Source organism: Nonomuraea sp. NPDC049709 (genome assembly GCF_040674815.1).
Taxonomy (GTDB): Bacteria; Actinomycetota; Actinomycetes; order Streptosporangiales; family Streptosporangiaceae; genus Nonomuraea.
This window is the reverse complement of sequence record NZ_JBFANM010000087.1, coordinates 1-45741: the sequence shown is the minus strand read 5'-3', so window position 1 is coordinate 45741 and position 45741 is coordinate 1. Positions and strand designations below refer to the sequence as shown.

Here is a 45741-nt window from a genome sequence, read left to right as displayed (position 1 = left end):
TCTCAACACGTTCACGCCCACCAGCTAGGCATAACGCTACAGATTCACTCGATCACACTACGACATCAGGGGCAGGGGCCCACAGACCGCCCTCTGACCGTGCGGGAGCCTGATCGTGGTTGGCTCGTGCATGTTCATGATGCTAGCCGTCGTCTCCCGCAGGCTTGGCGCCCATGCCCCTTGAGACCAGCCCGCGATCGTCACCGCGATGTACCCGGATCGTGGAACCCGGTGGCCTCCTCCGGCCACCGGGTTCCAGACTCCGACCGGGGCCGGAGATCCAGCTCTCCGGCCCCCCTCTCGTGGTGTCTCAGCTCGCCCTGGTCGTCCCCGTGCGAGCGGAGCTGGCGGTGGCCACCGGGTTGGTCTCGGTTTGGGTGTACCGACTGGTAGGTGATCGTTGATCTCCTACGGTCACGCCCCGTGATCTAGTCGCTGAGGAGGGCTTGGGCGGTGGCGGCGGCGCGGGCGGCGATCGCCGGGATGCTGGACGTCACGAACGTCCCGCCCGCCGCGAGATCGCCCACGACGTGCAGGGGAGCGCCGGAGGGCACGTCCAGGCCACCCGCCGGGTTCGCCGTCGCCAGGCCACGGCTCCGCCGAGGCCCCGAAACCCCGCGAACATGGCTCCCGTGCGGGATTCACCGTGACGGCGGCGTCTTCAGTTCCCCTCGTGGTCGAGGGCGGCGACCTCGCGTACGGCCTCGGCGATGGCGCGATAGTCCTTACGCAGGATCGAACCGTGGTTGCTGGCGACTTTCGCGCTGATTTGGATGTTCGGATTGCGGGCAGTCACCGCAGGGAGGCTGGCGCGTACCTGTTCGTGCCCGCCCTGGCTTCCGAACGACTCCCCAGAAGCGATCACGTAGCGCGCCGGGACGGTGATGCTGTCCAGCACGGGGCCCAGGTCACGCTCGCGGGCGATCTTGCCGACCTCGATGTTGCTGTCTGCCAGCTGGTCGCCGGTCATCCGTGGAGCCATCCCGAACGGGCGCAGCAGCTGCATGGGCCACCAGATCCGCTTCCATATCTTGCGCATCCCCGCTTCCATGGACTCCTCGAACCAGTCGTAGGGCTGCGCGCCCTCAACCAAGACCGCACCCACGGTACGGGCCGGATTCCGGCTGGCCCAGTGCGCCGCGACAAACGCTCCGTAGGACCAGCCCACCACCACCGCCCGGGCCACACCCCGGGCTGCGAGGACAGCATCGACATCTCGGATGTTCGTCTCGAACGAGTAATCCGCCGAACGCTTCGACTTACCACGCCCGCGCATGTCGTAGGTGATGTGCCGCCACTGCGTCCCCAACTCGGCAAGGACCCTCCGCCATTGCCGCTGAACGCCGGCGTGGCCGTTGAGGTAGATCACAGGGACACCGCCGCCACCGGTGTCGGTGTCGGTGACGGCTAAGGCCGTATCGTCTACTGGCACCATGCCGGTCCAGGGGGATCGCTCGATGGTCATGGTCTGCCTTTCGCAGAAGTGAATCGGGAACGGTGGCTGGTGCCGGTGGCCAGATCCCGGACGGCGCCCTCGAATGAATAGTCCGCCGAGAGCTTCGACTTGTCGCGGGCGCGCTCGTCGTAGGTGATGTGCCGGTAGTCGCTGCCGAGGTCAGCGATGACGCACCGCCAGTGCGACTGGTCGGCATAGGCGCCGTTGAGGGAGACCACCGGATGGCCGGGCCCTCCGGTGTCGCGCACGTACAGCGCGGTGTCATCGACCGGCACCGTGCCGGTCCAGGTGGATTGCCGGCTGGTCATGGTTTCCCCTTACTCGCAGAAGACACGCAGGTGGCCATCGGGCGCCTCCAATTCCACGGTCGTCTCGTCGAGGTGCTCCACGAGCGCCTCGAGCTGTGCGGGCTTGAGCTGGGTCAGGTCGATCGGAACGCCTGCCTTGACCAGCTCGGCGTTGGCCCGATCCAGCGCCCGCGGCGGGATCAGGGCGACGAGCTGTACACCGGCTCGCAGCAGTTGCAGCGGCACCCGCACGTTGAGCCGCCCTGACTCTCCGTCCTCGAGGAACTCCATCTCCAGCCGGAGGTACTTCGCCCTGCCTTTCGGCCGGGGCTCGAGGCGCGAAGCCGCCGGCGACTGGTCTCGTTCGAGCGCGACGAGGAGCCGCTCCGCCTCCTCTGCAGTGATCTTGCCCTCGACCAGCATGTCGAGGACGTCCTTGCGCGGTTCGTTCATCGAAACCTCTCCTACTGGATGGATACGAGCACCGCCGTACGGCTGTATTCGACGTCGACCCGGGTGCCGGGCAACGCCGAGACGATGCGCCAGCCGGTGCCGAGCGCGTGCACCAAGCTGATGCCGAACACGAGGCAGGCCACGGCCGCGCCCAGAACGGCTAGGACCATGACCGGTGAAAGGACGAGCACCACGGGTAGGACCGGCACCCAGATCCGGATGGCACGATGGTCTGGGCGTTTGACCTGTACGGTCACCAACTGCGGCATCATGTGGGCCCTTCCAACTCCGACAGTGCCTGCTGTGCGGTGATCTCGCCGCGGCGCAACCGCTCGATGATGTCGGCCCGCGACGGCGCCGGATCGGTCTCGACGAAGTCAAGCATCTGTGTGATCCGGTTCAGTCGTCCTTTGATCGTCGGATAGCTCACCCCGAAGATGCGTTCCATCTCCTTGATGGAGCCGTGGCACCGGACGAACGCCGTGATGAAGACCTGATCCTCGACGTTGAGCTGAGCCAGTTGCGGTAGCTCGAAGTCGCCCTCGATCGCGACGCTGCTGCCTGCCAGGCGCACCCGCTCGACGACGAAGGGCTGGCCCTGGGTCAGGTTGGTAAGTTCCTGCCAATCCATTCCAAAGATATACCCGATGAACCTTCACTATTTCAAGGTTGATCTTAATTTTCTTAAGTCAGACTCGTTTGATCTGGACCAAATCGCGCGAGGGTTGACAACTACGGACGGAGGGGTCGGTGGGCGGCTGCGCGGACGGCGACTTCTACGTCTCGCTGGTCGCCACATGCTCGGCGTCGGCCTGGATGCCGAACAGCTCACCCAGGTCCTCACCGCCGCCGGATATGAGGTGGCCGCCGATTCCGGCCACAACATCGACTGCAGCGTCATCGCCCGCCTCGCCCCCGCGGGCTGACCGGACAGTCCGGCCTGTCGGGATTAGGTGATTTCCCGACACCCCGCCGACTGGGCCCCCGCAGCCCCGGAAATCAGACTTTGCGGCATAAAACGCCACTCCGGATGGGTGCTTTCGAGTCCGGATTGACGACAGGATTTCCCGACAGATAGAAGGGGGCTCCCGTCCCTCAGCCGAGGAGCCGCCGGTGCGGATCGTCTACTCCCGCTCGTCCACCGCCACTCAGTCCCTGCTGCGGCAGCGGCACATCCTCACCGAGGCTGGTCTGCTGGTGCGGACCGAAGGCGTCGCCGAAGGGTTTCGCCCGGCCGAGGGGGTGCTGCTGTTCGAGGACCCGGCGACAACGTCGAAGATCCCGGCGCTGGAGCGGCCCGCGTTCGCGAAGGTCGCCGCCGCCGCGCACCCCGGCGACGTCCTATCGGTCTCGGAGCTGTTCCGGCTGTGCCGCGACCTGATCGACATCCATGCCGTCCGCGATTGGTGCCAGTCCCGCGGCGTCGCCCTGCGCGTCCTGCCGGGCCCGCTGTCGAACTTCCACGACCTCGCCGCCAACGACGCCACGACAGCGCTGCTCATCAACGTGATCATCTCGGTCGGGCAATTCCAGCCGAGCTGACCGCCGAAGGGATCGCTGCCGCCGAAGCCGAAGGCCGCTACCGCGGCCGCCCGCCCTGGCCGGCTCCCGGCTTGAGGAGGTTCGATCGGCGTTCGTCGACCACGGCACCTCGATCGCGGCTCTCGCCCGCGCGCATGGAGTGAGCCGGGCCGCCATCCGAACTGCGCTGACCGGGCTGCTGCCCGGCCAGCCGGAGCCCCCGCTCATCCCGGCCGAGGGCCCTGCCGAAGCGTCCGGCTAAGTTACACGCGGGTATCGCCAACGGCTGTCCGCAGGTTCCTCAACCCCGGATCAGGCGGCGACGGGGAAGCTGCCGAGCCCTGCGGTCACACGCCCTGCGGAGCCGACAACGGGGAAGGAGATGATCGGCACGCCGATGGTGACGCGAGAGCGCTGATGGCGTGGTCCGATCGTCCAGGCGAACTTGTGGTTCCCGCCGTGTCTGATCGTGATGGCGCCGACCTCGTGGAGGGACTGGCCCACCCAGCCGCGCCGATGCTGCCCGCGGCAGCGGGGAGTCGCGCTGACATCCAGGAGTCTGCGCACGGTGTGCTCGGCGGAGGGCTCGCCGGCGCGGACCTTCTGCAGGCTGCGCTCGGGGATGGTGGTGCCGTCCGGCATCAGCCACATCGGGCGGGCGGTGGTGCGGCCGAGGTAGACGGCGTTGCAGGAGCGGTAGCTGACGCCGTCGTGTCCGGGCATGATGACGGTGCCGTCGGCGGCGATGCGGGCCACCGGGTCGGAGTAGGCCAGAATGCCGAGCTGGGCCGCCGCCGTCCGGCGCGCACGCTTCGTTTGCCGGTTATCTGGCAATTTCGCGGATGGTGGAGGTCTGCACGGTGGATCCGGTCATCGCTGAGCAGCTCGGCAGCTCCCACCCGCTCGCCCGGCACCTCGACGACTTCCTCACTGACCTGGCCAACGCCGGGAAGTCGGCGCACACCCGGCGCGCCTACCGCGGCGACCTGATCGCCTTCGCCGCCCACCACGGCGAAGAACTCGCCGAGCTGACCGCGACGCCGGTCCGCGCGTTTCTGGCCGAGCTCGCCGAGCTGTCGCCAGCCAGCCGCAAGCGCAAGCGCGCCGCCGTCGCCTCCTTCACCAAGTGGGCGGTCCGGCACGACCTTCTCGACGCCAACCCGATGGACCGCATCGACACCGTCAAGGTCCCGAAGGCCCTGCCCCGTCCCGCCAGCGCGGCCGACGTGGCCAAGGTGCTGGCGGTGATCTGCTCACGGCGGCCGCGCAAGGAGACGCCACTGGACCGGCTACGGGACCGGGTGCTGTTCGAGACCGCCTACGTGGGAGGCGCCCGCGCCTCGGAGGTGTGCGGCCTGTACGTCGAAGACCTCGATCTGCGCCTGGACGATGAGCACGTGCGCATCCACGGCAAGGGCGGCACCGTGCGCACCGTGCTCCTGGACGACCACGGCTACGTCACGCTGCTCAAGCTGTACCTGGCCCGCGCCGGCTACACCGCCGGGCCGCTGTTTCGCGCCTCCATCAACGGCGCCGCTGGGCTGCTGTCCTACGACGCCGCCCACCACCGCTGGCAGCGCAACTGCGCCCAGGCCCGCGTCGAGATCGATATCCACCAGCTGCGCCACGCCCACGCCACCGAGCTCATCAACGCCGGGGTGTCCATCGAGGCCGTCCGCCGCCGGCTCGGGCACGCCTCCACGGAAACGACGCAGCTGTACGCGCTGCTGGACGACAAGGTCGCCGACACCGAGATCCGCGCCGCCCGACGCCGCCGCGACCGAGCCGCGCATTGATCGCACAGTTGGCCTCTTCCGATTCAGGCTGCTTTGAGCAGGGATAACGCAATCGCGTGTACCTGGTGACAGCTTCGTCAACGACAGGCCGAGAAGGACCATCACGCGGCCGTGCTGCCCGAGCTGCGCGGGACCGGCGGGCACCGGGGCGCGTACGTGCTCCGGCGGGACACGGACGAACACGTCGAGCTGCAGGTCATCACGCTCTGGGAGTCCTTCGACTCGATCAGGGCCTTCGCCGGGGACGACCTCGGCACGGCGGTCGTCGAACCCGCCGCCCGGGCCGTCCTGCCGTCCTACGACACCGCCGCGCGGGACGCCCCCGGACGCCTCACTCCGCGATGATCATCCCCTGGTCGTAGGAGCTGTCCTTCAGCGCCAGCCAGGCCAGCTCCCACGCGTCCATCGGGCGCACGTCCCGCAGCACCGCGAGCAGGTCGTCCTTCGTCGCCAGCTCGCCCGTCACCTCCGCGAGCGCGTTCCCCCGCACGGTGACCAGCGTCGAGCCCAGGTCCACATGATCGCCCCAGATTCCCGGGGCTACTTCCTCGCACGCGCCTCGCACCTCGGAGCCGCAAGCCTGCTCGGCCGTCAGCCCATAAGGTGCCTGGACGGTGACGGCCACCTCCAGACCATCGCGCCGGCGCTCGTAGTGGAGGAAGAGGATCCCTTCCTCCTCGTCGACGGAGTCGAGACGGTATTCCGGCTGGTCGGTGGCGATGACGGGCACTTGTTCACGCGCCATCGTCTGTGCGGCGACCAGCGCCGAGAGGGGTCTCTCTCCCAGGACGGCGGCGATGCCGAGGACGAGGACCGTCCCGATGGTGGCCAGGCGCGTCACCATGCGCAGCGGCAGCGCCGTGGCCCCGGCGAGCAGGTAGCCGACCGCTCCTATCCCCATGAAGGCCAGAAGGCTGCCCCATCCGCCCATCTCCGCGATCTCGGCGGGCGGGACCGGAGCCGCGATGAAGCCCATGACGACGAAGACCGGTCCCAGGATCGAGATCAGCCACCACAAGGGCAGCCTGCCCCAGAGGGTCAGCAGCGTGCCCGCGGGCAAGGGCATGGCCAGCATCGCCAGGAACACGAGGATGTTGTCATCCACTACTTGCGCCAGGGCGGCTTCCCCGATCCCGATCACGGCCCCCACCAGGGCCGCCCGGATTAAGGCGTTCATGCCCCGATCATGGACCATGATCGGGCATGGACGTCAAGCCTTGGGCTTCAGCGTCCACGTCGAACACCGGACGGCATCGGCGACCACCACCCGCACAACCCGCCCTACTGGGGGGCCAGACCAAGTACGAGAAAAGGGGTAGGGTCCTGCCCTGCCTGAGATATCGCTGATCAGTGGGTACGGCGGCGGGACGCCAGCACCTCGGTGACCTTGGCGATGGCTTCGGCGCCGGGTTTGACATAGCGCATGGCGGTGCGCGGGTTCTTGTGCTGCGTCTTGCCCATGATGAGCTGCCAAGAGCAGCCTCACCTCACCGCAATCAAGATCCTTTTCACCGCCAACGGCTGTCCGCCCGTTCCTCAACCCCGAACACCGTCTCCTCGATCGCCCGCCTACTCGGCGTCAGCCGTTCCACGATCTACAAGTACGTTCCCGATCTCGCGACAGGCCGCCCTGCCGTCGAACCGCCAACGGCGCGCGCCGAATTGGAAGCAGGTAGCTGATATCCCAGCTCAGAGCCTATTTGGTGGCTGGTGCCACGCTGGTTAACGGCACCCAAAACCTAGCGTCTGACTAGCGTCCCACTAGCGCGCTCCGAGTGGTCCGATTGGGACATACCTCCGCCATACCGCGTCTCCGTATGGTCTCACCTCGACGGGAAATCAACGGAGGGAACCATATGAAGATCATGCGTACCGCGGTCGTCGTCGGGGGCATGGGGGCCGTGGCCATGATGGGCGCGCCCGCGCCCGCGTCGGCGTCGGTGACCGCGTCCGCCTCGGCGTCCGCGCCGGCGGCGTCGGTGACCACGTCGGCAGCCAAGGCCCTCGTCGCGACCTGTTCGAAGGGGTCCTACAGGCTGAAGGTGACCGTCACCTACATCGACACGACGTTTGGGCACCGCTTCAGCCGTGTCCACTGGACGGCCTCCGGAGGCCCCACCACGGTCAAGGTCAGCCTCGTCCAGGATCGGGGCGGCCTTCCGGACGCCGAGTTCCTGGCGACCGTGATCACGGGCAACTCCGGCAGCAGGGCGATCTCGGCGACCCGGCCGATGGCGCATCGGGTCTTCGTGAAGCTGGCCGGTAGGAACGGTGTCACGAGCTGCGTCGGGCAGAGCGGCGTCATCTGATCCGGACCGCTCGGCGCCCGCCGTCGCGAGAGACGGCGGGCGCCGGAGGTCAGGGCGAGGGGGTGGGGAGTTCGAGGTCGGCCACGATGGGGAAGTGGTCGTTTTGATGTCGCGAGAGGTCATGACGTAGTCGATGCGCTGGTACGGCCTGCTCACGCTGTAGGTGAAGCCGTCGCCCGCACCGGCTACGTCCTCAAGCAGCCCCCCGCCAGCCCAGAGGTCTGACAGCGTCCTCGGCCGCCGCCCTGCAAATGCCCCTCGCTCGTGGCCTGTCCGGCAAGGGTGTACCCCAACGCCACACCCGCCACCGCAGATGAACAGCGTCAAGATGGAGTCCGCATCCGAGTTTCTTGACGCCTGTCTGCTGGGCTCTTGGAGCTCATCCCGACAATTCGGGCTGATCAACATGATCGTCCCCGGCCAAATAGCGCTGGAGATCCCCGGCCAGATAGCGGGCTCTGGTGCATTTGCTGGGGAGCGGTCACGGAGTGCGACTTCCAGGCGCGAGTGAGGCCGGGGCCGCATGGAGGGTGGTAGCGATCGCGTAACGCGTTGCGCGTGAGAACGGCCGTTCTGTCGCGATCTGGATCGCCAAGATCTGATCATGAAGAACGGCCGTAGGGGTGCCATTGTGCTGCACGAGCTCATCGGCAGGGAAGTCGGTCTGCTGTACATGCTGTTCCCGCACCTGAAGGGCCTGATCCTTGACCAGGTGGAGGATCTGGGTGACCGCCTGAGGATTACGGCCCGTACGGGCTCGGAGGGGGTGACCTGCCGTGGCTGTGGGACATCGTCGGCTCGGGTGCACGACCGGTATCGGCGTCGTCTGCAGGACTTGGCCTGCGGCGGGAGACCGGTTCAGGTCGAGTTGGAGGTTCGCCGGTTCATCTGCGGCAACCCGGCGTGCTTGGTGGCGACGTTCGCCGAGCAGGTCCCCGGGCTGACCGCCACACAGCAGCGCCGCACGGCTGGGTTGCGGGGTCTGCTGGAGCGGGTCGCACTGGCCCTGGCAGGCCGCGCGGGGTCTCGGCTAGCTGGTGCGCTGGGCGCGATCGTCTCCCGGTTCACGCTGATCCGGCTGGTCAGGGCGTTGCCCGATCCCGAGATCGGGCCGGTCGCCGTGCTCGGGGTCGATGATTGGGCCAAACGGCGCGGGCATTCGTATGCGAGTGTCCTGGTGGACATGGCCGGCCACCGCATCATCGACGTGCTGCCCGACCGGGAGGGCCGCCACCCTGGCCGAGTGGCTGCGCGCGCATCCCGGCGTGGAGGTGATCTGCCGGGACCGGGCCGGCGCCTGCGCCCTGGGCGGCCGGGAGGGCGCGCCCGATGCCCAGCAGGTGGCGGATCGCTGGCACATGTGGGATGACCTGCGCGAATACGCGGACAAGACCGTCGCTGCCCACCACCGGTGCGTCAAAGAGCACTACGTTGCCCTTGCCCAGGTCGCTGAGGAGCAGGCCCCCAACCCCGGCCAGGTCGCCGAACAGACGACCATCGATCATGCCGAGAACAGAGCGCGCGTGGTGAAGGCAAGGGAGCGCTACCGGCAAGTCCAGGCGCTGAAGGCCGAAGGCAAGAGCCACGCCGCGATCCAGCGGGAGCTGCGCCTGGCGCCCATGACCGTCCGCAAGTACTCCCGCGCAGAAAGCGTCGATGAGGTGGTGGCGGGCACGCTGACCGGGTGGCCGAGCATGCTGGACGATTACAAGCCCCACCTGCATGAACGCTGGAATTCCGGGTGCGCCAACATCCAGCAGCTGCACCGGGAGATCACTGCGCTCGGCTTCCGCGGCAGCTACGGCACCGTCTACGCCTACCTCGCGCCCTTCAAGGGCTCAGCCGCGCCGCCCGCTGTCCCCGCGCCGCCCAAGGCCCGCCACATCACCAGCTGGATCCGCCGCCGTCCCGACAACCTCGGCCCGGATGAGCAGCGGAAACTCAAGGAGGTCCTGGCAGCCTGCCCGCACCTCGGCGCCTTACACGGCCACATCAAGACCTTCGCGGAGATGATGACCGATCGCCAAGGCCACCGCCTCGACGCTTTGGATCGACGCTGTCCGGGCTGACGACCTGCCCCATCTTCATTCCTTCGCCAACGGCCTCGACCGCGACCACGCCGCCGTCCTGAACGGACTCACGCTCCCTTACAGCTCAGGCGTTGTCGAGGGCAAAGTGCGCAAGATCAAATTCTTGAAACGGCTCATGTTCGGCCGCGCCAACTACGACCTCCTCAGAAAGATGGCACTGCTGAACTGAGCCGAGATCACCGACCGTGACCACTCCCCAGCATATGCACCAGACCCAGATAAGGGCCCGGCGCTCGGGTCGCCGTCACCAGGGGCAAAGTAGCGCCGAGTAACCATCATTACTCTGCGTGGTTGCGAGGTTAGTCATCTAAGTGTCGAATAACGATCGTCTATCGACACTCGCCGAGTCGATCACGAAACCGCAGGTGGGTGCTGTCGATAACTCGTGTCGAAAATCAATGTCGGTGAACGGTTCGTGAAGTAGATTTCGACAGTGCTCTTCGGCTACGCGCGGGTCAGTACCGCCGACCAGAACCCCGACCACCAGATCGACGCGCTGCTGCGCGCGGGCGTTGACCGCGATGCCATCCATCTGGACAAGGTCAGTGGCGCCAAAGCCTCCCGGCCTAGCCTCGACCTGGTTCTCAAGCTGCTGCGCGAGGGCGACACGCTGAAGGTCACCCGGCTGGACCGGTTGTCGCGCTCAGTCCTGCACTTGGTCACCCTCGGGGCGGACCTGCGCGAACGTGGGGTGGGACTGCATGTGATCGAGCAGGGTATCGACACCGACACGATGGAAGGCCGGGCGATGTTCGGCATGCTGTCAGTCTTGGCAGAGCTGCAGCGCGAGCTGATCGTTGCCAATACGATGGACGGCCTGGCCTCCGCCCGTGCGCGCGGCCGGGTCGGCGGACGCCGGCCCAAGCTCACCGCCGACCAGGCTGCCCTCGCCCAGGAGCTGTACGACGCGCGGGACAAGACCGTCCAGCAGATCGCGGACTTGTTCGGGGTGCCGCGCTCGACGGTGTACGGACACCTGGTGGACGGCACTGTGCCCCGCCAGCCGAAGACCCCGGGCAGGGCGTAGTCAGGACGCGGGTTCTTTTTGTTTGTCGTGGTCGGACTGCCAGCCCCCGGGCTGTGGATGCCTCGTAGGCCTTATGGATCGGATCGCAAGGACTGCATCACGAGCCTTGCACCGCGCTGATCTTGGCTGGTTGCACGTGCGTGCTATCTGAGCCTCGCAAACGGTCGGTCCGGGCCAGCCGTGGGCGGCTGAGAGTCATCCCCGCAGGTCACCGAATTTCGGAAATCCGAAAACCTATGAACGTGTTGGATATATCGCTTAGCGGTGTCGATCTTTATCAAGAACTTTTGTGTCTGACAAGATCTTACATTGGCTGTAGAAGTTGCGCTAACCTCACGTCTTGAAATTGGAACGCGAGCTTGACCAGTCCAGCTCGCCGTCCTAGCGAAAGAGGTTGCATGCGGAAGTTACGTGGCGTCGTAATTATATCCCTGCTCTGCGGGGCACTACTCGCGAATACTGCACCAGCAAGCGCCGAACGGCCAACCGACGTCGCCGATCGATTCAGCATCGAGGCTCTGGTCGAGAATAAGTACAGTGAGCTTCCAGCGCAGTCATCCCTCAACCAGTCCCTCGACCAAGGGGTCAAGGTTATGCTGTTAGGGGACGACAAGGCGGCTGTGGTCGATTCGTCGTTGGCCCCGGTTGGGCTCGCGGCCGCTACAAGGACAGGGACTGTGGAGCTATCTTGGGTAGCGCAGAGCAATGCCCAAGGATACACAGTCGTCCGCGACAACGTGAAACTCGCGGACCTCGCTTCCGGAACAGACTACTATCAGGACTCAGATGTTATTCCCGGAGCAACGCATCAATACATCGTCACGCCGACGTCGCTCGCCACGGGATCTCATCCTGTCTGGGGCATGAAAGTCACTGTCCCCCAGGCTCGGACAGGGGAGAGTGACGAAGACGCTCTTGAGCGCTATGCGGGCATCCGAATCACGGCCGCAGCTGCCGAAAGCCAGACGACGGTCACGTGGGATACATTCATTCCGCAAGCAAAGATCGACGCGCCTCCCGTAGGGTGCGAGTATGGTAGCGGCTACAAGTTTGGGGGAGACAACCGGTCGTATGACTGGACATCCTCGAGCTTCCGGACAGCTGTGAATGCCGTAATCGACTGGGACACCAAGGATATCGGCGGCTGGGGGGCCATCGGAGCCACCACGGTGTATAACGCCTCAGGCGCACTCGTGGCAACGAGGACAGCCTCTGATAGCGGCTTGGAGGCCTACGGGCTAGGATCCGGCTCAAATTATGTTGATATCCGACTGGTGAATCACGCCTCCAACCCGTTCTGCTCTGTCGGAGCGATCGACGGTGCTATCACGATGAAGGTTACCCAGAGCGGAAACTGGTCAATCATCTCTGGCAATCACCGTCAGATGCCCAATCATCACATCTATTTCTACAATGGTGGCGTCGTAACTGACGCATACAAACGGGACTATGCTGACGCACTTTGTCTCATCGGCTCTGCGACTTGCCCGTTGATGAACCTCACCGGTTACTCCGGCACATACCAATAGTACCGCTATTGGAGGCGGCTAGGCCAGCCCAGTGTCGCCTCCTTCGCTAACGCCTCCAGCAAAAACGCTTGCATGAGAGCTCTGTCCTTGTCGCGCAATCAGCTCATCGGCGTTTTCGGGCGCGGATAAGTATGAAGGCCCCAAGTCCAAAAGCCAGGAGGATAAACACAAGAGTGGTGAGCACTTGCCAACCAAGCGCATAGCTAGCAACGGTGACGACACTCCAGATCGTCACGCCACCAACGCAGAGTGCGAGTATGGCGATCACTACAACCACGGGCGAGGGCAACGGTTTTCTACGCGTCATGCTGTCCAGCATTCCTCAATAGTCGTACTTGTGTCCAATTGGGGGTGCAGGTCAGCCGTGGATGGGGTACGGGTAGAAGCCCCATTGGGGGATACACAGGTTGAACTGTTGGAGTCCTTGCTCCGACCTGCGATAAGGCCGTAGATCGGAGTGTCTCTACCCATTCAACCTGTGTAATGCCGGTGCCACGGGTGATCCACAGGTAGTACGGCACAGCCTGCATTCGTTCGTTGAGCTGGGTGCATGTGGTGGCCAAGCGGGCGCGTTCATGGAACCAGTGGGCTCGGGCCTGGTGGCGGCGGCGCAGGCTGACCCGTGGGCGATGTGTGGAAGGGAAGGCGTCACCGTGGCCTCGGCGTTGAACAGGCGTTTGATCTCGGCAATCGTCAGCGGGATCATGCCGGGATGCGCGTGGCCCCTGATCGGGCCGACGTGGAAGGCGGCGCCTGGGTGTCGGTACGCCGGCGGGCGGATGCGGCGCTGACCTCGCAGATCGCCGCCAGGGCGAGCATGGCGAGCACGAAGTGCCGCAGAAAACGCTCCAGCCAAGCGCCATGCGCAGAGCGCTGTTGTGGCTCTTGGGGCTCGCCTTGGCTAAACACCAAGGTCCTTCGCCGCTCAGAGCGGATCTTCTGACTGTTGAACCTCGATGCTCGGCCCAGGCCCGAGGTCGAGTTGTTTGCTCATGTCGAGCTCGAACTTGCCGTACAGGTTCAGATGGGACCAGAAGAGTGCCGACAGGGCGCGCCGGTCGGCGTCGGTGAGCTTCTTTCGCCACTTTGGCTCGGCGAGGACGATCTGTACCATCCTGGTGTTCAGGTAGACGATCGCGGCCTGGACCAGGTGCAACGCGAGGGCGGAGACCTCGACGTGTTCGCGGTCGTCGCCGGTCAGGTCACCGGCCTTGCCGTAGAAGATGTCCTTGTTGGCTGAATTCCAGTTCTCCACCACGTTCAGGCCCTCGTGGATTTCGCGCCGCAGTTCCTCCTCGGCCAGGTAGTCGCAGATGAAGACGGTGCGGATCACCCGGCCGAGTTCCTCGATGGCCCGGTAGGTGGGGTGCTTGGGGCCGCCGCGGGTGAAGCGGCGGAGCATCTGATGGGCCTCGGCGGTGCCCAGTCGCAGCGCCGTCGCGTACTTGATCATCTGGTCGTACTGGTTGGCGATCAATTCCCAGTCGATGGTCTTGCCCGACATGACGCCCTCCAACTGCGGCCAGGCCTCGCCCTCGGCCAGGCCCGGCCGGTACAGGCGGGCCGAGCCGATGTTCTTCAGCCGGGGCAGCAGCTTGAAGTCCAGCAAGTGCGAGAACGCAAAGCCAACGATCGAAGCTCCGTGCGTATCGGTGTACTGGCGATCGATCTCCGCGCTGGTCAGATGGCGCAGCAGGCCCTCGATCATCGAGGCCACCTCGGAGTCCGTGGTTGATCTGACCTGGCTGTAGATGCAGACATTCTTGCGCTCGACGTGCCAGTACACCATGATCCCGGCGCCGCCGTAGCGCTGGTGCCACTCGGTCATGAAGTTCGCCGCCCAGGAACCGAACTTGCGCGAGTCCGATGCGCACGCAGTGCCCGGCCCCCACAGCGAGACGTCGCGCACCTCCAGCGTCTTGTTGACCACCGTGCGGATCGCGGCGCGCAGGTTGTCGCGGTTGACGAACAGTCGGCGGGTGCGGCGCAGCGCGGCCTCGGTGTCGGCCTCCATCCCCTCGATCGCCGCGGTGCCGTCGGCGACCCGTTTGATCCCCATGTTGGTGCCGAGTCCGAAGGTGCACAGCAGCAGCCGCCGGCGCAGCACCTTCGCGTCGGTCACCGTGCGCGAGGCCACCGAGGTGAACTCGGCGGTGAACTTCGTGGCGTGGTCGACGTTCTTGATCAGGTCCAGCAGGTCGATCACGCCCCAGCGGCGGGTGATCTCCTCCTTCAGCGACTCCAGGCTCTCCGGCTCGATCTGCTTGCCCAGGGGCGGCACGCTGATCCACGGCTCGCCCTTCCTCCTGGTGATGCTCACCCCGCCCGTCGTGGCCGTCTTCAGGCCCTTGTTCAGCCGGTCCAGCGCCGCCATGTGCCGCTTTTGCAGATCGGCGATGAAGTCGGCCGGGTCGCGGGGCTTGGCCAGGGCCTCGTAGTGCACGTCCCGGTTGTCCTCGAAGTCGGCGGGCAGATCCTCGTCGGGGTTGCGCCAGGTGTTGGCGCCCTCCGCCCAGATCTCGCGGCGCCGGATCGCCTGGCGCAGCGCGACCAGCACGCACAGCTCGTACGGGATGCGCTCCACCAGGCCGCTGTCGGGGTCGAGGACCGCGTCGCGCCAGTCCTCGGGCACCACGTGCTCCATCGGCACCGCCTCGGCGGCGGCGTAGAAGTCGGCGTCGGAGCCGTCGTAGCGCTGCAGCAGATCCAGGGCGTCCATCACCGGCTTGAAGGTGTCGTTGCTGGAGCGGAACCTCACCGCTTTGAGTAGCTTGGGCAGGCCGCGCCGGTAGTGGTGGGAGTAGGAGCCGCGCAGCTTGGTCCGTACCCGGGTGCGCAGCTCCTTCTCGTTCGCCTTGGCCTCGGCGATGATGTCTTCCAGCGTCCGCTCACCGACCACCGGATACAGAGCCTTGCGGACGATCTCCTCCGGCAGCTCCAGCGCCGCCTCGGCGAGCTTCACCAAGATGCTGTTTTTGCCCTGCACCCGCCGGAACTCGGCGTTGAGCTCTCCCTCGACCTTCTTCTCCGCCCGAACACTGATCTTGTGCACGAGCTGGATCAGCAACTCCACCAGCCCGTCGATCAGCTCCGCCTGCCGCACCTGGCACAACGCGGCCAGCAGGGTGAGGCGCACCGGTGGCGCCGCCGCCTCGAAATCGGAGGGGTACATCTTCATCGCCCGGGCCCGCCAGCCCGCCACGACCTTCTCCGAGACCCCCTCGAACAACGCGGCCGGCAGACCGATCGCCTTGACCCGCTCCAGCTTCACGACCTCGGCCAGCAGGGTCTCCAACTGCAGCGGCCCCGGGTCCTCCTTCAACTCCTGCAAGAACGCGCGCTGGCCGCCACTGGCACCGCTGCCACTGGCGACCTGAGTCTGCCCGTCCCCTTCCGGAACGTCCCCGCCGGCGACAGCCGGGGCGGCGTCGGCGACGATCAACTCTTCCAGCTTGCCGACCGACTCGAACGACAAGCGCTGCACGGTCGTGGCGGTAAAGTTCCGCTCGAACATCGCCTCGGCCGCACCCAGCACGCGTTCGATCCGGGTCGTCTTCGGCGGCTCGATCCGGTCTTCGCGGCAGCGCGCCAGCAGCGCTCCGCGCAGCCGATCCCGCGGCATCTCCACCGGACAGATCTTGGTCGCCAGCCAGTCGGCGAGCTTGTCCTCATCACCCACCGTCGGCTCACGAAAGCCGTGAAACTCCCGGATTTGCGCCCGATGGTTTTTGATGGTCCGGCCGGACCAGTCGTAAGCGGCGAACAGCTGCGCGTCGACCTTCACCTGCCCCGCCATGAACTCCACCGCCGGGCGGGGCACGTCCTCCCTGCGGGGAAACCTGGCTTCCAGCTCGAAGAACTTCAGCATCAGGCCGAAGCCGAGCCGCGTTGCCCCAGATTTGTTCGCCAGCAGCGCGAACTCCTCCTCATCCAGAGTCCAGCACTCGATCAGGTCCTCTAACTCCCATTCGCGTCGCATGCCGCACCCTTTCTCCCGATCTCCAGCGGAGCGTCAGGAGAAACATGGTTTGTAATCATGCGACTACCGACCGGTATTTCCGAGCTGTGATCGTTACGTAGTGGGACCTGAAATATAACGCTCAGTTACATTACTCCCCGCCTCAAGATGCCTCTTCATCATGCGGGCTACTCGAACCCACGATCACTCAGAGCTACTTTGCCCCGGGTGACGGCGACCCGAGCGCCGGGCCATAAGTGGCCGATATCCTTCAGCGCTTTGGGGAAGCCGACACGACACCATCAGCTACTGGAGCGAGGGTCGAATGGGTGGTCGCGATGCCACGTCCCGTCAGCGAGGGTCCGCGCCACACCACCGACCGCCCAGCCGCTGACGAGCCATACTTGGTTCAGGCTGCCAGGCAGGCACGCGGGTCTACTGGGGACCTGTCCGCCGAAGGACAACCCGTCGTAGACGGGGAAACTGAAGGCTGATGGACGCACGTGGAGGTAGCGGCTCAATGCCCTCGCTCTCGCGGCCGGTGGGCGCGTCCAGTGCGTCGGCGGCGTCAGCGACGGGGCCGTCGAGGTGTATCCAGCCACTGCGGAGGCGCGGGCTCGTGGCGGAGCGACGCCACGAGCCCGGCCCAGGGTTCGTCACCGCCGGGCGCGGAGCACCTCGCTGGTCAGCGGGCTGAGCGCGATGGGCTCGTCCTCCGTCACGATCACGGTGCCGCCGACGTGGGCAAGGTGACGACCGAAGGCGTACTGCGGCTCTAGGATGAAACACATCCCGGGCTCCAGCACCAGGTCGGCCATGAAGGTGGGGTGAGCGTGCACAGGCGGGTACGCCTCGGCACCTGGGAGCAGGCTGATGTCTGCGCGGTTCTTGCCGGCCGCGAGGAGAGCGTTGATCGAGTGAGCGGCGATGAGGTACATCTGCCCGTCGTGCGCGTCGAGCGGTGCGTGCATCGCTTCCACGACGTCGCCGAAGGTCCGCCCTGGCCGGAGCGTCGCCAGGCCGGCGTGGTAGGACTGCTGCGCGACGTCGCCCGCGCGCCAGAAGTCTTGGTGCACGTCGCCGATCGCGATCGTGACCTGGTGTTGCGTGTGGCGCCCGCCGAATTGGGAGAACACCTCGGCATAGATGACGTCCCCGTCGGCCAGCGCACGCGGTGCCTGCGCGCGGTAGCACCATGCGGGTATCCCCGAGGCGACGGGGTCGCGGCCTGACCATAGGTGCATGGCCGCGGGGAGCGTCCCGCGCCGAAAGCCTTCGGCCATGCCCGCGGCGTAGACCTCCGCCTCGGACACCCCTGGGCCGGCGGTATCGACCATGGCTTGCACCATGGCGTCTCCGATCTCCGCGGAGCGCCGCACGAGGGGAATCTCTTCGTCGCTGAGCCGCATCGTCATCAGGGCGACGGCGACGTCCATCTCCCGGAATTCGACGCCAGGGAGCTTCTCCAGGACCCGGCTCCACAGCGTGTGGGGCAGGACGCCTTCAGGATGCCACGGCAGATGCGCCCCGAGTCCTACGACGCCGATGTTCCCCCTGCTCAGGCCCAGCTCGGCGATCGTGTCCGTGATCCCGGTGGAGGTGCGTGAGGCGCGCAGGTTCCGCGGCGGGATCCAGGATTCGTCACCACGCCGGCTGGACTCCAGATGGTCCAGGATGAACATCCCTCCCGGCAGGTGCACGATCGGCTCGCCGCCGCGGGGGAAGACGACGGTCGTTCCGGGGCGCTCGTTGGTGAACCAGGTGTCGTAGGCGACCTGGGCAGGCCCTGCGTCCTCGTGCTCGCCGAAAACGAGCAGGGCGTCCAGGCCCTCACGGGCCATGAATGCCCGGGTGAGATCCCAACGGCGGTCGCGCTCGGCCGTTGAAAGGGTCAGCGCAGCAATGTCGTTCATGGTCTCGTCTCCTTGGTGGTGATCATGGAGCGTCACTTGGGATCGAAGGGGCATCTCGGTCAGACATGTGTGGCGGTCAGCCTCTGACTGCCGGACCACAGCTGCTCGGCGCGCACGGTGTCGTAGGACTCCTGCGAGGAGCGGGCCTGAGTGCGGCCGTCGAAGTACGTGCCTGTGGTGCCTGCGAGTTCCGGCGTGGTTGCCAGCCAGGCCAGCGCGCCCCCGGACTCGGTGGCCGAGTTGATGTTGGGGGACATCACCCGGCGCAGCAGCCAGGTCAGGTGTGGAAGGACGTGCGTGGAGATGAACCGCACCGGGGCGGGCAGTGAGCGGCCCAGGGCGGTTCCGAGCACCATGCCGGGGTTGAAGGCGTTGGCCGTGACGCCCTCGGGCAGACGACGGGCCAGGGCGTAGGTGAAGTAGAGGTTCGCGAGCTTGGAGGTGCTGTAACGCCGCTGTCCGGCGACGAACGCGTTGTCCGGCTTCGCCGATGCCGCAAGCTCGCCCCGCGCCAGGGCATCCGCGCTGCTCCATGCCGGAGCGGGGCCCAGCTTGAGCGCCGGGTCGTGGGTGTCGCTGGAGGTCACGAGCACACGAGCCGGGGCGCTCAGCACGGGCAGCAGCGCGTTGACCAGTACGAAGTGGCCCAGGTGGTTGATGGCGAAGGTGGACTCGAAGCCATCGGCCGTGTGGATGAGCTTCGTGCCCATCTGCACGCCTGCGTTGCACACCAGCGCGTGCACCGGCGGGATCGTTTCCGAGGTCACGCGGCTGGTCAGCTCCGCGGCGAAGGTCCGGACGGACTCCAGTGAGGACAGGTCCATCGTCATCGCCTCGACCGTGTTGCCGCTCTCTGCGGCGGAGGCCAACGACTTCACAGTCTCCCATCCACGGGCGGCGTCACGGACGGGCAGCGCCAGGTGCCAGGGCCCGTGCTCGTCCCGGAGGATCGCGGTGGCCGCGGCGAATCCGATGCGTGCCACCGGTGAGGATGATCGTACGGGCCTCGCCCGTGGACTGAAGTGACATGGTCATGCCTTCCTTCGGTCGTCGCCGCGACGACGACGGTCGCGGTGACCTTCACCCTGCCAAGCATGGATGGCACTTTGAATACTTGTGAGTCCTGGTTTCTTGTGCGAGAGTGCCAAATGTGGCAGACCAGTTGTCCGAGGTGCTTGACCTCGTGGAGGTCTACGGCGCGGTGTCCGGCGGATTCGCGGCCCGTGGCCGGTGGATGGCACGCTCGCCGTGCTACGACGCGATGAAGCTCATCGCCATGGTGTCCGGCCACGGTCGGCTGCTGACCGACGGCCTCGACGAGCCGGTCGAGCTCTCCGCTGGTGATGTCGCCATCCTCAACAACCGCACATGGCTCGAATACGAGGGCGGCCCGCAGGGGGACGGTCCACGCCACCAGATCAGCCCCGAGGAGAATTTCACCGGTCTCAACGAGGCGGATCCCACCACCGACGATGTCGTGCTCGGCATCGCCGTGGGCATCAACCCGGCAGGCCAGGAGCTGCTGCTGCAGACGCTGCCGCCGGTGGGAGTCGTCAGGGCCTCAGCGTCGGCCTCGCTGCGCACCATCCTCGACCAGGTCTTCGACGAGGTCGCGGGCCGCCGCACCGGCTCCGCCTTCGCCATCCGGCAGTACGGTCAGCTCCTCTTCCTCGCGGTCCTGCGCGCCTACCTCGACCAGGTGGAAGCCCCGCCGGGCTGGCTGCGGGTGCTGACCGACGAGCGACTGCGCCCGGCCGTGGCCCTCATGCACAACGAGCCCGCCGCGCCGTGGGGCCTGGAGGAGCTGGCGCGCTCCGCTGCGATGTCCCGATCAACCTTCGCCCGCCACTTCCGCGCTACGGCGGGCATGCCTCCGCTCACCTACCTCAGTCGCTACCGCATGCTCCTGGCGCAGCGCGCCCTGAGGCAGAACGACACGCGCATCGGCGCCCTCGCCGCCGACCTGGGGTACGCCTCCGAGGCGGCCTTCAGCAACGCCTTCAAGCGCGAGATCGGCGAATCCCCGCTGCGCTACCGGCACCGGGTGCGCAACGAACCGTACGGACGCCGCCGGCCCACCCCGGCGTGAGCGCCCCGCTCGAGGCGTCGGCAGCGAACGCGGAGGCGGCAGAGGTGGGTGCGGCTCGCCGGCGGGCGCCGGTCAGATCGGCGGCCCCGCCCTCACAGGAGGGCTTCGATGGTGATGGGAAGGGAGCGGATCCGGCGGCCGGTGGCGTGGAAGACGGCGTTGGCGATCGCGGGTGCCACACCGACGATCACCACCTCACCCAGGCCCTTGACGCCGATGGGGTCGGCGGTGCGGTCGTCGCCGCGCAGGTAGATGGCATTGACGTCGGGGACGTCGGCGTTGACGGGGACGAGGTAGTCGGCCAGGTTCGCGTTGACGATGCGGCCGTCGCGCGGGTCGGTGACGGCGTGCTCCAGCAGGGCCATGCCGATGCCGCCGACCATGCCGCCGATTGCCTGGCTTTCGGCGAGCTTGGGATTGATGATGCGGCCCGCGTCGTACACGCCGAGCACCCGCCTGATGCGTACCAGGCCGAGGCTTTCGTCGACGGCAACCTGGGCGAACACCGCGCCGTAGGCGTGCGTGGAGAACCGCTCGACCTCGTCCCCGGGGGTGTATCCGCCGGGCGTCTCCAGGTGGGAGAGGTCGGCGCGGGCCAGCAGTTGCCGGTAGGTCTCGCCGCGTCCGGGATCGTCGCGCAGGTACAGGCGGCCGTTCTCGACGGCGACGTCGTTGGCCGGAGCTCCGTGCAGAGGTGAGCCAGGGTCCTCGACGGCGAGCCGGATGGCCTGCAGGCGGAGCTTGTCGCAGGTGTCCTGGACGGCGGAGCCGACGCTGGCCATGGTCAGGGAGCCGCCGTGGGGCGGGGACTGCGGCATGGTCGAGTCGCCGAGCTGGAACCGCACGCCGGCCATGGGGAGGCCGAGTGCGTCGGCGGCGACCTGAGTCATGGAGGTGTAGGTGCCGGGTCCCATGTCGGAGGTGGCGCACTGGACGATGGCGTTACCGTCGGCGTCGAGCCGGGCCAGGGCCTGGGCCGGGGCGCGCAGGGTGTGGTAGGAGGCTACCGCGACGCCCGTGCCGAGCAGCCAGTTGCCGTCGCGGGCTGAGCGTGGCTCGGGATCGCGGTCGTCCCAGCCGACGGTGCGGGAGCCGATGCGCAGGCACTCGCGCAGCCGCCGGGTGGAGAACGGCGCCCCGGTGCTCGGATCCTGGCCGGGCTCGTTGCGCAGGCGCAGGTCGATCGGGTCGATGCCGAGCTCGTGGGCGAGTTCGTCCATGGCGCACTCGATGGCGAACGCGGCGGTGGCCGCCCCGGGGCCGCGCATGTAGGTGGGGGTGCTGATGTCCAGGGGGATCGACCGGTAGCTCTGGCGGACGTTGGACGTGGCGTACAACATCTGGCCCTGAACGGTCAGGGACTCCCGGTAGTCCTCGTAGGTGGAGGTCGCGGCGCTGATGTCGTGCAGGGCGGCGGTGAGCCGGCCGTCCTGTCCGGCGGCGAGGGTGAGCGTGTAGTCGGTAACGGGGCGGTGTCCCGTCCCGGTGAACATCTGCTCGCGGGTCAGGACGACCTTCACCGGGCGGCGCACCTGGCGGGCGGCCAGCGCGGCAATGGTGACGTGTGGCCAGGCTCGCAGCGCACTGCCGAACGCGCCGCCGACGAACGGTGAGATGACCCGGATCGACTCGGGCGGGATGCCGAACACGGCGGCGAGGTCGGCCCGGGTGTTGAGGACGTTCTGGGTCTTGTCCCACAGCGTGAGCCGGTCGCCGTTCCAGTGGGCGATGGTGGCGTGTGTCTCCATCGGATGGTGCTGCTCGCGCGGGAGCCGGTAGGTCCGCGTCAGCCGGGTGTGCGCCTGCCGCAGCGCCGTTTCGACGTCGCCCCGCTGGTAGGTCTCCAGCTTGTTGGGCGGGCCTGCCGGGGAGGCCAGATCGGTCGCGGGCCGCTCGCCGTCGTAGCCGATGCGCACCAGCGCCGCCGCGTGCCGGGCGGCCTCCAGGGTTTCGGCCACCACGACGGCGACGGGCTGGCCGAAGAACCTGACTTGGTCGTCCTGGAAGACCCGCAGGCGCTCGCCCCCTCCCCGGGCAGGATCGGGCACGCCGCGGAACGGCTGGTAGGGCAGTTTCGGCGCGTTCAGATGGCTGATCACGGTGAGCACGCCGGGCAGGGCGCCGGCGGCCCGGGTGTCGATCCCGTTGATCCGTCCCCTTCCTGTGGTGCTGGTGACGATCACGCCGTGGGCGACGTCGCGTACGGCGCCGTGGGCGTCATGCTCAGCGGCGTAGGCGGCCTGGCCGGTCACCTTCAGCCACCCGTCCACCCGGGACAGTGGCGCGCCCGCCGCGGGCCGGGTCATCGCGTTCCTCCCACCGTGCGTAGCTGACGTTCGATGGTGCGTTTGAGGAGTTCCGCCTTGAAGGCGTTGTGGCGCAGCGGGCGTGCGCCGTCCGCCGCGACCGCTGCGGCCTGCGCCCATAACTGCTCGGAGGGACGGGCGCCTGCCAGCAGCCGCTCCACCGCGTCCAGCCGCCACGGCACCGTGCCCACCCCGCCGGCGGCGATCCGGGCGTCCCGGATGACACCGCCGGTGAGATGCAGCACGACCGCAGCAGAGGTGAGCGCGAACTCATACGACTGCCGGTCGCGGACCTTCAGGTAGCCCGAGCGCAGGGGGCGCGGGTGCGGCGGGATCTCCACCGCGGTGATCAGCTCGCCGGGCCGCAGGTCGTGCTCGCGGTCGGGCGTGTCACCGGGCCGCAGCAGGAGCTCGGTCATGGCGAGGCCGCGCTCCCCGTCAGGGCCCTGCAGGTGCACGCCGGCGTCCAGCGCCACCAATGCCACGGCCAGATCGGATGGATGGGCCGCCACACACGCGTCCGACGTTCCCAGGATCGCGTGCGAGCGGTTGTGACCCTCCAGGGCGGCGCACCCGGACCCGGGTTGCCGCTTGTTGCAGGCGGCAGTGACGTCACGGAAGTAGGCGCAGCGGGTGCGCTGCAGGAGGTTGCCGCCGATGGTGGCCATGTTCCGCAGCTGTGGCGACGCGCTCAGCTCCAGCGCCTGCGCCACCACCGGGTAGGCGCTGCGCACGCGCGGGTGCGCGGCGACGTCGGACATGAGCGCCAGCGCGCCGATCCGCAGACCGCCGGACGCGGTGGCCTGCACCTCCCGCAGCGGCAGGCCACCGATGTCGACCAGCGTGTCAGGACGTTCCACCGTCTCGCGCATCAGGTCGACCAGCGTCGTGCCGCCCGCGATGTAACGTCCGCCGCGCGCTCCGGCCGTGATCGCGGCACGGGTGTCGGCGGGCTTGGTGTAGGCGAACGGGTACATGTCAGCTCCTGCCCGCGCGCGCCGTCTGCGCGATCGCGTTGACGATCTTGACGTAGCAGCCACAGCGGCACAGGTTGCCGCTCATCCACTCGCGGATCTCCTCCCGGGAGCCGGTGTGGCCCTCGCGGATGCACGCCACGCCGGACATGATCTGTCCCGGGGTGCAGTAGCCGCACTGGAAGGCGTCCTGCTCGACGAAGGTCCGCTGCAACGCGTGCAGCTCACCGTCATCGGAGGCCAGGCCCTCAATCGTGGTGACCTCGGCGTCCTGGCACCGCACCGCCAGCGTCAGGCACGCGTTGACGCGGCGGCCGTCCACCAGCACCGTGCACGCACCGCACGCGCCCTGATCGCAGCCCTTCTTGGTGCCGGGTAGGGCGAGCCGCTCGCGCAGCAGATCCAGCAGCGACGTCCGGTTGTCGATCGTCACCTGGTGGCGTCGCCCGTTCACGGTCACCGACAGCGCACTGCTGTGGCCGCCGGACGCCACGATCTGTTTGATCGACGCGCCAGCCTGCTCCGCGGTGAGCGCGGACGGAAGGACGCCGGCTGCCACACCACCGGCAGCGGTCGTCGAAAGAAATCCCCGCCTGGACACCCCGGGCGGTGCGTGCCCATCCCGGCGGTCTTCGCCAGGGAGCTTGTCGGACATGAATTCCTCACTTCTCTTCGGTCGGCAACTCGTCCTACTCCTTGGGTCGGCGTGCTCTCAGTGGCCTGCCTGCAGATTGGGACCGATCAGCCTCCGAGTGGCCACTATCAGTACAAGTGCTGATCGGATAGGGAGTAAGGCATTGGTGAAAGGTGTACTGGCAGGGCATCCCTGCAAAGTGGCAGGCGGCGTAGCTTGGGAGGGTGGACACCCGCAGCCAGATCAGTGAGTTCCTGACCTCCCGGCGCGCCAAGATCAGCCCGCAACAGGCCGGGTTGTCCTCCTACGGCACCCGCCGGGTGCCCGGACTGCGCCGTACCGAAGTCGCCCAGCTGGCCGGAGTGAGCGTGGAGTACTACTCCCGCCTGGAACGCGGCGACCTGTCAGGGGCGTCCGACCACGTCCTGGGCGCCCTGGCCCGCGCGCTGCGGCTCAACGACGAAGAGCGCATCCACCTGGAGGATCTTGCCCGTGCCGCGGGCCCTCGTCCGAGGCGGCGCCGCCGCCCTGCCCCCAGCCAGGTACGGCCCTCGGTCCAGCGGCTCCTGGACTCCATGACGGGCGCCCCGGCCTTCGTCAAGAACGGCCTCTGCGACGTCCTGGCCACCAACGCTCTCGGCCGTGCCCTGTTGGCACCCATGTTCGATGCGGCCCGCGGCGCCATCCCCAATCACGCCCGGTTCACCTTCTTCGACCCCCGCTCCCACGAGTTCTGGGGCGACTGGGACAGCGCCGCCGATGTCACCGTCGCCCTCCTGCACGCCCAGGCCGGCCGCGACCCCTACGACAAGGACCTCACCGACCTCATCGGCGAGTTGTCCACCCGCAGCGACGACTTCCGCGTCCGCTGGGCCCGCCACGACGTCCGCCAGCACCACCTCGGCCGCAAATCGGTCCGCCATCCCGTGGTAGGTGAGCTCCACCTCACCTACGAATCCCTGGACTTGGCCACCGACGGCCTCACCCTGGTCGCCTACGGCGCCCAGCCCGCAACTGATTCCGACGACAAACTCCGCCTCCTCGCCAGCTGGGCCAGCGCACTCGATCACGCCACCGCCCCCCACCCGCCGACCGCGGCACCGCCGCCTACGACCGCCGGCTCCACCACCGCGCCGCCGCCCTCGACCTCCGCCGTCTGATCAACCTCGGACTCGCCCGCACCGGCGGCATCTGCATCCTCAACCCGATCACTGCGGGCAAGAGGGTGAGCCGGCTCATGCCGGCTCACCCATCAAGATCTTCACGACGTTCCTGGAGGGACTGTACGGTTTTCGGCTCTGGCCCGTAATCGGTGGTGGCGTTGAGTGAACAGCTGCCAGGCTGGGTCGTGCTCAAGATCGACGATCTTACGGATGTGGTGTTTTCGGGCCTGTCTGCCCTGGTCATCGAGGGCGTGAAGGACGAGAACGATCTCATTCGGGTCATGACCCGTACTCGCGACGAGCCAGTGCCATGCCCGGTGTGCGGGACGCCGACCGCTCGAGTGCACGGCTACTACCATCGGACGGTCACCGACGTCCCGGTTGACGGGCGGCCGGTGGTGGTATCGGTCCAAGTACGGCGCCTACTCTGCCCGGCATGGGGATGTCCCCGGCAGACGTTCCGTGAGCAGGTACCCGGGCTGCTCGAGCGCTACCAGCGTCGAACACGCAGGCTCACCGGCCAACTGGGCGCGGTGGTCACCGAGTTGGCCGGCCGGGCAGGCGCTCGGCTCTCGGCGGTCCTGGCCGTCACGGTCTCCAGATCCACGGCACTGCGCCTGCTGATGCAGCGGCCGCTACCACCACTGCGGATCCCGCGCGTGCTGGGTGTCGATGACTTCGCGCTCAAGCGCCGCCACCGGTATGCCACCATCCTCACCGACGCCGAGACCGGCGAGCGGATCGACGTCCTATCCGGCCGCGGCGCCGATGCCCTGGAGTCGTGGCTGCGCTCCCACCCCGGGGTCGAGATCGTCTGCCGTGACGGATCGGGCGCCTACGGCGAGGCGATTCGACGTGCTCTGCCGGATGCGGTGCAGGTCGGGGACAGGTGGCACCTGTGGGCGAATTTCTGCGACAAGACGCTGGCTGAGGTTCGTTCCCACAGCGCCTGCTGGGCCACGGTCAACCCGCCCCGGCCCGCCGGGGTGCGCGAACAGAGCACCCGCGAGCGCTGGCGGCAGATCCACGACCTGCTGGACAAGGGCGTCGGCCTCCTGGAGTGCGCCCGCCGGCTGAACTTGTCTCTCAACACCGTCAAGCGCTACGCCCGCACCCGCGAACCCGATTCCCTACGCCGCGCTCCACGCTACCGGCCCACCCTCGTCGATCCCTACCGTGATCACCTGCGCGAACGGCGCGCCGCCGACCCAGCCGTTCCCGTGCAGCAGTTGTTCCGCGAGATCAAACAGCTCGGCTACACCGGCAGCCTCAACCTGCTCTACCGCTACATCACCCAAGGCCGAGCCGAAGGAGAACGGCCCGTCATCACCCCGCGCCGCCTGGCCCGTCTCCTGCTCACCCACCCCGACCGGCTACGCGACAGCGACACCCAGCTGGTGCGGGAACTCACCGCCGCCTGTCCCGAACTGACCGCCCTTGCCCGCCTGGTCCGCGATTTCGCCGCACTCCTCACCCCAGCCGAAGGCAACGACGCCAAGCTCACCACCTGGATCACCACCGTCCGAGCCGAGGATCTGCCCCATCTGCATGGCTTCGCCAACGGCATCGAACTCGATCGCGACGCCGTGAACGCCGCCCTCACCCTCCCGCACCACAACGGCCGAACCGAAGGCGTCAACACCCGCACGAAGAAGATCATGCGCCAGATGCACGGCCGTGCCGGGTTCGAGCTTCTGCGCCACCGCATCCTGCTGCAGTGAAGATCACTCAACGCCACCACCGATTACGGGTCAGAGCCAAACCGGGCTCTGGCCCACTTTCGGTGGTGACGGAAAGTGGTTTAGCCGAGCAGGATGCGATGACGGAGGAGTGCGAAGCCGGCTCGTCCGTACATCTGCCTCTTGATCATTTTCGTTTTGGTGTTGACGCCTTCGGTGCCGCCGTTGTGGAAGGGGAGGGTGAGGGCGGCGTTGACGGCGGCCCGGTCGTAGTCCAGCCCGCGGGTGAAGGCGTGCAGGTGGGGCAGGTCGACCTGATGTGCTTGTTCGATCCAGGCGGTCAGTCGCCGGTCGTTGCCCTGCTTGGGATCGAGGAAAGCGGCGAATTCCCGGACGAGTCCGGCGAGCATGGTCATCTCCCGGCAAGCTGCGATGGCGGCGTCCAACCGCTCGGTGTGGTGGCCGGTGAGCTTGCTCGGTTCGGTGAGGAGAAGGCTGGCCAGACGCTTGGGGGAGATCGCGGGCCGGTCGCATTCGACGCGGCCTTGGTTGATGTATCGGTAGAGCAGGTTCTGGCTGCCGGTGTAGCCGAGTTTCTTGATCTCGGCGAGGAGTTGCTGGACCGGTACGGCGGGATTCTCGGCCCGGCGTTCGCGCAGATGGTCGCGGAACGGGTCAGTGATACCACCACCCTCCGCCCGTCGACCGGGACATCCGCGACCGTCCACCTGGCGTAGCCGTGCACCCGCCCCGTCAGCGCTCCGCATACCGGGCATCGTGTCGGCTCGTCCCGAGTACGGGCCATGACCCGTATGAGATCGTCCTCGTCCTCTACTCCCTCGATGACCAGGGCAGACAGCCCCGCGAACACCGCACCCACAAGATCGTTCTCCAGCACGGCTCAGCCTGGCAGGTAAGTACTCAGCGCCACCACCGATTACGGGCCAGAGCCGATCCCTGAACGCACCCCGTACATGATCAACTGCCGAACGGTTCTGTGTCACAAGATCAGCAACAGAGCCTCAGCCTGTACTTGCGTCTGCACATTGAGGTGTACGCCGACAGCGGTCAACCCGTGGGTCCACTGGCCGTGCGCTGGCGGGAGCTTTTGTGTGCAGGTTGGCGTCGGGGTTGTAGATGGCCCGGTGCGGTGCGGTGGGGTGGATCGGTGACGATCAGCAGGAACCGGTCAGCCTGGCTCCCCAGATGGTTCGTTGCGTCCGGTCACCTCAGGAGAGTGCGCCAGCGCTCGGCCGATTCCATGATGTCCAGGCTGACGCGTTCCAGGTAGGCCGCCATTTTGGCCAGTCGTTGCCCCACGGGGCTGTCGAGCCCGTAGGTCTCGGCCGCTGCCATCGTGGCCTGCGCCGTCTGGAGTGTCTGCCGCTCGCTGGTCATGATCGCCTGGTACAGGGCGTCGTCGTCGATCACGTAGATGTCGCGACGGCGCCGCGGATCGCGCTCACGACGGACGAATCCCTGCTGGAGCAGGTAGTTCACGGCCAAGGAGACGGAGGCCGGGCTGACCTTCAGCCTGTGGGTCAGCTCGGCGGCGGTGCGCCGGCCGTCCTCGGACAGCATCAGGTCGTGGTGCACGCGCGCGGCTGTCCTCGGCATCCCCGCCCTGATCGCCCTTTCGAGGAGTTCCGCTTCCATCAGGTCATCCGGCGGTGTGTCTGCGCGCGGGGGCGACGGTGTGCCGCGCCGGGCCCGCTGGATCGTCGCCTGGTGTGCCTGCTGGGGCCGGTAGCCGGTGGGGCCGCCGTTGCGTGTGATCTCCCGGGTGATCGTCGAGGTCGGCCGGTCGAGCCGCCTGGCGATCTCACCGTAGGAGAGCTTGTCGGCGAGTCCGGACGCGATGCGCTCGCGGTCCTGCTCGGACAGTCGTGCTCCTGGCATGCCGCCAGTATTGCCTTCACCGTCAGCCATTGCAACATAGTCTTGCATTCGAGTGCAGGGTCATTGCTCCAATTTGTTGGCGCTCACCTGCATTAACGCCTTTCATTCAATTGACGAAACTTCGAATGCAACATAGCTTTCAAGAAGCACAGAACACGTACTATCGTGAAATGAGATCGACCATGAGTGAATCTCTCCATACCGTCACGAGCAACAGGGGCCGAAGACCGCGGGTCTCCCAGCGAGTGGCGGTCACGGCGCTGGCAGCCGCGCTGCTGGCCGGGGCGGCCGCACCCGCGTCGGCCACCGCGGATAGCAAGGCCGTGCCGAAGGCCGCTGCCGGGCAGGAGCGTCCGGAGTTGCAGAAGGCCATCCAGGCGTTCGTCGACGCCGGTTTCCTCGGAATGCAGGCGCGCGTGAACGATGAGCGGGGCGAGTGGGTCGGCAGCACCGGGCGGCGCAAGCTGGGCACGAACGCCAAGCCGCCGGCGAACGGGTACTTCCGGATCGGCAGCAGCACCAAGAACTTCGTCGCGACCCTGGTGCTGCAACTGGTGGCCGACGGCAAGATCGGGCTGGATGCCCCGGTGGCCGACTACCTGCCCGAGTTCAAGCTGGACCGGCGGATCACCGTGCGGATGCTGCTGCAGCACACCAGCGGCTTGTACGCCTACACCGGCGAGTTCCGCCCTGACGGGTCGGTCGAGCCAGGGATCCCCGCAGGAGGCAAGGAATGGGTGGCCAACCGGTTCAAGACCTATCAGCCGGAGGAGCTGGTGCGGTTCGGGCTGTCCAGGTCGGCGCGGTTCGAGCCGGGGACGAGCTGGAGCTACTCCAACACCAACTACACGCTGGCCCAACTGCTGATCGAGAAGGTCACCGGCCACTCGCTCGCTGAGGAGATGAAGCGGCGCATCCTGGGCCCGCTCAAGCTGCGCGGCACTGTACTGCCGGGCGCCTCGCCGGAGCTGCCCCAGCCGCACCCCCACGGCTACTACCGCTACCAAGACGCCGCCAAGGAGTGGAAGGTGATCGACGTCACCCGCCAGAACCCCTCCATGGTGGCCGCCGCCGGTGACATGATCTCGACCACCAAGGATCTGGCCACGTTCTTCTCCGCATTGAACAGCGGCAAGCTCCTGCCGGCCCGGCTGATGGCCGAGATGCGCAAGCCGCACCCCAAGAGCGGCGACCTCGTCTACGGCCTGGGGGTGTCGGTGCAGGACCTGGGCTCGAACTGCGGCACCGTCCTGCATCACAACGGCGGCACCGCGGGGGGCTACGGGGCCCTGATGTACAGCACGCCCGACGGCAAGACGACTCTGACCGCCTCGATCACCGCCGGCGACGCCGCCGTGGACGTGGCACAGGAGTTCCCGAAGGCGTTGGACAACCTCCTCAAGAAGGTGTTCTGCGACGGGCCGGCCGGGTCAGCCGACAAGGCCAAGCCGGCTCAGTAGACAGGGGCCGAGCACCTTGGGCTGGTACACCTTGGAAGTAGACCCCACGCGGTCGTGCATCAGGTAGAGCGCGAAGTAGGCCACGCCGAGCTCGTTGAGCGCGGCGTGGCCGGCCCACGAGGCGCGGACACCGAGCGGGCACAACCAGTCGACAAACCCGTGAAAGACGAAGCCGACCAAGAAGCCGACCAAGGGGATGCCTGCTCGGCCATGGCGACATTTCCACCGGGGGCTGAATCCCGGCCCTCTCTGCCAAGGTCAGGTCATCCGAGGATGCGATCCCCTCCGGCGACCCGACCTCAGCAATCCAGAACCCTGGACAGCCGCAGGACCGCATCCCCACACTCCCCCCGTTCCACTGCATTCGTACCAACTTTCAAGGAGCACACCACCATGTCCATCACCCTTTCCGACCAGGACAAACTCACCCTGCGCACCGCCGCCTACGGCGCCGTCACGCTGCTGGCCGCCGCCGATGCCGCCGGAAACCCCCACAAGACCGCCACCCACGGCTCCATCGCCCTGGCCTCCGCAACCGGCCTGATCGGGCACGTGCTCGCCGAAAAGCAAAGAGACGTGAACCTGAACGGCAAGTCCGTAGCCGAACTCGCCGACCACGTGCTGCCAGCCCTGACGGCGGCCATGAGCCTGCACAAGCAGCAAGATCCAGCCGAGGCCGACAACTTCCGCAGCGCCGTCATCATCGCCATCGACGCCGCCACCCAGATCCACCCGGGCCAGCCCAGCCCCACCATGACCGACATGATCGGCAAGATCACCGAAGCCCTCGACACAGCACCTGTGCGATGAGGTCACCCTGGAGCCGACCGGGCTGGGCTCCCTGCTGAGCCTGCACATGTCCGGCCGGCCCGCCCCGGTCGTGCGGCTGGACCGGCAGGCAGACCGCAGGCCAGGCGCGCTCGCACCACCTCCCGGCGGACGGGGAGCGTTTCCGCTTCGTGAGCACATTTCAGCTTTCCACCAGGGATATCCACAACCGCTCCGGAGGTCTACCCGGGCCTCGGCCGACGCCCGAGGCCACGAGCTCCTCCACCGCCGCGGCGTATTCGGCGCTGGAACGACGCAGCTCGCGCCACTGCTGCGCGGCGGCACGCGGGCGAGCAATACCGCCGCGACGACCGGGCCTGCTCCGGCAGCGGCAGACCGCAGTTCGCACACGTCCGGGCTCACGCCCCTGATTGTCGCAAGCCCGCGGCGAACGCGCCGACCAGGCCAGAGTGAAACTGCCAAGACAACGAACGCGTCGCCGATCTTGAGGCCGAACCCGTTGCGAAGCACCTCGGCTCATCGACCTGATCAAGCAGATTTGCCTGGCCCACCTGCCTGGGCTACGCCTCCGTGGCACTCCTGGCCGCCAGAACCAGGCCACACCGACACTGCCCCAACCGGACGATGCGATCGGCCCGGTTCATTCGCGAGGCGGACAACCTGCGGCGACTCTCTGGCCTTCAAGTACGCGCTGCTACGATGTGCGCCGCTGCGATGCTCTTGGGGGATCTTGTGGTTGTATGTCAGCTTGCTCATGCGTTCGTGAACAAGGACGGCGCCTTCGGGAACCCGGCGCTGGTGATCGTCGAACCGCGAGGCACATCTGCGACGGCGCAGCAGCGACGCGAACTCGCGGTACGCCTGGGCATTCCGGCAACGGTCTTCGTACGTGACGCCGAGCGCGGGATCGTCGGTATCTACGGCTCCTACGACCAGGAGATTCGGTTCGGCGGGCACCCGTTGCTGGCCACGGTGGAAGTCCTGCACCAGCTAGGCACCGAGGTCAGGGAGCTCACGCCTACGGCAGGGCCGGTCGCCTGCCACCGCGAGGCGAACGGCACGGTGTGGCTCAAGGCCCCGGCAGCCTGGTCGAAGCCCTGGCGCTTCTACGAGGTGGATAGCCCGGCCGCCATCGACCGGCTGACCGGGCTTCCCGCCGGGGAGGACTTCACCCAGGTTTGGGCGTGGATGGACCAGCGGGCTGGGCGGGTGCGAGCGCGGTTGTGGGCGCCGCGTATTGGCAAGGGCGAGGACGAGGCGTGCGGGAGTGCCTCGATGTTGCTGACGCAAAGGCTCGGCCGTCCGTTGGAGGTCGTGCACGGACAACACGGTTCGATCATCCTGACCAACCCCGTCAACGACATTGAGGTGGAGCTCGGCGGGCGCTGCACCGTCGTCGAGCCCAGCGCCGAGATCCGCAGGCAGGTCGACGACCTCTACCGGATCTCCTGAGCGGAGGTCCGGGCACCCGGCAAGGCGGGTTTATTTGGCGTGTCGTCCCGGGGCTCCGCAACTCAGGCATCGCCACTGAGACCCTCTCTGACCACTTCACAGGGATTCCCCCGCCACACCAACATCGCCAGACGGCCGGGCCACCGAAGATCAACAGCTTAGAAACAGACACTGAGCTTAGCTGAGCGCTGGCCGTGCTGGAGCGCCTGCCGTGGTGGGAGACGGTGAAGAACCGGATCAAGGCCGAGCTGGCGCTACGCCGGGCGGCACGCAGGAGTGGTGACGTGCCGCCGGGGGCGTAGCGGCGATGCGGTAGGGATGGGCCGCGAAGTAGCAGTGTTATCGCGGGCCGGAGAAGGCGCTGAGTAATGTCGGCGCCGAACTCCTCGCCCTGGCGGGGCGGGCTATGATCGCGCGGCGCAGCCGGAGAGATCCTTGAGCGTGGGTCGTGAGATCTGGACGGGACCCCAATGCCTCCTTCAGGTTATGCCGGGCTCCAACTGGCTGCCTGTCGATCTTTCGTCACGGGTGAGTTGGAACGCTAAGGTCTTCGAGAGTCGAGGCACATTCAAGTTCATGCGCACTGCCTCGTAGAAGGCCGCCCTCTTGGCGTCCATCTGATCCCGTAGAGGCACCCATTCGTCCCAATTTGCTGGTTTTGAAAGTGTGTAGACCTGAAGCTGCCAGACTGCTTCCCGCCACTCCAGTGCGGCATCTGCCGTTGCCTCGTCGCCAAGGATGAGAACCTTTTCCAAGGACCTGGCACGCTCGCGATCTGCCTCCGCGATCAGCGCTAAGCCGGTTTCCCAGTCGAGATGGACGCTTGCGGAATGTGGCCGATAGGGAGCTGAGATGCGGCAGGTCAGGTTATACGTGTCTTTCACTCGGGCAGCGAACTCGACGTAGGCACTAAGCCGATGCTCATCCCAGCGGACGGCTTGGTTCCTTCGCCAGCGCCGCTGGTCGGTGAAGCTCGTGGCGAAACATGTCCCCACGGCTCCCACTACGACACCAATGAGGGGTGGAAGGATCGCCCAGAGCTGTCCCATGCCTTCAGGGTGGCAGACGGCGTGAAGCGGCGATATGGCCGAAGCGTTGGGAGCTCACCACCTGATCGCATCCGGAACGCTCATCCGAACAGCGGGGTGAGCCGCCGTTGACCCCGCGCACGTGGTCGCTCAGCGCGACACCGTCGCGTGAACCCGAACCGGGACACCCGGACGAGTTCTCGCGGGCGATCATGACGCGGGGCGAACGGGCCAACAGCGGGTGGCCCGGAGGTCTCGCCTCCCCGGCCACCCGGCCCGAGTGACGGGTGAGATCGTGTCGGCGCGATGGCGGACCCAGGCCAGCGCGGCGGTGGCGGCGTGACGCTGATAGGGACGCAGGTGCGGCACGCCCTCGGGGGCCGGTTGGCGGCTCATCCGAGTCCAGTAGCCGGCGTAGGCGACCGCGTAGCTGGTGAGGACCTCGGCATCAACCTGCTGCCATGCGGGCACCTCGGCGAGGCAGGATTCCGCGGCGGCGGGGGTGTGCCCGGCCATGATCATGTACTGCAGCCCCAGCTCCTCCAGCAGCGCCCGGGTGGTCGGCATCCGCGCCAGCAGGTCCGTGGCCACGGGCGCGGTGTCGCCGATGGTGACGTCGCGGGCGTTGCCGGTGTCGTTGAGCAGGGACAGCGTGCCCCATCTGCCGGACTGGAAGCGGCTGTAGCCGCGTACCTAGTCGCCGGGGATGGTCAGCACCTCGTGATGGACCCGTTCCAGCAGGGCCGCATCCACAGTGTCGGCGCACGCGACCTGATCGGCCAGGGCGCCGGTTGCGGTGGACATGACGCGTTCCCTTCCACACCCCTGATCAGGGGGTGACGTCAAAGGTTTCGTGGGGCCTGCCGCGGCCCGCTGCGGAAGCGCCCCAAGGCTGAACCCGGCGATCGAGGCGACCACATGCCTGGCCAGCACCGCGACCGACTGGCGGACCGCGGTCGGGTCCAGCCGCTGCCCCCGGGCGTCCCGCGTGGCCAGCGCGAACAGCACCTCTGCGCGCGCCAAGGGTTTCAGCGGTGCCAACGAGGACTGGTTGACGATCAGGAACGGCGCCTGACGGTCCAGCCAGGTCGCCTCCACCTCTTCCAGGCCGTCGGCCTTCAGCCGCCGGGCGTGCAGGTCGCAGATCCCCGAGCCCGGCCGCCCATCGCGCGGGCAGCCGCCGACCAGACAGGCCGGCAGCGGATCGTAGGGGGTCGCGGCTGCCACCCACGCCGCTAGATCATCGGCGCCCGGACGCTGGCGCAGCATGTCCTTGTGCCGCAGCGAAGCGTGTGCGGCACACAACCCCCACAACGCCCCGTCCCGAGGACAGGCCGCCACGACGGAGGGAATGGCCCGGCCGTCGATCACCCGGTTGCGGTCCGGGACGAAGCCGGCCCGGAACTCCTCCAGCGCCATGCCGGACGCGCGCAAGGCCTTCTCACACAGATCACACAAGACCTGCGTGCGCGACACCCGGTCGCAGGCCGCCACCGTGCAGCGGTAGGCCACCGTGGAACGGTTGTCGACGTCGCCAGTGAACAGCCGCGTCGCCGCATCCCACTCCCCGAGCCGCCAGGCAGGCGGCGTGTTCACCGTCAGCCACTCGGCCAAGGCCGCGGCCTCCGCCGGCGTCAGCGCCGGGGCCGCCCCGCCCTCGTCGGCCGGGCGGTGCAGAGCGATCACCTTGCCCGCCGCGCCGTTGATCACGCTGTCCGGTCCGTTCACGAGCGCGCCTGCCTTCTTGCGGCGGCCACCATCTCCACGGCCTGGCGCTTGTCGGAGTCGGTGACGTGGGAATACACGTCCTGGGACGAGGCCGAGACATGGCCGGCGATCTCCTGGGCCACCCGACGGTCGACGCCCGCCGCATTTTCGTGATGGCGCTGTGCCGGAACATGTGCGGTCGGGCCCGGAACCCGGCGCGGGTGGCCAGGCGGGAGAACAGCTCGTAGGTGTTGGCGTACTTCATCGGCTTGCCCAGCGGGGGTGGAACAGATTGACGAACACCAGGTCGGACCCCATGTCGGCCCCGGTGGCCTCGCCGACCTCGTCCGCTCGTACTGGTAGCGCGAATACGCCTCGATCGTGTCGCGCTCCACCGGGATCGCCCGCGGCTGCCGCGCCTTGGCGAACGCGCCGTTGGGCGTTCAGCCGCCGATGGACGTGGACGTGCGGCCCCTCGTGCCGGCAGCCCAGCACCTGGGAGTCCGGCAGCAGGTGCATGTCCTTGCGGCGCAGGGCCAGCGCTTCACCGATTCCCATGCCCGTCTCTGCGAGGAGCTGCGGCCACGCCCCACCTCAGACGCGGACCTCTTGGCGGAGGAAGACGGCGTAGGCCACGGCGAACACCACGGCCGCCAGCGCCACCAGCCCCGCGAGCTGCGGCCACACCAGCAGCACGCTCTGCCCGAGCGGCAACTGCCCCGGCACTGCCCGGAACGCCTGCTCCGGCAGGATCACGCCGAGCGTACGCAGCTCCGGCGTGAGCAGGGCGGCGGTGACCTCCTCGTAGACGATGGCGGGCGAGGCACGGCCGAGGGCCTGCTGCAGCCCGGCGCGGTCAACGCTGCCCGGCTCGGCGAACGCTCCCGCCACCATCTGCACGAGCAGCGCCGCCAGCAGCGACAGCACCAGCCACGTGCCGATAGCCGTCAGCGCGGCCGTGGCCGCGCGCTGGAGCAGGATCGACAACATGAGCGCGAACGCCAGCCACACGCCGATGTAGACGATCGAGACCAGCAGGTAGACCAGCAGCCGGGCCAGGTCCTCGGCCCGCGGCACGATGCCCAGCCGGACCACACCGACCGCGCCCACCAGCAGCATGAGTGCGGTGAGCAGCATCCCGATGACGGCCAGGCCCGCGGCGAACTTGCCGTTGACCACGTCGTCGCGGTGAATCGGCTGGGCCAGCAGGCGGGGCAGCGTACGCTGGACACGCTCGGAACTGACCGCGTCGAAGCCGAAGGCGATGCCGAGCAGCGGGCCGATCAGCGCGACGAAATTGACGAAGGCGAAGGGCGTGTTCTCGATCGCGACGGTGAACAGCTTGAGGAACAACGACGGGTCGTCGGCGGCCTGCGAGGCAACGTCCCTGATGCGGCCGCCCGCCGCGTAGACCGCGGCGAGGCCGGTGACGGTGAGCAGCGCGGCCACGACGAAGAACCGCGCCGAGTGCAGATGGTCTGCGATCTCCTTGCGCGCTACCACACGCCAGCCGGCGGGCAGGCCCGTCCGGGCGCGGCGTCGGAACGCGGGGCGGATGTCAGTTCTGTTCATGGAAGTACCGGTGATAGATCTCGTCCAGGTGGCTGCTGCGCTGCCGCATGTGCAGCAGCGTGTGGCCGGCGCCGGTGAGCGCGCCGGCGATGCGGCCGCGGGCCTCGTCCTCGCAGACCGCCAGCAGGAGGTCGCCCTCCCGGTCCACGTCCTTGACACCGTCCAGCCCGGCCAGGCGGCGGGCCGCGGCGTCGGTGTCCCCCGCGACGCCGACCTCGATCACCGTACGCCCGCCCGCCAGGCGCCGGGCCAGCTCCTCGACCGAGCCGACGGCGACTAGGCGGCCACCCACGAAGATGCCGACCCGGTCGCAGACCTCCTGCACCTGGTAGAGCAGGTGGGAGGAGAGCAGCACGGTCATCTGGTGCTGGTCGCGCAGCTCGCGGATCAGCGCCAGCACCCGGCGCACGCCGTCGGGGTCGATGGCGATCGTGGGCTCGTCGAGGATCATCACCGACGGACTCTTGACCAGGGCGTCGGCGATACCCAGCCGTTGGAGCATGCCGCGGGAGAAGGCTCCGGCGCGCCGGTCGGCGGCGTGACCGAGCCCGACCTGCTCCAGCAGCTCGGTGATGCGATCCTCGGCGTCGGCGATGCCGTTGAGCCTGGCGGTGTAGCGCAGGTTGTGGCGGGCGGTGAGGTTGGGGTAGAAGCCGACGGCGTCGGGGACGTACCCGACCTGCCGTTTGACCTGGGCAGCCGCTCGGGCGGGATCGAGGCCGACCACGCGTACGGTGCCGGAGGTGGGTTCGGTCAGGCCGAGCAGGGTGAGGATGGTGGTGGTCTTGCCGGCGCCGTTGGGGCCGAGCAGGCCGAACACCTCGCCTCGCCGTACCTCCAGGTCCAGGTCGCGGACGGCCTCGACCGGGCCGTACCGCTTGGTCAGCCCCTCGATGCGGATCACGGGGGCGTCCATGTCAGCGCCTTCCGAAGGTGCGGAAGACCCACCACAGGCCGCCCGCCACGGCCACGATGACGAGCACGCCGGCCAGTCCCCACCAGCGGGAGGTCTCGACGGTGTAGCGGACGTCGGCCTCCGAACTGCGGCCGTCTTTCTCGGCCGTGAGCGTGACCATGTAGTCACCGGTGACGGCGTCGTCGGACGGCGTGATCACCGCTGTGACCCTGGCCTGCCGCTGTGGCGCGACGTCCACGGTCTTCGGCTCGAACGTCACCTCCCACCCGCTCGGCGGCGAGCCGGACAGGGTCACTCCCGACAGCGGGGTGGTGCCCTTGTTGGTGAGGACCAGCGGCACCCTGGTGCGTTGCCCGGTGGAGCCGGAGGCGTTGAGCCGGTCCTCCGGCGTGCTCAGCTCCAGCTCCACCGTGCCCGTGACCTCGGCGGTGAGCTCCGCGGCGGCCTGTCTGCCGCCGCCGGTCACGCCCAGGCGGATGGGGTAGGCGCCGGCCGCGACGTCGTCGGGCGGGTCGGCACTGACGTTGATCGTCGCCGTGCCGCCGCCGTCGACCTTGACCGTGGTGGCGCGCTGCTGGGCGCTGGGGTTGGCCGAGACGGTCCAGCCGGTGGGTCCCTGCACCGCCAGTGCGAACGTCGTGGTCTTGGGTGCCTCGTTGCGGAGGGTCACGGTGTAGCTGAAGGTGTCGCTTGCCTTGCCGGTCAGCTTGGCGAACTCGGCGTCGAGACCGAGGGCGGACTGCCCGCCCGTACCGCGCACGGTGAGGGTGAGCGGCAGACGGTCGCGCTCGCCGCCGACACCTTTCGCGGTGACCGTCACCCTGTGGCTGCCCATGGCCTTGGCGGGCACGACCACGTCCAGGGTGACCTCGGTCTTTCCCGCATGAACGCTGGAGACGACGTATCCGCCACCGCGCAAGGTGGTCTTCCAGCCTTTGGGCGCGTCGACGTCGAGGTCCACTCGGCCTGCGGGCGAGCCGTGGACGTCAAGGTCGAGGGAGACGGTCTCGCCCGGCTCGACGACGAGCGAGGGGTAGGGGGTGGACAGCGTCAGTGTCTGCGCGTACGCCGGGGGCGCGAGCGGCGTGCTCACGGCGAACAGGGCCACGAGAGCGTACGGCAGTAAGCGGAAGAGCGGCCTCATCACCAGTCATCCGTTCGGGTCAACGAATCTCTCTGCCTTGGTCGAGGAAACTTATAACTCCACTCACATGTTTACGCAAGCTATGTCCCCAACTTTTCCTCAACTTGAGTTGCATCGCACTCGTGTAGCAGCTAACCTACAAATCAGATTGCAGGTTAGCTGGAATCCTCGAGCGAACAAGGAGGTAGCGATGCTGTTGACGTCGATCGACCCGTTCATCCAGGAGTTCGAGCGCCAGTTCGACCGGTTGGCGCAGCAGACCTTCGCCGGTGGGCCAGGCGTGCCCATGGACGGACTGCGCCGCGACGACGACGTCATTCTGCGATTCGACCTGCCTGGCATCGACCCCGGCTCCATCGACGTGACCGTGGACCGCGGTGTGCTCAGCGTCAGCGCCCGCCGCGAGCAGGAGATCGGCGAGCACGAGCGCGTCTTCGTCCGCGAACGGCCGATGGGCTCGTTCACCCGGCGCGTCTACCTGTCCGACCACCTCGACAGCGAACAGATCGACGCCCACTACGACAACGGCGTGCTGACCGTGCGCATACCGGTGCTCGAACGCGCCCGGCCACGCAAGGTCGAGATCCAGCAGGGTCACGCCAAGGCCCTCTCGGCCTGACCTCGCCCCGGGGGCGGGCCGGGTGCCCGTCCCCATGCCCCCGAAGAGCGCATGATGTCCGAGTTCCCGTTCGACGACGAACACGCCCCGCTCTACTCGATGGGGCAGGTCGCGGACATGCTGAACGTTCAGCACGCCTTCCTGCGTCGCCTCGACCAGCACGACGTCGTCACCCCGAGCCGTTCAGACGGAGGCCAGCGGCGCTACTCCCGCCACGACATCATGACCGTTCAGCACGTCACGCGCATGGCCGACGAAGGCATGACGCTCATCGCCATCCGCCGCATCCTCGAGCTCGAACGCGAGGTCGCCCGGCTGCGCGACGAGCTCGCCGCGGCCCGCGCCCGCCTGCAGGAGCAGGATCACCGCCCCTGACCTCTGGCACCCCCTTTCCCGCCCATCATGCCCGAACGGTCCCGGCTGCACATCGCGATGGTGGCCCCGCCCTGGTACGAGGTGCCCCCACGCGCGTACGGCGGTATCGAGGCCGTGCTCCACCACCTGACCCGCGCCCTGATCGAGGTCGGGCACCAGGTCACCCTGATCGGCGCAGGCCCGGTCGGGCACTCCAGCCCGGTTCCTGTCCACCTACGACCAACCACCCTCCGAACGCATCAGCCAGGCCGTGCCCGAGATGCCCACGCCGCCTCCACCCAGCTGGCTCCTGCAGGACCTCGACGTGGACGTCATCCACGACCACTCCCTCGCCGGCCCCCTTGCCTGCTCCGGCACAGCTGACCGGCCCTCGTGATCCGGCCTTGAAGTGACCACCTCGAGGCCTAGCTGTTCGACGTCTCGACGACGACGGGCACCCCGTCGCGAACGGGGACAGGGGAGTGGTCATGACCATGGCGCTCATCGGTTGGAGGGGTCGACGTTCGTTCCGAAGCGTCCCGTACGGATCTGACGCAACGGGGCGGGGTGTGGCCGGTCGTTCCGCACCAGCCCGCCGGATACAAAGCGGAACGAACGGACTGGTGCGAAACGACGTGCGGGATAGGCAGGGCACCGCGATGAGGCGAAGCGTGCGAGCTGAGCGAGGCGAACGACGGACTGGCTGTCAGCCGACGGCGACGGCGACGACGACGGCGTCTGCCGCGATCAGTGAGCCGTACTCGAGCATCCGGCAGATGCGCCGCGGCGGCAGATCAGCAGGCAAGGATTCGGCCTCACCAGCGACGGTGATCGGGCCGACGAGAAGCAGGATCTCCTGCCGGTCGCCCGCCAACTGTAGCCAGCCCCGAGGGAACTCCACCGCCATGCTGCACAGCAGGGAGGGGTCGCCGCCATGGTCGGTGCTGTAGCGGATCGCGATCCAACCATGGTCCGCCAGAGCGGGTGCCGTCCTCGATCCGGACCGCCCATCCGGAGGCGTAGCCCCAGGTGGGGTAGTCGGTGAATCCGTCGGGCCGCCACCACTGGTGCTCGACCTGGTCGAGCCAGTAGCGCGTGCCCAGCCCGCAGTCCTCGTCCACCTCCACGCAGACGAGCAAGGCCGGCTCGGCGGACCCGGTGCCGTCGGGAAACGGGTCGGGCAAGATCACGGGACCGAGCGTCAGCCCAATACCGCCGCGCAGATCTCGGCCCTTCGCCTCCACCCACAAATCCCGGGAGAAGGCCACCACGTTCTCCCAACGCAGGCTGGGCCGGGCGCACCGGAGGTGATGCCGGGAAGGCCCATTACCGAGGTGACCGGGTTGAGGTCCGGCTCGTAGGCAGCAATGACAGTGCGGATCGTGGTGGGATCGGCGTCATCATGGCCGGGCTCGCCGCAGGTGCCGCACTCATAGGTGGACGGCAGCTCCTGCAGGGCCGGCGCAGGGAGCCGGGCCCGCCGGGCTCGATCCCGTGGACTCCGACGCCTCCGAGAAGGGCCGCCTGCTGGGCGTTGACGGTGTAGCTGACCAGCGGACCGCCCATAGCGCGGCGAAACTCCTACGACCTCATCGGCCCGTCAAGAAGCTGCTAGGCCAGCTGGTAGGGCAGGCCATGGGCTTGAGCGTGGGCACGGATCGCGTCCTTGCAATTGATGTTCTTCAGCACGTGCTGCTTCCCTCCGGCGAAGCCCCACGCACCTCACCACAGAACAGAGCGCACAAGATGCGTCGAGGACAGACATGGTGAGTCGAATGCGCCGGGTCCACTGAGGACGTGGTGACGCGCATGCGATCGGCCTGGCGAAGATCAAGCCGGTGGCGGTGGCCGAGACCGAGCGCCGCCGCGGGATCGGCGCGGCGCTGCTCAAGCGCTGCCGGCAGATCTACGTGCACCGCGGCTACCTGCTGCTGTATGGCGCGATGCCGCCCACGCCCGGGTTGAGCGCCTTCTACCGCCGCCAGGGCTTCGACGTGATGCAGGCCGGAGCGCCGATGGACATGTGGATGATCTTTGGCGTTCATTCCAGCATCCTGCCCGCCGCCGACGAACGCGTCTTCTTCCGCCGTTTCCAGCCGGGCGGCGTGCACCGCGGAACGACGGCCTGGAAAGGACGTAATGGTGGCGTTGCTCCTCATCGCGAACTGCTGGTCGCGTTCGACCCCGCGCCGCAGCTCCGCCGTCAGATCGGGCTGGGCGGCCCTGCGGACATCTCGTTTCGGCGGCGGCACGATAGAACACAGCGCGTACGTAGCCCCCTCATGGACAGCCACGAGCAGCCGGGCACGATCCGTCTCAACTTTCAGCGTGGCGGCGAGGACAAAGTCCACCGCCGAGGTCAACCTGCCCGCCACGGAGACCGCTCGCGAGCAGCGGGCGCTCTTCCTCGACACCGACCCACAGGGCACGCCGCACACCGGCATCGATGCCGGGCGCTTCGACACGGTGACCGTGGATGCGCTGCCCCCGCTCGGCCTTGCCGACGAGGTCGAGCTCTGGCAGGAGCAGGGCGAGGACGCGCCGAGCCGCGATGACGGTGGCAACTGAGCTCCGGGTCGTTCAATGGCCGAAACCCGGCCGCGTCACTGGCCCTGGCCGTTGACCTGCTCAGGCGGCGCACTCCAGGCAGATCTGCTGATCGTCTCGGCCAGCGGCGCGCTGGCTGCGGTGGTGCACCAGGAAGCAGCGCGAGCAGGTGAACTCGCCGCCCGGCCGTCGCCGCCTTCCGCACCGGCCGCGTCGGCCGCTACGCCCTCCAGGCCGCCATCGCCTCCCTGCACGCCATCGCCCCAGCTACGCCACCACCGACTGGCCACAGGTCCTGCGCCTCTACGACGCACTCCTGACCGCCTGGCCCTCCCCGTCGTCGCACTCAACCGCACCGTGGCACTCTCCATGGTCGCCGGACCCCCTCCACGAACTCGACACCCTGGAACACGGCGACCGCCTGACCGGCTACCACTACCTCTCCGCCATCCGCGCCGACCTGCTACGCCACCACGACGCCGCCACCGCCTACCGCACCGGCCTCGACCTCGCCGACAACCAAGCAGAACGAGACTTCCTGGCAGCCCGCCTCACCGAGACCACCAATGCCGCGGAGGGGTAGCCGACACAACTTTCAGAGCGCTGGCAGCCGTACGGCGATCATGGCAATGTCGTCCTTCTTGGCTATCGGCATCCGGGCGAGCAACTGGTCGGAGAAGGTGTCAAGGGGCGCGCGGGCCAGCGACTCGGCGTGGCCGCGCAAGCGTTCCAGCCCTCGGTCCAGGTGCTCGCCGGGAAGTTCGATCAGGCCGTCGGTATAGAACAACAGGGTGCTGCACGGCGGCAGCGCCACCACGGCGCTGCTACGCGGCTGGGCGTTGCCGACGCCGAGGAGGGGGTTGAGTGCCTCCTCCAGGAAACGCCCCTCACCCGCACAGGTGACGAGCAACGGCGGCGGATGCCCGGCCACCGAGTAGTTCAGCCACCATTCGCCATTTTCCGGACCTTCCAGGCGGGCCAGGATGCAGGTCGCCGTGCCGTCGTCGATCAGGGCCTCGGTCGCCATGTTCAGGCGCCGCAGGATGTCGCCGGGGGGCTCACGGCGGTCCACGGCCAGCCCTCTGAGCATGTTACGCAGCTGACTCATGGTCACCGCGGCCGCCAGATCGTGCCCGCTGACGTCCCCGATGGTCAGGATCGTCGCACCGTCGGGCAACCGGAACGAGTCATACCAGTCTCCGCCGATCTCGACAGCCGTGGCGCTCGGCCGATAACGGGCGGTGATCTCCATGCCGGGCACGTCCGGCGGATCCGGCAGCAGGCAGTTCTGCAGGGCGAGCGCCACCCGCTGCGTACGCTGGAACCGCATGGCGTTGCTCAGGTGAGCATGAGCGTGGTCGAGCATGCGCCTCAGCAGGTCGACGTCCGACGCGCTGATCGGCTCCCTGGACCCACAGATCACCGCATCCAGCACCGCAGCAACGGCACCATCGACGATCACCGGCACCAGCGCGACGCTGTTCGCCCCCGTCCTCCTGAACCACTCCTCCGCGCCGGGCGGTGCCATGCCCGGCGGCGGCACTCCCTGCGGGAAGGTCCGGTGTACCGGACGTCGGGTCGTGACCGCCTCCACGAAACCGCAGTGCGCATCGAAACGCACCGTCCCCGGCTGCGGCTCAGGCCCGAACCCTTCCCGCACGATGCTGACGAACCTCTCCGCGACCAGGGGCAACGGCGGCCGGGCGTCGAACTCGGGAACCAGGTAGATCCCGCATCCGTCCAGCACCGTGGGCACGATCACGTTGGTGAGCATTTCCAGCACCTCGTCCAGGCCGGCGATGTCCGCCGTCGCCACGGCAGCCTGATCGAGCAACTTCCTGCGCCGGTCCTCCTGCCACTCCTGCTCGATGTCGGCGCAGGTGCCGACCCACTCGACCACCGCGCCGCTCTCGATCACCGGAACGGCACGCGAGCGGACATGCCGGTAGAGGTTCCCCGCCGATCTCAGCCGGAAGACATGGTCCCACCGGCTCAGCTGCCGGGCCTGAAGCCACGCCTTGCGGATCGGCCCCCGGTCGTCAGGATGGACCGCGCGCAGCCAGCCTTCTCCGCGATACTCCTCCCAGGTCTGCCCGGTCATCCGCTCCCAGCCAGGGCTCGGCTCCGACACGTAGCCCAGGGGCGCCATCACCCATACGACCTGCGTCTCGACCTGAAGGACACTGCGGTAACGCTGGAGGAACCTGCGCCGCTCCTCGGCGACGGAGTCGAACGTCCCGGCGCGCTCGACCTCACCGGCGCCCTCCACGACCACCAGCAGCACGCCCTCCTCACCGGCGTCGAGCGAGATCTTCGACACGCTGACCGAGCAATAGCGCTCGCGCCCTGACCAATGACTTTCCAGCTCGAACGGGAGCTCCTTCAGGCTGACCGGCCGCCCCGTCTCCAGCACCTGGTCCAGCAGCTCGAAGTAGTCCTGCTGGCGCAGGTCGCCGAACGCCTCCCGGACCGGCAACCCGAGTTCGCGCTCGCCGGCGATCTTCTGGAACGCGTTGTTGATGTAGACGAGCTGGTGGTCGGGACCGCTGGTCGCCGCCACCCCCACCGGCGCGGAATCGAAGACGTTCAGGGCCAGGCCGCTGAGCGTCCGTTCCGCCGCATCGCCCATCCGTGCCCTCCATGACCACCCACCCCAGCGGCACCCGACGCCCCGGGAGCATGGGATCCCGTCGACGGTATGTCAACCTTCACCCCATTCGGGGACGGTATGTCACTATCCGCCGTTTGATGGCACGATGCCGGCAGCTATTGACCGCTGAATTGCCCAAATATGTAGCGGCGACAAGACTCCCCGTCCTGCCCAAAGCTCAGCTTGAGCTTCCGTTGAACGATCCCGCACACTCCTAGCATGATCGCCCTGCAGCACGGCAACGTCGCGACCCCAACGCACACGATCACCGTGCTCCACCCCCGCCGACAGCGCCCCGGTGTGCCATTTCTGGCTCGAACATATGATCCAATCAGTTCGTGGGTTTCTGGACTATCGGAGGCTGGCGGCGATGTAGGCCAGATGAGGATCGGCGAAGAACGATCGCACCAGCGCAGGCAT

46 protein-coding genes and 5 pseudogenes are annotated in these 45741 nt (G+C 67.7%); 24 read left to right on the top strand and 27 right to left on the bottom strand.

Annotated elements, in window-relative coordinates; genetic code table 11:
- Positions 1-661 precede the first annotated feature (661 nt).
- From AB0J69_RS51485 to AB0J69_RS51465, 5 genes are read right to left on the bottom strand one after another with little or no spacing between them, the layout of a single operon-like run.
- Positions 662-1465, bottom strand: a complete 804-nt coding sequence (locus AB0J69_RS51485) for an alpha/beta hydrolase (protein ID WP_364134043.1) — start codon at positions 1463-1465, stop codon at positions 662-664.
- On the bottom strand, positions 1462-1764 hold the full coding sequence (locus AB0J69_RS51480; protein ID WP_364134040.1) for a hypothetical protein: 303 nt from the start codon (positions 1762-1764) through the stop codon (positions 1462-1464). The genes AB0J69_RS51485 and AB0J69_RS51480 overlap by 4 nt, the downstream gene beginning before the upstream one ends.
- 9 nt (positions 1765-1773) lie before the next feature.
- A complete protein-coding gene (locus AB0J69_RS51475) occupies positions 1774-2196 on the bottom strand; it encodes a hypothetical protein (protein WP_364134037.1) in 423 nt (140 codons plus the stop codon).
- 11 nt (positions 2197-2207) lie between these two features.
- A complete protein-coding gene (locus tag AB0J69_RS51470; RefSeq protein WP_364134034.1) occupies positions 2208-2405 on the bottom strand; it encodes a hypothetical protein in 198 nt (65 codons plus the stop codon).
- Between the two features lie 59 nt (positions 2406-2464).
- Positions 2465-2827, bottom strand: coding sequence for a DUF2089 domain-containing protein (locus AB0J69_RS51465; protein WP_364134031.1), 363 nt, complete (start codon positions 2825-2827; stop codon positions 2465-2467).
- A gap of 16 nt (positions 2828-2843) precedes the next feature.
- On the opposite strand from AB0J69_RS51465, the gene AB0J69_RS51460 reads away from it, so the two are divergent.
- Both AB0J69_RS51460 and AB0J69_RS51455 read left to right on the top strand, forming a co-directional pair.
- A complete protein-coding gene (locus tag AB0J69_RS51460) occupies positions 2844-3122 on the top strand; it encodes a hypothetical protein (RefSeq protein ID WP_364134028.1) in 279 nt (92 codons plus the stop codon).
- Positions 3123-3309: 187 nt separating this feature from the next.
- Positions 3310-3738: a recombinase family protein gene (locus AB0J69_RS51455; protein ID WP_364134025.1), complete on the top strand. Its 429-nt coding sequence runs from the start codon at positions 3310-3312 to the stop codon at positions 3736-3738.
- A gap of 291 nt (positions 3739-4029) precedes the next feature.
- On the opposite strand, the gene AB0J69_RS51450 is transcribed toward AB0J69_RS51455, so the two are convergent.
- Positions 4030-4551 (bottom strand): hypothetical protein, encoded by a 522-nt coding sequence (locus AB0J69_RS51450; protein ID WP_364134022.1) that lies wholly within the window; start codon positions 4549-4551, stop codon positions 4030-4032.
- An 8-nt stretch (positions 4552-4559) separates the two neighbouring features.
- Between AB0J69_RS51450 and AB0J69_RS51445 the strand changes: the two genes are divergently transcribed.
- Positions 4560-5513, top strand: a complete 954-nt coding sequence (locus tag AB0J69_RS51445) for a tyrosine-type recombinase/integrase (protein ID WP_364134019.1) — start codon at positions 4560-4562, stop codon at positions 5511-5513.
- Positions 5514-5624: 111 nt separating this feature from the next.
- Positions 5625-5858 (top strand): hypothetical protein, encoded by a 234-nt coding sequence (locus tag AB0J69_RS51440; RefSeq protein ID WP_364134016.1) that lies wholly within the window; start codon positions 5625-5627, stop codon positions 5856-5858.
- Here AB0J69_RS51440 and AB0J69_RS51435 read toward each other — a convergent pair.
- Positions 5845-6690, bottom strand: coding sequence for a hypothetical protein (locus AB0J69_RS51435; protein ID WP_364134013.1), 846 nt, complete (start codon positions 6688-6690; stop codon positions 5845-5847). The two genes, AB0J69_RS51440 and AB0J69_RS51435, sit on opposite strands and share 14 nt — an antisense overlap.
- Before the next feature lie 266 nt (positions 6691-6956).
- Here AB0J69_RS51435 and AB0J69_RS51430 point away from each other — a divergent pair, with 266 nt between their 5' ends.
- The 7 genes from AB0J69_RS51430 (at position 6957) to AB0J69_RS51400 (ending at position 12468) form a co-directional block, all read left to right on the top strand.
- A complete protein-coding gene (locus tag AB0J69_RS51430) occupies positions 6957-7193 on the top strand; it encodes a helix-turn-helix domain-containing protein (protein ID WP_364134010.1) in 237 nt (78 codons plus the stop codon).
- Positions 7194-7369: 176 nt separating this feature from the next.
- The gene (locus tag AB0J69_RS51425; protein WP_364134007.1) at positions 7370-7822 is read left to right on the top strand and encodes a hypothetical protein; all 453 of its coding nucleotides are present in this window, start codon (positions 7370-7372) and stop codon (positions 7820-7822) included.
- A 604-nt stretch (positions 7823-8426) separates the two neighbouring features.
- Entirely contained in the window at positions 8427-9191 is a 765-nt protein-coding gene (locus AB0J69_RS51420; RefSeq protein WP_364134004.1) for a transposase family protein, read from the top strand.
- On the top strand, positions 9088-9891 hold the full coding sequence (locus tag AB0J69_RS51415; RefSeq protein WP_364134001.1) for a hypothetical protein: 804 nt from the start codon (positions 9088-9090) through the stop codon (positions 9889-9891). The genes AB0J69_RS51420 and AB0J69_RS51415 overlap by 104 nt, the downstream gene beginning before the upstream one ends.
- The gene (locus AB0J69_RS51410) at positions 9842-10081 is read left to right on the top strand and encodes a transposase (RefSeq protein WP_364134049.1); all 240 of its coding nucleotides are present in this window, start codon (positions 9842-9844) and stop codon (positions 10079-10081) included. Before AB0J69_RS51415 ends, AB0J69_RS51410 begins: the two co-directional genes overlap by 50 nt.
- 264 nt (positions 10082-10345) lie before the next feature.
- Positions 10346-10939 (top strand): recombinase family protein, encoded by a 594-nt coding sequence (locus tag AB0J69_RS51405; protein ID WP_364133998.1) that lies wholly within the window; start codon positions 10346-10348, stop codon positions 10937-10939.
- A 398-nt stretch (positions 10940-11337) separates the two neighbouring features.
- Positions 11338-12468: a hypothetical protein gene (locus AB0J69_RS51400; RefSeq protein WP_364133996.1), complete on the top strand. Its 1131-nt coding sequence runs from the start codon at positions 11338-11340 to the stop codon at positions 12466-12468.
- A gap of 925 nt (positions 12469-13393) precedes the next feature.
- On the opposite strand, the pseudogene AB0J69_RS51395 reads toward AB0J69_RS51400, so the two are convergent.
- The 3 genes and pseudogenes from AB0J69_RS51395 to AB0J69_RS51385 all read right to left on the bottom strand — a co-directional run.
- Positions 13394-16450: pseudogene (locus tag AB0J69_RS51395) on the bottom strand (Tn3 family transposase); the annotation flags it as partial.
- Between the two features lie 632 nt (positions 16451-17082).
- Positions 17083-18438 (bottom strand): M24 family metallopeptidase, encoded by a 1356-nt coding sequence (locus AB0J69_RS51390; protein ID WP_364133993.1) that lies wholly within the window; start codon positions 18436-18438, stop codon positions 17083-17085.
- Positions 18399-19322 (bottom strand): SDR family NAD(P)-dependent oxidoreductase, encoded by a 924-nt coding sequence (locus AB0J69_RS51385; protein WP_364133990.1) that lies wholly within the window; start codon positions 19320-19322, stop codon positions 18399-18401. The genes AB0J69_RS51390 and AB0J69_RS51385 overlap by 40 nt, the downstream gene beginning before the upstream one ends.
- Positions 19323-19489: 167 nt before the next feature.
- Here AB0J69_RS51385 and AB0J69_RS51380 point away from each other — a divergent pair, with 167 nt between their 5' ends.
- A complete protein-coding gene (locus tag AB0J69_RS51380) occupies positions 19490-20428 on the top strand; it encodes an AraC family transcriptional regulator (RefSeq protein WP_364133987.1) in 939 nt (312 codons plus the stop codon).
- A gap of 92 nt (positions 20429-20520) precedes the next feature.
- Here the strand turns inward: AB0J69_RS51380 and AB0J69_RS51375 are convergent, their stop codons facing one another.
- Genes AB0J69_RS51375 through AB0J69_RS51365 form a run of 3 tightly spaced genes read right to left on the bottom strand, consistent with a single transcriptional unit; the run spans position 20521 to position 24363 of the window.
- Complete coding sequence (locus AB0J69_RS51375; RefSeq protein ID WP_364133984.1) at positions 20521-22734, bottom strand: xanthine dehydrogenase family protein molybdopterin-binding subunit; 2214 nt, start codon at positions 22732-22734, stop codon at positions 20521-20523.
- Positions 22731-23711 carry a xanthine dehydrogenase family protein subunit M gene (locus AB0J69_RS51370; RefSeq protein WP_364133981.1) on the bottom strand — a complete coding sequence of 327 codons (981 nt, stop codon included), beginning with the start codon at positions 23709-23711 and terminating at the stop codon, positions 22731-22733. Before AB0J69_RS51370 ends, AB0J69_RS51375 begins: the two co-directional genes overlap by 4 nt.
- 1 nt (position 23712) lies before the next feature.
- On the bottom strand, positions 23713-24363 hold the full coding sequence (locus AB0J69_RS51365; RefSeq protein ID WP_364133978.1) for a 2Fe-2S iron-sulfur cluster-binding protein: 651 nt from the start codon (positions 24361-24363) through the stop codon (positions 23713-23715).
- Positions 24364-24566: 203 nt separating this feature from the next.
- Between AB0J69_RS51365 and AB0J69_RS51360 the strand changes: the two genes are divergently transcribed.
- Positions 24567-25502: a helix-turn-helix transcriptional regulator gene (locus AB0J69_RS51360; protein WP_364133975.1), complete on the top strand. Its 936-nt coding sequence runs from the start codon at positions 24567-24569 to the stop codon at positions 25500-25502.
- Between the two features lie 218 nt (positions 25503-25720).
- Positions 25721-27226 carry an ISL3 family transposase gene (locus AB0J69_RS51355; protein ID WP_364134046.1) on the top strand — a complete coding sequence of 502 codons (1506 nt, stop codon included), beginning with the start codon at positions 25721-25723 and terminating at the stop codon, positions 27224-27226.
- A gap of 80 nt (positions 27227-27306) precedes the next feature.
- Here the strand turns inward: AB0J69_RS51355 and AB0J69_RS51350 are convergent.
- The 3 genes and pseudogenes from AB0J69_RS51350 to AB0J69_RS51340 all read right to left on the bottom strand — a co-directional run.
- Positions 27307-27867: pseudogene (locus tag AB0J69_RS51350) on the bottom strand (transposase); the annotation flags it as partial.
- A 41-nt stretch (positions 27868-27908) separates the two neighbouring features.
- Positions 27909-27989, bottom strand: a pseudogene (locus AB0J69_RS51345) (hypothetical protein); the annotation flags it as partial.
- A 419-nt stretch (positions 27990-28408) separates the two neighbouring features.
- Positions 28409-29083: a helix-turn-helix domain-containing protein gene (locus AB0J69_RS51340; RefSeq protein WP_364133972.1), complete on the bottom strand. Its 675-nt coding sequence runs from the start codon at positions 29081-29083 to the stop codon at positions 28409-28411.
- A 182-nt stretch (positions 29084-29265) separates the two neighbouring features.
- Here AB0J69_RS51340 and AB0J69_RS51335 point away from each other — a divergent pair, with 182 nt between their 5' ends.
- Entirely contained in the window at positions 29266-30543 is a 1278-nt protein-coding gene (locus AB0J69_RS51335) for a serine hydrolase domain-containing protein (protein ID WP_364133969.1), read from the top strand.
- Here the strand turns inward: AB0J69_RS51335 and AB0J69_RS51330 are convergent.
- Entirely contained in the window at positions 30514-30735 is a 222-nt protein-coding gene (locus AB0J69_RS51330; protein ID WP_364133966.1) for a hypothetical protein, read from the bottom strand. The genes AB0J69_RS51335 and AB0J69_RS51330 overlap by 30 nt on opposite strands.
- A 201-nt stretch (positions 30736-30936) precedes the next feature.
- Here AB0J69_RS51330 and AB0J69_RS51325 point away from each other — a divergent pair, with 201 nt between their 5' ends.
- Together AB0J69_RS51325 and AB0J69_RS51320 are read left to right on the top strand one after the other, a co-directional pair.
- A complete protein-coding gene (locus AB0J69_RS51325; RefSeq protein ID WP_364133963.1) occupies positions 30937-31353 on the top strand; it encodes a hypothetical protein in 417 nt (138 codons plus the stop codon).
- A 693-nt stretch (positions 31354-32046) separates the two neighbouring features.
- Positions 32047-32784, top strand: coding sequence for a PhzF family phenazine biosynthesis protein (locus AB0J69_RS51320; protein WP_364133960.1), 738 nt, complete (start codon positions 32047-32049; stop codon positions 32782-32784).
- Between the two features lie 479 nt (positions 32785-33263).
- Here AB0J69_RS51320 and AB0J69_RS51315 read toward each other — a convergent pair whose 3' ends face one another.
- From AB0J69_RS51315 to AB0J69_RS51305, 3 genes are all read right to left on the bottom strand, one after another.
- Positions 33264-33833, bottom strand: coding sequence for a hypothetical protein (locus AB0J69_RS51315; protein WP_364133957.1), 570 nt, complete (start codon positions 33831-33833; stop codon positions 33264-33266).
- 189 nt (positions 33834-34022) lie between these two features.
- Complete coding sequence (locus AB0J69_RS51310) at positions 34023-34403, bottom strand: hypothetical protein (RefSeq protein WP_364133954.1); 381 nt, start codon at positions 34401-34403, stop codon at positions 34023-34025.
- Positions 34404-34505: 102 nt separating this feature from the next.
- Positions 34506-35540, bottom strand: coding sequence for a hypothetical protein (locus tag AB0J69_RS51305; RefSeq protein WP_364133951.1), 1035 nt, complete (start codon positions 35538-35540; stop codon positions 34506-34508).
- A gap of 98 nt (positions 35541-35638) precedes the next feature.
- On the opposite strand from AB0J69_RS51305, the gene AB0J69_RS51300 reads away from it, so the two are divergent.
- Positions 35639-35767 (top strand): hypothetical protein, encoded by a 129-nt coding sequence (locus tag AB0J69_RS51300; protein WP_364133949.1) that lies wholly within the window; start codon positions 35639-35641, stop codon positions 35765-35767.
- A 13-nt stretch (positions 35768-35780) separates the two neighbouring features.
- Here the strand turns inward: AB0J69_RS51300 and AB0J69_RS51295 are convergent, their stop codons facing one another.
- Genes AB0J69_RS51295 through AB0J69_RS51280 form a run of 4 tightly spaced genes read right to left on the bottom strand, consistent with a single transcriptional unit; the run spans position 35781 to position 39151 of the window.
- Positions 35781-36077: a hypothetical protein gene (locus AB0J69_RS51295; protein ID WP_364133946.1), complete on the bottom strand. Its 297-nt coding sequence runs from the start codon at positions 36075-36077 to the stop codon at positions 35781-35783.
- 36 nt (positions 36078-36113) lie between these two features.
- Positions 36114-37091, bottom strand: coding sequence for an ABC transporter permease subunit (locus tag AB0J69_RS51290; protein WP_364133943.1), 978 nt, complete (start codon positions 37089-37091; stop codon positions 36114-36116).
- Positions 37078-38007, bottom strand: coding sequence for an ABC transporter ATP-binding protein (locus AB0J69_RS51285; RefSeq protein ID WP_364133940.1), 930 nt, complete (start codon positions 38005-38007; stop codon positions 37078-37080). The genes AB0J69_RS51290 and AB0J69_RS51285 overlap by 14 nt, the downstream gene beginning before the upstream one ends.
- A gap of 1 nt (position 38008) precedes the next feature.
- Positions 38009-39151, bottom strand: coding sequence for an NEW3 domain-containing protein (locus tag AB0J69_RS51280; protein WP_364133937.1), 1143 nt, complete (start codon positions 39149-39151; stop codon positions 38009-38011).
- Positions 39152-39341: 190 nt separating this feature from the next.
- Between AB0J69_RS51280 and AB0J69_RS51275 the strand changes: the two genes are divergently transcribed.
- Both AB0J69_RS51275 and AB0J69_RS51270 read left to right on the top strand, forming a co-directional pair.
- Complete coding sequence (locus tag AB0J69_RS51275) at positions 39342-39770, top strand: Hsp20/alpha crystallin family protein (RefSeq protein WP_364133934.1); 429 nt, start codon at positions 39342-39344, stop codon at positions 39768-39770.
- Between the two features lie 51 nt (positions 39771-39821).
- On the top strand, positions 39822-40145 hold the full coding sequence (locus AB0J69_RS51270; RefSeq protein WP_364133931.1) for a MerR family transcriptional regulator: 324 nt from the start codon (positions 39822-39824) through the stop codon (positions 40143-40145).
- A 685-nt stretch (positions 40146-40830) separates the two neighbouring features.
- Here AB0J69_RS51270 and AB0J69_RS51265 read toward each other — a convergent pair.
- Entirely contained in the window at positions 40831-41031 is a 201-nt protein-coding gene (locus AB0J69_RS51265) for a hypothetical protein (RefSeq protein ID WP_364133929.1), read from the bottom strand.
- A 931-nt stretch (positions 41032-41962) separates the two neighbouring features.
- On the opposite strand from AB0J69_RS51265, the pseudogene AB0J69_RS51260 reads away from it, so the two are divergent.
- Positions 41963-42058: pseudogene (locus AB0J69_RS51260) on the top strand (GNAT family N-acetyltransferase); the annotation flags it as partial.
- 394 nt (positions 42059-42452) lie between these two features.
- Positions 42453-42692 (top strand): hypothetical protein, encoded by a 240-nt coding sequence (locus AB0J69_RS51255; RefSeq protein ID WP_364134052.1) that lies wholly within the window; start codon positions 42453-42455, stop codon positions 42690-42692.
- Positions 42693-42752: 60 nt separating this feature from the next.
- Here the strand turns inward: AB0J69_RS51255 and AB0J69_RS51250 are convergent.
- Positions 42753-42848: pseudogene (locus tag AB0J69_RS51250) on the bottom strand (DUF4193 family protein); the annotation flags it as partial.
- On the opposite strand from AB0J69_RS51250, the gene AB0J69_RS51245 reads away from it, so the two are divergent.
- Positions 42841-43254 (top strand): hypothetical protein, encoded by a 414-nt coding sequence (locus AB0J69_RS51245; RefSeq protein ID WP_364133926.1) that lies wholly within the window; start codon positions 42841-42843, stop codon positions 43252-43254. The pseudogene AB0J69_RS51250 and the gene AB0J69_RS51245 overlap by 8 nt on opposite strands.
- Positions 43255-43266: 12 nt before the next feature.
- On the opposite strand, the gene AB0J69_RS51240 is transcribed toward AB0J69_RS51245, so the two are convergent.
- Positions 43267-45300, bottom strand: coding sequence for a SpoIIE family protein phosphatase (locus AB0J69_RS51240; RefSeq protein ID WP_364133923.1), 2034 nt, complete (start codon positions 45298-45300; stop codon positions 43267-43269).
- 240 nt (positions 45301-45540) lie between these two features.
- On the opposite strand from AB0J69_RS51240, the gene AB0J69_RS51235 reads away from it, so the two are divergent.
- Positions 45541-45741, top strand: a 201-nt coding sequence (locus AB0J69_RS51235; protein ID WP_364133920.1) for a hypothetical protein, incomplete at its 3' end; no start/stop codon positions are given.

What these genes read in the sequence shown, in the direction of transcription:
- AB0J69_RS51240 (WP_364133923.1), bottom strand. Translation starts at nt 45,300, where the DNA reads ATGGGCGATGCGGCGGAACGGACGCTCAGCGGCCTGGCCCTGAACGTC.
- AB0J69_RS51325 (WP_364133963.1), top strand. Translation starts at nt 30,937, where the DNA reads ATGTCCATCACCCTTTCCGACCAGGACAAACTCACCCTGCGCACCGCC.
- AB0J69_RS51300 (WP_364133949.1), top strand. Translation starts at nt 35,639, where the DNA reads ATGGCCGGCGATCTCCTGGGCCACCCGACGGTCGACGCCCGCCGCATT.
- AB0J69_RS51475 (WP_364134037.1), bottom strand. Translation starts at nt 2,196, where the DNA reads ATGAACGAACCGCGCAAGGACGTCCTCGACATGCTGGTCGAGGGCAAG.
- AB0J69_RS51270 (WP_364133931.1), top strand. Translation starts at nt 39,822, where the DNA reads ATGATGTCCGAGTTCCCGTTCGACGACGAACACGCCCCGCTCTACTCG.
- AB0J69_RS51435 (WP_364134013.1), bottom strand. Translation starts at nt 6,690, where the DNA reads ATGAACGCCTTAATCCGGGCGGCCCTGGTGGGGGCCGTGATCGGGATC.
- AB0J69_RS51335 (WP_364133969.1), top strand. Translation starts at nt 29,266, where the DNA reads ATGAGTGAATCTCTCCATACCGTCACGAGCAACAGGGGCCGAAGACCG.
- AB0J69_RS51400 (WP_364133996.1), top strand. Translation starts at nt 11,338, where the DNA reads ATGCGGAAGTTACGTGGCGTCGTAATTATATCCCTGCTCTGCGGGGCA.
- AB0J69_RS51320 (WP_364133960.1), top strand. Translation starts at nt 32,047, where the DNA reads ATGCTCTTGGGGGATCTTGTGGTTGTATGTCAGCTTGCTCATGCGTTC.
- AB0J69_RS51285 (WP_364133940.1), bottom strand. Translation starts at nt 38,007, where the DNA reads ATGGACGCCCCCGTGATCCGCATCGAGGGGCTGACCAAGCGGTACGGC.
- AB0J69_RS51460 (WP_364134028.1), top strand. Translation starts at nt 2,844, where the DNA reads ATGAACCTTCACTATTTCAAGGTTGATCTTAATTTTCTTAAGTCAGAC.
- AB0J69_RS51465 (WP_364134031.1), bottom strand. Translation starts at nt 2,827, where the DNA reads ATGGATTGGCAGGAACTTACCAACCTGACCCAGGGCCAGCCCTTCGTC.
- AB0J69_RS51365 (WP_364133978.1), bottom strand. Translation starts at nt 24,363, where the DNA reads ATGTCCGACAAGCTCCCTGGCGAAGACCGCCGGGATGGGCACGCACCG.
- AB0J69_RS51265 (WP_364133929.1), bottom strand. Translation starts at nt 41,031, where the DNA reads ATGGCGGTGGAGTTCCCTCGGGGCTGGCTACAGTTGGCGGGCGACCGG.
- AB0J69_RS51420 (WP_364134004.1), top strand. Translation starts at nt 8,427, where the DNA reads ATGAAGAACGGCCGTAGGGGTGCCATTGTGCTGCACGAGCTCATCGGC.
- AB0J69_RS51290 (WP_364133943.1), bottom strand. Translation starts at nt 37,091, where the DNA reads ATGAACAGAACTGACATCCGCCCCGCGTTCCGACGCCGCGCCCGGACG.
- AB0J69_RS51375 (WP_364133984.1), bottom strand. Translation starts at nt 22,734, where the DNA reads ATGACCCGGCCCGCGGCGGGCGCGCCACTGTCCCGGGTGGACGGGTGG.
- AB0J69_RS51485 (WP_364134043.1), bottom strand. Translation starts at nt 1,465, where the DNA reads ATGACCATCGAGCGATCCCCCTGGACCGGCATGGTGCCAGTAGACGAT.
- AB0J69_RS51370 (WP_364133981.1), bottom strand. Translation starts at nt 23,711, where the DNA reads ATGTACCCGTTCGCCTACACCAAGCCCGCCGACACCCGTGCCGCGATC.
- AB0J69_RS51425 (WP_364134007.1), top strand. Translation starts at nt 7,370, where the DNA reads ATGAAGATCATGCGTACCGCGGTCGTCGTCGGGGGCATGGGGGCCGTG.
- AB0J69_RS51275 (WP_364133934.1), top strand. Translation starts at nt 39,342, where the DNA reads ATGCTGTTGACGTCGATCGACCCGTTCATCCAGGAGTTCGAGCGCCAG.
- AB0J69_RS51295 (WP_364133946.1), bottom strand. Translation starts at nt 36,077, where the DNA reads ATGGGAATCGGTGAAGCGCTGGCCCTGCGCCGCAAGGACATGCACCTG.
- AB0J69_RS51315 (WP_364133957.1), bottom strand. Translation starts at nt 33,833, where the DNA reads ATGGGACAGCTCTGGGCGATCCTTCCACCCCTCATTGGTGTCGTAGTG.
- AB0J69_RS51340 (WP_364133972.1), bottom strand. Translation starts at nt 29,083, where the DNA reads ATGCCAGGAGCACGACTGTCCGAGCAGGACCGCGAGCGCATCGCGTCC.
- AB0J69_RS51480 (WP_364134040.1), bottom strand. Translation starts at nt 1,764, where the DNA reads ATGACCAGCCGGCAATCCACCTGGACCGGCACGGTGCCGGTCGATGAC.
- AB0J69_RS51280 (WP_364133937.1), bottom strand. Translation starts at nt 39,151, where the DNA reads ATGAGGCCGCTCTTCCGCTTACTGCCGTACGCTCTCGTGGCCCTGTTC.
- AB0J69_RS51445 (WP_364134019.1), top strand. Translation starts at nt 4,560, where the DNA reads ATGGTGGAGGTCTGCACGGTGGATCCGGTCATCGCTGAGCAGCTCGGC.